The sequence below is a fragment of the Butyrivibrio sp. INlla16 genome, assembly GCF_900104155.1.
Lineage (GTDB): Bacteria > Bacillota > Clostridia > Lachnospirales > Lachnospiraceae > Butyrivibrio.
The window spans coordinates 1-51,241 of record NZ_FMYB01000032.1 but is presented as its reverse complement, the minus strand read 5'-3'; the positions used below and the strand labels follow the sequence as shown (position 1 = coordinate 51,241).

The following is a 51,241-nucleotide window of genomic DNA, read 5'->3' as shown; positions in this document are numbered from 1 at the left end:
TATGGCTGGTCATAAACCTTGCATCGCTTACCACATATAGGGCATTTCCATTGCTGCCCTTTGCGAGGATGAATCCTGGCTATAAGAACCTTTTCATCATAGTGGTTCTTTGAGACTTTGATATCATCAATAATCGTATCATTGACATTTAAGAGTTCCTTGAATAAAGTAGTAGCTGAAGTCATCTGGATCCTTTCCTTTTGTGTTTCTTAGTCAGCTACACTTTAAGGAAAGCCAGATGGCTTTTCAAGTATATATTGTTATGTTGTTAAGGTGCGTAGGCTTCCACACATATGCCAGAGGCCTCTTTTTTTTTTAGAATTTCCAAATCTTCTGTCACCACCACCGGCTCATCCGGAAGGTAACCCAGATTATCATTATCGACGATCACAAGATGAAGCTTCTCACCCGCCTTATGATAGCCAAGATCCACAACCTTCTGACAGGACGCATTACCATAGCCGCACAGACTCTCGCCCTCAAGCCTGATCTCAAGCGAGCGCTCATTCGTCCCCTCGCGGTTCATGTAGAAGTACAGCTCGCCATCCAGGTTCGGGGTAACCAGAAACTCAAACTCACCATCCGCCGGCTCACATGTTGCCTTTATGAAAACTTCATCCTCCGCATCCGTGAAATAATTCCACAAAAGCTCCTGCGCTTCAAAAGGATTTGCCGCCGACTCAATAATCTCCATAAGTCCCGGAATCGTCTTATCCGTAATGAGATCCGCCGACAGTGCATACTCATTCGTAATCACATTGTGCGTCGAACTGTCATTTATATGATACTTTATCCCCAGAATCGCATCGGCGCAGCTTGTATTCCAATTGTCATACATCGTATAAAGACCGTTATCGTTGAAGCCGAGCCTGTACATGAAAAGTCTGTTCTCAACCTTCAGAAGGCTATTGTAAGTCGTAGTTCCTCTGTACCCAAAATGAAGGCTTTCATTCGGAGTCCTGGGACTAAGCGACTCAATTCTGTAATTACCGCTATCTGCCGCAGCCTTACTGCTGCCAGTCTTCTCGCTGCCGACCGAGGCCTCACCGTTCTCCGCCTCCCGGTCTCTGATAATTCTAAGCGCTGCCTCCGTCTGGATGCACTTCATCCTGTTTCGTGACGCAGTCTCGCCGTTCATCGAAGAATTTCTGTACACACATATAAAGTTAAGAGAGAGATCCGCCGCCAAAACGAGCCCCAGAATCAAAAGTGCACAGAATTCAAACTTATCAGTGCCAGATATTTTCTCTATCTGAGACAATCTTTCCACATCATTATCTTTAATATTTTCATCTGTTTCAGAGCGTTGTTCATCCTTTTTATAAAAACAGCCCCACATAACCACTGCCGCTCCACCTGCAAGAATAAGCATTAAATTCAGGAAAAGAGCTTTCCCTCCAAGAAATCTCACATGCGATAACGAAGCAACTCCATACAAAGCAAGCGTAATCATCCCTGCTATCGCAATCTTTCCCGGATGAATCTTCCCCGGATTATTTTTTTGCTGACACATAGCCAGATAAGCCATGGTTAGACACACGAATGAAAAGACAAATGAATATCTGTAGAGATATCCATAGGCCTCGGTTCCGCCGTGAGCCAGCGTATTAAGCGGTTTTATGCAGAAAAATGCGAGCACAATTATAAGGTATGAACCAAAGAGAGCTCTTACCTTAACACTTATTTTTGAAGTTAGGAAAAACAGAATGCATGGCATTATCAAAACTGCGCCAAAATAGATATTGGGCATGCCATCCATAATCTCCATCGTGTCATAGCTCATTGTAAAAAGCTTGGGCAGCACATCCAGGGGTGACAGATATCTCCCCACCGCTTCGGAAGATGGAAGATATTTCTGAAAAGCTTCCATCATCGGACCGGAATGATCCTTATTACTTCCCATAAGAGACATGACTGTGGGCACCAGAAACCAGACATCCAGAGCAATCGCAATCGCAGAGCCACATAAAAACCTCCCAAAGCCCTTCAGGGTATCAGCCTTACCAAACAGCACCCACAATACCGCGAACACTCCAAGGAAAATCAGCACCATCGCCGCGATATAATAATTCACAAAAATCATCACCATTACAGAGAGCACATACAAAAGCATTCCCCGCTTCTCATGGTGAATCAGTTTATCGAAACCCATTGCCACAATAGGGAGCATGATCACAGCATCAAGCCACATGATATTTGTCATGTTGGCGACAGTCCAACCACAAAACGCAAAGGCAACCGATATTTGCAGATTGAGCAGAACCAAGCAAAAACCACAACGCTCATCAGCTCTCCTCCCCACATGCGACAAGAATATCGACATGCCAAAAGCTATCGATGCCATTTTCAGCATGATAAGAAAGGTCACTGCGGTGGCATAGTACTGCTCGGGAATAAAGATGAACATCAAAAGAAACGGGCTCGTAAGATAGTATGCCCAGATGCCGAACATTTCCGCGCCGAGCCCGCAGTTTTCGGAGTACAGAAAACCGTCCTTCCCATGCCACACATTGTGATAGTAGGAAAAGAAATCCACGTACTGCTGCTTCATGTCCTCGTACAAAAATGTGCGATTTCCAAACGGAGTTATATGAAGCACCAGGCACAGCGCCAAAAATAAAATCAACGAAAAGCAGAACGCATAGAAGGCTGTCAAGAAAGCCCCTCCGGTCCCGCCATTCCTATTTATATCACTCTCAAAAGTACCGGGCTTTTCATTACTTCCAAAAGCTCCCGACTTTTCATTACTTCCAAAAATCCCCAACTTAATCCTAAGTTTCCCCCTGTCAAAACATCAGCTCTCGCTTGCCCTCAGCGCTCTGCGCTGTGTGAAGCAGAATTTCTTCAACCGGGAAAACCTCTCCTCCATTTCAATTCTCTCAGGCTCTGTGATCTCCCTATCGGAGTACAAAATCTCCTCATACGTTCCAAGGAAGGAAAGCAGCTCAGCGCTGAATTTCCCGCTAAGTCTCTCCTCATACTCGCTCAAGGTCTCATCCTGTCTTCGTCCAAGATGCCGTCTCCTCAGAAGCTCCATGCTGTTTTTACAAAGAGTCGTGGCCTTTCCGCGCTCGCTCATTCTAAGGTAGCGCCTTCTCTTTAAAAGCCTGTCCAGTGCAAACATCAAAAGTGTAAGCGACACTCCCGCAAAGACCGGAATCAGAATCTTGTACCAGTCTATCTTTATAGAGGTCTTTTCCTCTACCGGCTCCTCGTAGGTCTCTTCCTCTTCTTCGGAGTAAGCATGCGCCGCCAGGTAGGCCTCGCGCTCCTTCTCAAGCAGAAGCTCCCTCTCGGACTGAACCGCCCAAGCGACATCACTTCGCATCCCGGGCGTGGGTTCAAAACCAATCCACCCCAGGCCTTCAATATACGCCTCCGGCCAGGCATGCGCAAGCACCGAACTCACTTCCACAATACTGTGCCTTCCCATCGGCACATTGAAGCCCTGCACATATCTCGCCGGAATCCCATAGGCCCTGGCAAGCAGCACGAACGCCGTCGCATAGTAGCTGCAGTACCCTTCCTTCTTATTCAAAATAAAATAATCTAGAAAATCGGCTTCGCTTTTCACTTCATCCGGAATTTCACCGGGGCTTTCCGTATATTTAAACTCCGCGAACATCCCCTCGAGGCGCTTTAGCTTCTCATAATCAGAGTCCGCACCCTCCAGAATTCCGTCGACATAATCCCTCATCTTATCAGACAACACTGTCTTAGGCAGATAATTAGCATAAACTGCTTCGCGATATTTAAGAAAATCCTCATAAGAAAAATCGCTGTCTATGCCGCACTCCGCCTTCGCCGCTTCAAAGCTCTCCTTACTTACCTCATGGGAATCCCTCGCAATAGTATCAAAGAGCTCCGAATCCTTATTTAGGCGATAGAACACCACATCGTAAGGCTTTCTTGCAGCCCTTTTATTAGGAAATTCGATGTCTCCACCCTCATTCTGCCGCTTTTGCCACTTATCGCCAAGAGGCAGATATTTACCCGGCGTGAAAAGACATTTCGTATGCATATCCTTGTACTCAATCGTTAATGCAACCCTTTTCAGGACATCGGTAACCGGATCTTCGCCCATCTCATCAAGCGCAAAGCTCACGGTCTCAATAGTATCCGCAAGGCGCTCATCCATCTCGGAGGTATCCTTCTTATCCCAGCTGTGACCGTCGAAGGTATCAAAAGTTTTCCCCGAAAGATAGAGCCTTGGGTCATTCTCATTTCCCGACTTCAGTCTCATGACGATTCTCTTATTCGCCGAGAGGTCCCCCGCAAACTCGCCGCGATTTGAAAAGCCGATCACCGCAGAGCCTGTATCCCAGCCGTTTTCACCAAACACGCTCTCACTCAGCATGACATATTCACTTACAACAAAACCGGAAATCCTCTTTACAATCCCCCAGTCGTAGGGCTTATCCGAAACTCCAAGCGCAGAAATAAGCGCGAATACCACGATTAAAAAAGGTGAAACCGCAACCAGGTGTTTCCTCGGTTCGGTATCTCCTTCCTTTACGGAGAATCTCTGAATCTCATCAACTGCCACCAGCAGCGTATATACCAAAATTACACAGACGCTGATTTTTTCCACCGTCATCCCGGTAAAGAGCGACAATGCAAGAAATATGCATCCCCCCGCCGCAATGAGAATCCGCAGGTTCCGATATTTTCCCGAGAAAAATCCCACCACAAAAACTGCTGCCGTAACAGCCATCTCCCGGAAAATCCAGGAGTTTTCACGAAGCACATCTATCCTGTCCTCAGAGGGTACAATAAGCCAGAAAGCGAGCACCGCAGCAAGCAAAATCCCCGCAAGCACAGCTCTGCCCCGGAGCTTTAGATGCTTCATCAAAAGCAGATAAAGCGTCGTGCCTACCGCAATCACGATCCACGCATTCTTCATCTCTTCGGGTTCAAAATACCCGTGGGTAAAGGATGACACCGCTACAGACAGCGGCATTATGAATAACAGATCATAGAGAATCTCAACTATCATGCCTTCGCCTCCGCCGGTGTATCGACTCCAATCCTTACGATGTCAAATCTGCCGCTTACAGTATCCGCCACATCTCCAAGGCTCTCGTCCTGAGCAAGGTAAACCCTTATTGGTGACAGATCCGCATTGATCATATCTGCCCTCTCACTCTCCTCGTGAGTCCAACTCTGCGCCACAAAGATGATCATCCGATAGCCCGCAAGTCCGCCGCCTATGTACAGCTCCTCCAGAAGCTTATCCATATCGTTGTCCTCGCGGAATGAAAATCTGCTCATCTCTGAGTAGAGCGTATCAAAATCGCCCGCATCCCTTACATGGAGCTTTTGCACTTCCACGGCCTTATAAATAATCTCCGTGGGAATGTTGTTTTCCATATAATAAAAAGAAAGTGCGAGCACCCACTCAATCACCTTATTTTCGGGCGGCAGATACTCCTCCATCCTCTTCTGATATCTTCCGGGATCCATCACAATCGCGATACCGCTCTTTTCCTCGCCGCGGCGCTCCCTCACCATGAGTTTTTGTGAGATCGCGCTGGCTTTCCAGTTTACAAAGCGAAGGTCGTCGCCGTCTGCATATTCGCGCACGGGAATATCGGGCTCGGTTTTCCTCTGATAATTGTCGCGGTCGGAATCCGACAGAAGTTCACTCCCCTTAAGCTCTGATAAATGCACCATCGCAGGCACCACGATTACGCTGAGGGGCTCCTTTATAGTATAGGTAAACGAGAATATTCCGAAAAAATCTCCCACCACTATTTTCTTTATTCCAACATAATACTCGCCCCTGTAACGACATAGGAGCTTGGTCTTTTTCTGAATGGAGGAATGCGGCGGAAGCTCATAGACAGCGCCGTCGTTGATATCCGAGATCCCTGAAAAAGATGAATAGAAAATTATTCTAAGAGATGAAAACGAAAACCAGCCTTCGTTTTGCAAAGTAATATAAAAATCCGATGGCGCTTTGCAAACCATGTCACGCCCCTCGGTCTTCTGATAGATTTTAAGTGAAATTATAACGCACAGAATATACAGATAAGAAATCACAGGAATGAGCAGCACTGTCCAGAAAAAGACATAGGTAACAGCCCCTCCGAACATCGAGATACCGACGAGCGAAAGAGCAAAAAGTGCAGCTAAAATCAACATCCCCTTATTTTTCATAATCCGCCTCCATGGGGATGTTCACCTTCAAAACAAGAGACTCCAAAACATCTTTACTTGTCTTCTTCTGAAGTCTCATCTGAGTAGAAAGAATGAGCCTGTGTGAGAGAACCGGCACCGCCATCTTCTTTACATCATCGGGTTTAACAAAGCTTCGTCCCTCGAGGAAAGCCTTCGCCCTCGATGCCTGTAAGAGATGCAGAAGCGCTCTGGGACTTGCTCCGAGTGAGAATCCACTGTCCGTTCTTGTGGCGGCAACTATCTGCTGTACATATCCGAGTACGCCGTCGCTAACGTGGATCTTTGAAACCTCTTCCCTAAAACCGGTCACATCCTCCGCATTAAGAACCGCCTTCACGTCCTCGACTTTTCTTCCGCTCATGTTATCCCTGGCGAGCCTGAGCTCCTCCTCTGCAGAGGGATAGCCCACTGACAGCCTCATCATGAAGCGGTCGAGCTGCGCCTCCGGCAGCGGATATGTTCCTGAAAAATTGATAGGATTTTGAGTGGCGATAACCATGAAAGGTTGCGGAAGCTGATAAGCCTGACCGTCAACAGTTACCTGAGATTCCGCCATTGCCTCAAGAAGCGCCGACTGTGTCTTAGGTGATGTTCGGTTAAGCTCGTCCGCAAGAACAATATTTTTCATCACGCCGCCGGGACGATAATTGAATTCGCCCTTTTTCATGTCATAGACAGACATACCGGTAACATCGCCCGGCATGGTATCCGGCGTGAACTGAATTCGTCCGAAAGATAGTCCGAGAGACCCCGCAAAGGTCCTGGCCAGCGTGGTCTTACCTACTCCCGGAACATCCTCCAAAAGAACATGCCCTCCGGCAAGAAAGCAGCAGAGCACATTGTCAACTGTGTCACCCTTCCCAACAAAGTAATCATTCATCTGCTCCCGAAAAGCATCGAGAGCCCCCGTTTTTGTCCCCATTTACTCCTCCGTCATGTAATAAAATTTAAGCCTAAAACCTCGAAATTGTGATTATATTTTAACTCAATATTGGGAGATTATCCATTATTTTCAGACACTGAAATTTAATACATATTTAAGACAAACCTAATATTCCATATAGTATCATGAAACTGTAGAGACCACATTCATGTTCTTCCTGCAGCTCCACTGATGTCTGCAGAAACAAGAGGTGCCGTTATGGAAAAAAAACTTGGGTTGGTAGCACTGGAATCAGCCTACGGAATGGGAAAAAAGGTTAATAAAGTTCTTCACGAATGGCGTGGTGAGGACTTCCTGATACCCTGCGAATGTCCCAGATTTTCAAGCGGAGAAGCCAAAGGAATCCTTGGCGAAACTGTCAGGGATAAGGATATCTACATCATGGTGGATGTCTGCAACAATTCTCTCACCTACAAGATGGACGGAAGCTTAAATCGCATGTCCCCGGATGATCACTATCAGGATCTGAAGAGAATTATCACAGCCTGCAACGGAACCGCTTCCAGGATCACGGTTATCATGCCCTTCCTGTATGAAGGAAGGCAGCATCGCAAGACCCTCCGCGAATCCCTTGACTGCGCTATGATGCTAAAGGAACTCGAGTACATGGGTGTCCACGACATCGTGACCTTTGATGCCCACGATCCGCGCATTCAGAACGTCCTTCCTCTCATGGGACTTGAAAATATCTCTCCCTCGCTGCAGTTCACCCAGGCACTTCTTACAGAATATGAAGATATAAAAATTGACAGCGATCACCTTATGTTCGTAGCCCCCGATGAAGGCGCGACCGAAAGAGTGGTATTCCTCGCTTCACTCTATGGTGTAAACATCGGCATGTTCTACAAGCGCCGCGATTACACCAGAATTGTCGACGGTTCAAATCCCATCATTGCACATGATTTTTGCGGAAGCAGCGTGGAGGGACTTGATGTCATTGTAATCGACGACATGATAGCCTCCGGTGGTTTTCACAACTAATCTGATCTATCAGAAGCCTGAGCTTCTTGAAAAAGAATATTATTACAGCGTGAATATGGGCAGATACATCGCTGCCATCATAGACACGCTGAATAAAGGTAATTCTCTTGCCGGCATTTCAAAACCGGCATTAAAGATAAAAAGCACTATTGAAAAATATAATTCTAGAACCTGAAGTCCATATATCTGTCCATAACCTCGGCATATCTGCTCTTCGCGACCGGAATCATCTCTCCGCCGCGAAGAGTGATATCCGTTTTTGTGAGCTTATCTATTGCAGCCACGCTTACAGCCAGCGATTCGTGACATCTTACGAAATCACTTCCGGAATGATTTTCCTCCATATACTCCGCAAATCCGATTCTGAGCGTCGGAGTCGAAACCACATCCCCCGTACTCATATGATATGAAACCACATGGTTTCGATACTCGATATAAAGAATCTCATCCATTCTTAGAGTCTGAAGTCCGCCCTTAACCTTAATGGTTATGCACTTTTCTCCCGCTAAATCCACACGCGATATTGCAAGATCAAGCGTTGAAAAAAGCTTCTCCTTTTCAATGGGTTTCAAGATATAGTTGATCGGATTTACATCGAAAGATTCAAGCGCAAAGGAGCTCTCGGATGTTGCAAATATTATCTGCGCCTCAGGCTGATTCCAGCGAAGTTCCCTCGCCGCCTGAATTCCCGTGACCATCGGCATTACAATGTCCAGAATATAAATATGAGGCCTGAACTGCTCGCACTCCTCTATAAGCTCATCGGGATGATCAAACACTTTGACATCCGCGCTCTGATTCTTTTTCTGTAGATATTCCTTCACCAGTCCATGGACTCTCTCGCGATCCACCTTGTCATCGTCGCAGATAGCTATCTTAAGTGCATTTGCTTCTTTTAATGTCCCCGCGTTTCCCATTTCTTTAAACTCCCAATTTAAATTTGAGCACTTCCCTGAATCAATTGGTCATCACCATTTAATCAATTACTTTCTTGGGCCAGTTGCAAATTCCAACCTCCAGGGCCCGCTCTTCCTTCAGATGAAAATCCGCATATTTACAGTACCAACACCCCTTTATGCTGGGTATAGCATCTTCTCTGGGGGTATAAGCCGGGCACATATCCTCCGGCCATACACTTCCTTCTCTCTTTGGTACATCATAAACATTAGACTTATCATCCTTCATATATATTCACCTGCCTCAAAAACAAAATCGTTAATAAACTTCTAAGGCTAATCTATCATAAATATTTAGGTACATTATTCTTACACCGATTTAGTTCTGATTTACACGGATTGTTTCTTTTTCGATTATTTTTTCAATCCATTCCTTATCGATGATATTGTCATAAGCGCCCGCCACAGCAGACTCATTGGCGTAGTTGTCGAACTCGGTCTGTTTTTGCTGCAAAATAACCATCATATCCTCATCGATGGTATCGGGACAAAGCAGCCGGTAAACCAGTACATTCCTGACCTGCCCCATTCGATAAACTCTCGACAGCGCCTGACTTTCAAGGGATGGCTTGATCTGTGGCTCGCAGAAAATTACGATGCTGGCAGCCTGGATATTCAGTCCGACACCTCCTGCAATTATCTGACATACAAGAACGCTTCCTCCGGGCGCCTGAGTAAACTCATCTATTATCTGCTGCCTCCTCTCAACCCCGGTATCGCCGCTTATTACGCCCACGCATTTACTTCCCATGAGCGCATTAACTTTCGCTATGGTCTCTCTGAAAAATGAATAGATTACAACTTTTCGTCCTTCATCGCAGGCTTCCTCCATAATTTCCAGAAGTCTTCCGCATTTTGCGGACTTGGTCATATCCTCCTGAAGAAATGAGACTCTTCTCATATCCGAAAAGCTGCCGCCGATTACCGCAGCGGCATAGGCTGCGCGGTCCTCCGGAGTAGGAACGCACCACTCCTCTTCCTCGTCGATGGGAGGGAGCTCTTTTAACACCTGATCCCTGGTCCTTCTGATATAAGCCGGAGCAAGGCTCTCCCTGAATTCCGGCAGATGCGTAATATGCGCAAGTGACCGTACTTCCTGCGTCATGTCCGGACGCACAAAATCTATCAGATTGCACATCTCCTCAACCCTGTTTTCAAGCGGCGTTCCCGTCATGAGAAGGATTCGCTCAGACTCATTATCAAGTCTTCTAATATACATCGTCCTCTTGGCATCAGGATTTTTCATGTAGTGTGCTTCATCAATCACCAACATGGAAAGCCCCATGTGGTTATCGATTTTGTCCACGATCTTTCCTATGGTCTCATAGTTGGTGATTGCCGCGCCGCCCTTTTCCTGCCACCTTGAAAAGGCATCGTCAGCCATCGGACCATGAATTATGTAAGTCTCGAGCTTACTGAATTTCTTAATCTCCCTCGCCCAGTTGATAAGAACACTCGCGGGGCAAACTATGAGAAAATAGCAGGTCTTCTGCGCTGTCTGCTGTATATGGGACATTGCCGCAATTGCCTGAATGGTCTTTCCAAGTCCCATCTCATCACCAAGAAGCACCTTCTTTTGGTGAATAATATATTTCACACCAAACAGCTGATAGGGGCGCAGCGTCCCCAAAAAGCCGCTAAGATCAAGAACCGTACTGTCTATCTCCTCCGCGAGCTGCGCAGGAATACTGTCATAGATGAAAGGTTTGTTGCCTGAAATGTTCCCGAGATTTTCAAGAACAGCATAGAAATCCGCACTGTTTCCGCGGAAGGCTTCGGTCGCCTCATAAGCTGAAGTATTCAATACTCTCTGATAATCATCGATCACCGAAAGCATGCGCCTAAAGAAATCACTGTCACAAAACTCGTAGATATTATCCGCCATATCAGCGGTATTTTGTTTTGAAGCTTTTGATGAAAAAAACCAGCGAACGCCGTTTCTAATAATGCCGCTGTTTTCAATCCTCTGTGCATAAGCATTCAGATTTTCCGCAGCCGGCCTGTTATCTCTTCTTATCTTTTCGCACTTAATATATCCCGAAAGCGCCGTGATAAGTTCAAAATTGTACCCACCCTCAGCAGGATTTCCATCTGCTTCTAATCTGATGGAAACCCTTGAAGAGAGATTATTTGCAGCCTCAGTAACTATGTTCCTGATGGCCTCTATCTGTTTTTCTCCGATACCGTCAATCGCTGCGAGCTCATAATCCGTCGCATCCGCGATTTTTCCAAAACTTGTAAACCCCGCATCCGCCAGCGCCTGAACTCGAATCCCCGCCTTTGCATTTTTCAACTCCTCGGCCGAGATGTCATAGAGCGACTTCCGAGCTGAATCTGCCGCAATTTTATTGCACAGATACCTAATGTTGTCTTCCTGCGCACCTTTGTCATTATAAATACGCATGAAGACAGCATTTGTATCATGTATGGCCTTTATAAGATTATTTAAATCCTTGAAATTGGGTTTATTCATTTACTCTCCCAATATCTTTTTCTTCTGGGCCTCAAACTCCTCGGCAGTGATGACTCCGGATTCCATGAGTCCCTTAAGCTTCACGAGTTCATCTACACCCCGACAGCATCACTGCGCAAAGCAGAACCAGCATCAAATTGCAAAATTTCCTCATAGACTTTACCCTCTATGACTATTTATCATTAAAACTATTTTTATTTTATCATAAACAAAGAAAACATCGCACAGCCAATTGACCGTGCGATGCCTATTTTCAACTCATATTCTCATTCTGCGCTGCTAAAGAATTCATCGACCTCCCGCCTTGTTTCGGCGAGAGCCTTCTTCATACTTTCCGTCTCAGTTGGAAAATCGAACATCTGATAGAGGTACCCCTGCTCTCTCGCAAGCTCCCTGCTCTTGGGATACACAAGCTCGAATACCAGAGCTATGTGCCCGATCTGGTGCTCCGCACAGGTGCGGGTTATGGCTCTGCTTACCGCTATCTTTTCACGAACCTGATCCATAACTTCCTCCGAGACCTCTGATTCCATAAGCTTCTCGGTAGTAGTACTGTAGAGATCCTCCAGAGGCGTCTCGACATTTACCCTCAGGATATCGATTTTGTCCGCATCTCTTAAGATATTGCAGAAGGTCAGTGTTTTTCCGGTTACAGACTCATCAATCCTGTACTTGTTGTGCTGCCTTATCACGACATCCATCATATCGTAGAGAGAACTATCCTCAAGATATCCTCTGATGAGTCCCTCCTCTCCAAAGAGAAGATCCGCTCCAAGCTCGGCGTGATCCACCGATCTGGCGTCGTTAAAAGTATTGTACCTTCTGACCTGTTCAAACCTTCCGACATCATGAATCATACCTGAAAGCCACGCAAATTCCACATCGTCTTCTGAAAGCCCCAGAGATTTTGCTATCTTTTCACAGTTATCCGCAACCCGGTAGGTGTGCGCAATCTTCAGCGCTATCTTCACATCCTCCGGATCGTAATTTCTTGTATAAGAAGCGAACTGCTCCCTTACCTTTTTTCTATCTAAAATCATTTATGAGATACGTCTCCTTCATCTTAATCATTTTACTAAGTACCTATTATATCAATAAATGCCGATATGTCATCCGATTGTATAAAACCCGAGATTAAATTTGTAATGTGTTTTTTTGTAAATTACCCCAAAATCCGCACCGCTTAATGGATTAAGAAATTCCAAGTTCGATTAATTTTCATCAATTACAATCAGCACTTCTTATGCTATGATGTTTGCAAAGTTACACCAACCCTCACAACCAATAAAGGAGTCATCGGATGCCAGATTTAGCAACGTTTCCATCCAGAATTACTATTGACGGATTTGTTTATGACAAGCAGGGGTACAACGATATTGGCGGTGTTTTCTACAATTCCAAGGACAACCCATCCGATATCACAAGTAAGTTCATCAGCTTATATCCTGATGGCAAACTCACCTACCTATTTGACGGACTTGAGCTTATCTGGAACAAGGATTATCAGGTTATCGCACAATAAAAAACATCAAAAAATATACCGGTCATCTTCGCGATGAAGATAGCCGGTATTTTTCTGCTTTTCATTAATATAGTACTACTCAGACCTTCTCACAAACAGGGCTCTGTAGTCCCTGGGCGTCATCCCCTTCTCCTCGCGGAACACCCTGTTGAAACTTGGAATACTCTGAAATCCCGAGAGCATTGCTATCTCCGTCAGAGTTCTGCCCTCCTCCGTAAGGAGCTCCGATGCCTTCTCAAGCCTTATCATATTAAGCCACTTACTGTAATTCATCCCCGTAGCATTTTTGAATATTCTTGAAAAATAATCCTTACTGATGCCCGCCATCTCAGCCATACTTCCCTGGGACAGATCATCTGCGGTCAGATTATTCCTGATATAATCGGTCACCATCATCATTCGCTGCATAACGTCATCCGCATATCCGTAGGGCTCCTCGGAAAGCTCCGGCGCAAGCTCGTTTCTGTGCTCTAGGAGAGTCAGCATGAACTCCATAAGCAGCATGCAGCACCTGATCTCCTTCTCCTGATTATCCGAAAAAAAGATGTCCTTCATCTTCTCCGTAATAGCCTTCAGTTTTGCCGCAAGCTCAGGATGCGCTTCCACGCAGATAATATGGAGATTGCGATACATATGCATAATTCTCTGAAGATCGAAGAGCGAATTCATAAAGGAATTTGAAAACTGTATAACCAGCGCCTTCTCCCTGTCGGCATCGACGATAGCATGCATCTCCATCGGCCATACCAGCACAATGTCGTCCGGAACAAGCTCATAAGTACTCTTACCCACCTTATAAATATTCGTCTTCCCGGGACCTACCAGAAGAATCTCTCCGTACGAATGCCAGTGCATCTTGTAGCTTCTCTCCTTGAATCCCGTAGACATATTGAACGCACTCACATGATCAAAATCATAGGTTTCGTATTGGCTGTAGTCCATTTCTTTGATGCCTTTCCTTCCGGTTATATGTAAAATCCGGACTGAAGATATTACGTATCAGTGTCCGGATTAACATGTATCATAATATGTTTAACATTGGTGAATTCCTGCTCCACACTGTTGTGGACCTTCTCGGCGATCTCGTGCGCCTCCACCAGAGGGATCTCTCCCTTCACTGCGATTTCCAGATCAATATAGATTCTGTTTCCAAACTGTCTCGTCTGAAGCAAATCCACATGCTCCACTCCAGGCTGCTGCTCTATGAAAAATCTTAGCTTCTGCTCCATCTCTTTTCCGCAGGAGGTATCCAGCATCTTATCAAGAGCATCCTTTGAAATATCATAAGCGACCTTCAGGATAAACAGACAGATAATCAGACTCGCAATAGGGTCCATGATCGGGAATCCCAGCTTTGCAAGACCGATACCTATGAAGGAACCGATGGACGAAAGCGCATCCGAGCGGTGATGCCATGCATCCGCCTTGAAGGCATCCGAGTTCATCTTCTTCGCATAGTACATAGTATACCAGAACATCGCCTCCTTAACGACAATAGAAACTACCGCCGCGATAAGTGGCAAAAAGGTGGGAACCTCAAGTTCCTGCCTCAAAATTATTTTCTGAAGACCTGTGTATCCTATTCCCAAACCCGTTCCGGCAAGAATAACTCCCAGAATCATCGCAGCGACGCACTCCAACCTCTCATGGCCGTAGGGATGCTCATCATCCTCCGGCTGCTTGGCCAGAAGCACTCCGATATATGCGACAATAGTAGCGAAAACATCTGACAGTGAATGTACCGCATCCGAAACCATCGCTCCGGAATTACCCAGAATTCCGGCGATCAGTTTAAACCCGGCAAGCACTACATTACCCAAAATCCCGACACGGGACAATTTTTTTATAATACTGGCTTCTTCCATGACTTGCTTCTCCCCTCAGCTCATCCTCATATCAGATTACCATTATTACTCTCCTGTAACAACTCATCTACACGATTAAATATTATTTCCATATACCCTATGAAAACATGAGTGATTTTTCCTTTGTCGATGAGTTTCTTTGCTTCGGCGAGGTTCGGAACCGCATACAGATTAAGCCGCAGACCCGTGGCAAAATTGGTTCCGAGCGACTTGTAGAACTCATTGACAGCCTGATATTTATATTTATTGGGAATCAGATAGAAAACAATATTGATAAATCTCTTGTCTGCAACGCTCATGCAGGGCGAAGGGTCGAGGACCTCCTGTGCTATACTGACACGCACCGTGGTTCCCTTTTTCCTCTGACTTTCAATGGTGACGAACCCCTTCATAAGGCGCGTAAAACCAAACACTATGGAAAGACCCAGACCAATACCGCCAACTTTCCTGTTGCGACTCTGGTTCACCTGATAGCGGCCTCTGGTTATCCTCTCAATATCCTTCTCATCCATGCCTATGCCGGTGTCGGATACTTCGATTATGAGATTAACTCCGTATTCTTTTTTTATTCCTGTGATTTTGAGATATACTCCACCCGCAGCCGTGAACTTAAAGGCATTATCAAGAAGATGATCGATTATTTTTCGAATTTTGACGGAATCGCCCCGAAGGAGCGTTGGCATATTAGGATCAAGGTCGATGATAAACTCTATATTATCGTTCTTTGCAAGAATATTATAATTGGCAACTATATCATTCAAAAGAGACGCCAGGGCATACCTGTCCTCTTCGAGCCTGGAATCCCCTCTTTGTATCTCGCTGTAATCCTGGATGTCCTCAATCTGCAGTGAAAGGCGCACACCGGCATCCCTTATGGTAAGGACATCTTCACTCCTTGTGTTTTTCAGCATCAGACTAGTCATACCGTTTATAACATTTACAGGCGTTCTCAGTTCGTGTGATATGTTTACAAGGAAATCCTCGAGACCTATACTCTCGGTCTCATCATTGTTGTTCTTACGAATAAGCTCATCCTCGACAAAGCGCTCATACTTAAGGATAGCTCTTAGAGCTCTGTAGCAGCATATCTCCAACAGCGACTGGAGAAGGATTTTGTGAAATTCGAGAGAACTGAACGCAGTGGCTCCGGAGGCCACTGTCCATATTATCTGCATGAAAATGATAGCAAAGAACTCCACCAGTAAGAAAACCAGGTATTCTTCGCGCTTTAACAAAGTTGCTGTAATCATCACCAGAACCGAGAAAGCAATTACATCATAGAGACTGCTCCTGTGAGCACCATGATAAAAAATCACCAGCATGCAGAATATCAGGAAAATATTTTCCCGAATCCTTGGCTCCAAATGGCTTCTGACATGCATGGCCCAGCAGGCAATGATCCCGACAATAATAAGGGGTGGCATCCAAAACTCCCATCCCTGCAGAATGCTCTCCATTAGTGCACCGATACTTACGACGGTGATAATGATGATCACGACATTATGCTTTTTTGAAACCCGCTCATTATCTCCCACTCTGCTATCTCCGCATAAGAAACTGTGCAAAATCCCACAATTAATTATATAAGTCGAATAAATAGCAAACAATCGCATTTGATTACCACAATATTAAGTTTTTGGAAAAAAACATTAAACTCTTTAAGACAAAAAAATCCCCGAAGCATTACGATCAGAAACGACCGGAGGCTTCGGGGAAAAAGTGGGTACTATTCAGTTTTTACTTGATCTCATTGGTTGTGCCGTCTTTCTTCACAACCATAAGCTTGCAGCCAAGACCGAATGCTGCAACACTGCCGGCGATAAGAGCCCAGGGAGCTGCTGCCAGTCCGAGGATACCGCCGATGATTCCTACGTTTACGGGAACGCTAAGGACAATCTCGTCATCCTTCTTAACCTGGATTCTGTCAACATTGCCTTCCTCAACGGTCTTCTTAAGCTTATCCATGAGGTTCTTAACATCCTCACCGATGTCCTTTGTCTGAGGCTGGATGAGCTTTACAGCTTCGTCCACATTGCCTTCTGTCTTCTCAAGAGCTTCCTTAGCTGTCTTGTATTCAACTCCTGTAAGATCCATTACCTTTTCAATTGCTTCGAGTGTTATGTTCATGTGTTACTCCTTTCTGCACTACTCTAACAAAACTTAATATATTTGCATCTATGATTATCGGTAGATTTCTTCCTTAACTCCGTCGTTAATTCTGAAACCGACCGGTTCTGCATTGACATAGGTCTTCTCTTCAATGTTCTTGTTTTCAAAATTTATATGACCGTCTTCAATGTAATCAGGAGCATCGCTCATTATGAAAGCAAGTATGATATAAACTGCAATGCTGGTTCCCCAGGCAAATGCGAGAACGCCCCAGATAAGTCTTACTATAAAAGGATCAATTCCAAAGTACTCTGCAAGGCCGCCGCATACGCCACAAATCTTACGATTATTACTCTTATATAATCTCTTTCCACCCATGATTTTCAACCTTTCTCCTGATTACGAATCAGAAACCAAACTGTTCATTTGTTTATATAACGAATATAATCCACAAATGTCTTCAGATAAATTTAAAATAATGCAAAAAATTATTTCATATTTTTCCTTTTTGGAGTTTTTTGTGTGTGAAAAGGGATTTTTCTTCCTGATTATTTTCTTCCGCGCTTCTTATAATCCCTGTCTATCTCTTCATTCCAACCGCTCTGAGCAAGGCAGCATTCCATATCGCAGTCATCCTCTGCCATCATAACCGCGCTTACAGCCTTGGATACTCCGGCAAATACTGTCGCTGTACCCATCTCGTCGCATACATAATTGGCGGTCCTGTCTCTCCTGATTCCAAAGCGGTCAGCCTCCGCATAAGCATCGATATTTGCTCCGATGAAAATGAACTCCCAGCCATATTTCTCCTGCTCCTGCTTAATCATCTTCTTAACCTTGTTGTAGGAGTACTTTCTGCTGGCATTCTCCATTCCGTCTGTTGTGATTATGAAAATAGTCTTTTCGGGTCTGTCCTCTTTTCTCGCATACTTATGAATGGTTGCTATGTGATGGATTGCTCCGCCCACTGCATCGAGAAGTGCCGTGCATCCGCGAACGTAGTACTGCTTCTCGGTCATCTTCTTTATTCGGTCGATCGGAATTCTGTCATGAAGAACCTCGCACTCATCATCAAAAAGTACTGTAGAAACCAGCGCCTTCTCCCCGGTCTTCTTCTGCTTATCCATCATGGAATTGAATCCGCCTATTGTATCTGCCTCAAGCCCTGACATTGATCCGCTTCTATCCAAGATATAAACTATTTCTGTTAATCCTTTACTCATAATCTTTACCTCCGTTTGTATTACTGGTTTTCTGTTCTTGTAACCACATAATACCTTCGGACAAAAAGAAAATGGTCAACCCGAAGGCGACCATGAAAAAATTTCGCGCACCCAAGGGGCCTGCCCGCCTGGGTGCGCGGAATTTTGTCTTCGATCAGGAGAGCGGATCGAGGCCGTACTCGTAGAGGACTATGTCGATTCGCATTACGTTATATTCTTGTTTGCGGATGAAGTACTCCACCACTGCATCCGTCTGTGATATCGGAGACATCGCGTAGCCGGCGAGTCGTAGGAAATCCACGGTCTCGTCCATGTTGAGATGGAGCCCGACTGCAAGTGCAAGCATCTTCTCCTTGGAAGGATTTACCTTGTCCTTAAGAAGCTTTGAAAAATACTGCTTGGACATGTTGGCTGCAGCATAGACTTCCGAATTCTTAAGGCCCTTCTTATTTATCAGCTGCTGAAGATGTTCCCCGAAAGAATCCTTGTACATACTCTTTAAAGTATCCTCCAGGCTCATCATCGGCATAGCAGCTTCGCCAGACATCTGCATCGCCTGCGCCGCAGGTGCAGACAGCTTTGATGCTCCAGCCATATCGGATTTCTTGAAGATGCTGCCCTCAATATACCAGTCGCGGGCATACTCATCGCTCTCGGCTTCCTCCACATATCTGTCGCTTATAAAGCTGTCGACATCCTCAAACAGCTCTCCCGAGATTCGAAACGCCTCTTCCCCGAAAACCACGAGAGTTATTTCCATCTCATGTTCTTCCAGGAAATCCTTGAACGCATCGGTAGCAATTTTAATCCCAAGTTCCTTAGGAAATCTATAGGAACCCGTAGCAAGAAGCGGATATGCTATAGAGTTGCAACCTCTCTCAGCCGCCTCAAGAAGTGACTTATCATAGCACTTTCTTAAAAGCTCCGGTTCTCCCTCATCTCCGCCTCCCCACCAGGGACTGCTGACATGAATGATGTACTTCGCATTAAGATTGAAAGCAGGCGTCACTCCCACTTCACCGGGCTCCAGGACTCCGATTTTCTCCCTCTCCGCAAGAAGCGCATCCCTGCCTGCTGCCTCATAAATCGCATAGTCAACGCCATCTCCGATTGCAACGTCAGGATTTGCGGTGTTCACTATCGCATCTGCTTTTATCTTAGTTATATCATCACGAACTATCTTAAAAGGCATATCCCCTCCTATGCTTCTTAAGCTAAATTATTCAGGATTTTCCCAACCTCTTCATCGCCGGTCAGGTCATAGACCATCCTGTAACAGTCAATCGCCTGCTCTTCTCTTCCTGCGCCCATCGCCTCTTCGGCCGCTTTATATAAAAGCGCAAGCGTAATGGGATTCGCCTCCGTCGGGATATTGTTGTCCTTCAAAAGCTGCTGAATCTCCTCAAGACTCTTATCCCCTACCGGCTTCCCTACAGCTTTCTCAAGAAATGCTATCTCCGCATCGGCTTGCTTAGTCTTATCAAAATAGTTGCTGTAAAGGTAGCAGGCAGCCGAGACGTCCGGCAAGTATTTTTCAAGATAATACCAGCCAAGGTTCCTGTAATAAGCCGCCAGCTCTGCCCTCGTGCAGCAGAAATTGTAGGAATCCGTCGTGTACGAATACTCGCCCTCGGTATCTCCAAGCTGCTTGCAGCACTGTATTATCCACAAAATTGATTCCATATCCACCGGGTTTTCAAAGTGCGCCAGAACCCACTCCTGCTGCGCCTTCTTATAATCACCTTCCTGCGCAAGCTCTCTGGCCCGCTCCTTGTGCGGCGCCGCCGTATCCTCCGCGGCGAGCTCATATTCGTTATCCCCGAGGACATAATATTCATATAGAAAAACTTCTGAAATATGCGTTAAACTTACAACATTTTTGCCCATAACTTTTCCGTTCCTTTTTTTTCATAAATTAAGAATATCACAAAAAATGCAAAGCATACCTGCCAAGTTAATGGTATTATGTTATATGAATTGTATGTAATTAAATCACAGGAGAATTTATGGCAACCTATACTGTCTCAGACCTTCACGGACAATATCACATTTTTCAAAAGCTTCTGGAAAAGATCCGATTTTCAGAGGATGACTTCATGTACGTGCTTGGCGATGCCATAGACAGAGGTCCGGACGGAATTAAGCTGCTGCAGACCATCAAGGATGCGCCGAATATGGAACTTCTTATCGGCAACCATGAATTCATGATGCTGAACGCAGTCGCCCCCGATGGCTCCACTGACAATTTTCCCGGAAAAGACGCCGCCTTATGGTTATTCTCAAATGGCGGAGAAATTACTTTTGAGCAATATAAAGGATTGCCGACAGAAGAACGGCAATCCCTTCTCGAATGGCTAAACAGCCGTGTTCTCACAACTTTAGTTGAGGTCAGCGACAAGACCTTTTGCCTGACTCACTCCTATTACAACGTGGGTTATATCGATGTTCCGTTTAGGGAAATCGATTACCCGGCAGTATGGAACATTGTCTGGATGACACCTTACCGCCCGGACATTTTCGTTCCCGTCTCCAACTATACAGAAAACGGCTGGCAGTTCATCATCGGTCACGTTCCGGTTCAGCGAATTGCCGGTATAGGCTCCGGCTTTAGCGCTCACCACGAAGAAAATATCACCCTGATCGATGGCGGCTGCGCTTACAGAGGCCACAGTCTCCTTGCCGACAACGAGTGCGGAGTCATCTGCCTAAAGCTCGACGACATGAGTGAGACAGCACTCACCTTTGCGGAGTGTGAGTAATAATCTTAATGTAAGATATTGCGGCGGCTTTAATTCATAGAATTCAAGCCGTATCCTTATCCCAAAAGGAATTTTTCATATTCCTTAACAGCCTGCTCATCATTAAGCTTTTTGAATATTTCCAGCTCCTCTTCATCGGACATACCCTCTCTCACATAAACATTGAGATTCAATGTGTTACCAGATCGCTCGACAACTCTTCGAGTTCTTCCCATATCTCCCCCTCAAATAGAACCGCAGGACATGAGCCTTCGCTCCGGTAAAGCCTCGCTACCTTTGCTGCTCCTGTCTTATGTTCTGATCACATTCTACTCCGGGAAATATCACACAATTATCACACAATATATGTCCGCATTTTCGCCCTGATTTTATCCAGGGATCTGTGTTTTCTAATCTTCTTTAAAAAACACAGATTCATTTTGGCTGAGCATCTGTGTTTTGGGACATTATTCAATTTACACAGATGGATATTATACCTTCCGTCTGTGTTTTTCCTATCTTCTTCAAAAACACAGACACAATCCGGTTGGGCATCTGTGTTTTGGACAATTATTCAATTCCCACAGATAAATACAAAACTCTCCATCTGTGTTTTTCTATTCCTTTTCATAAACACAGATTCGGTCTGGCTAGGCATCTGTGTTTTCAACAACTTTACGATTTTCACAGATGAATACCTCGTACTTCATCTGTGTTCTTACTACTATTCTCAAAAGCACAGATTCAACCTTAAATGCCATCTGTGTTTTCTTCCATTATTCATTTTTCACAGAAAAATCGAAAGCGCACGTAGATGAATTCGTAGGCCAAGCTAATCATCACCGTAATCATCACTAATCATCACTCCCAGCATCTATGCCTGTTCCCAATCCCATCACCTATGCCCACTACCGAATACTTCAAACCCTCACTCGTTCCTCAGTTCCATTAACCAGGACCACAATCTCGCCTTCCGGGAAAGGTGCGCCGTCGCGTCTTGTTATATCCCACGAGGTAACCTTCATGTTCTTCCAGGTCATTGACAGCATTAGGCCGCCCCTTAAGCAGACTCCGCTGACACTTCCCTCAGAGAATGCCTTGGGCAGCGCAGGGAGAAGTTTCACATAGCCATTACCTGACCTCACATAGTCATCGCCTGACTTTACATAGTCATCACCTGACTGCACAAGCATCTCCAGCATCGCAGCTGACGCGCCAAGATTACCGTCTATCTGGAACACAGCTCCCGCTCCCAACGGATGATTGTCCATCATATTATCAAAAGTGCTCCTACTAAGAAGGGCCTCCAGATTCTGATATACCTTCTCTCCCTCCAGGAAGTGAGTCCACAAGCCTATAATCCATGCTCTCGACCAGCCGGTGTGACCACCGCCATTCGCAAGCCTTCTCTCAAGAGTAACTCTCGCAGCCTTCATAAGTTCGGGCGTCTTCTCATAGGAAATCGTGGTTCCGGGATATACCCCATAGAGATGGGAGATATGCCTGTGTCCAGGCTCCTGCTCATCGTAATCCTCCATCCACTCCTGGATCTGTCCGTGCTTTCCGATCTTAATCGCAGGCAACTTCTTAAGGATAACCCTCGCCCTATCAGCAACCCCACTAAAATCTATAGCTTCACAGCTATCGAGTGCTCCAGAATCAGCCGCTTCACCATTACCAGCCGTCTTAGAATCAGCCGCGTCACCATGACCGGCCGCCTCAGAATCTACTCCCAGCACCTCACAGGACTTCAGGAAATTCCCGAGAAGCTCCATCAGAATCTCAATATCCATGGTCGCGCCTTCGCAGAGGCACCCTCTCGTTCCATCCTTCATAATATAGACATTTTCAGGTGAAACCGAAGGCGACGTCACAAGCTCGCCCTTCTCATTTTCAATCAAAAAGTCATCAAAGAACCTCACGCACTCCGCCATGATATCCAGGTTTTCACCAAGGAATTCCTTATCCCCCGTGAAAACATAATGCTCCCAGATATGAGTTGAAAGCCACGCGAGTCCCATAACCCAGAAACTTGCCGGGATATAGTGATCCTGCGGCGCCGTATCTGCGAAAATATCGGTATTATGGTGTGCAACCGAGCCGCTGCAGTCGTACATCTGCCTTGCAGTTTTTCTGCCGTTCTCGCAAACTCTCCTAAGGAGCCCAAAATACGGCAAATGGCACTCCGACAGATTTCCGCTCTCAGCGAGCCAGTAATTCATTTCCGTATTGATATTGATCGTGAATTTGCTGTCCCAGGGAGGAGTAAGGCTCGCGTTCCATATCCCCTGAAGATTCGCGGGAAGGCAGTCTCCCCTGCTTGATGAAAAAAGCAAATACCTACCGTACTGGAAATACAGCGCAAACAAATCGGGGTCCTTCTTGCCGGTTCGAAATCCGGCAATTCTTTTATCAGTTGGTTTTGAGCGCTTATCCTTCGCCTTTTCCGAGCCAAGCTCCAGGGAAAGCCCAAGGAAATTCTCCCTGTAATCCGCAACATGAGCAGCCCTAAGTTCATCCCAGCTCTTCCCACTAACAAGCTCTAAGTTCTTCTCCCCGGCAGAGAGCCAGTCCTCGTTATAGAATCCGGTTTGAATATCTATAAGCAGATCCGCCTCGGCAGCGTCTTTTACAACAAGATGCTCACCTATGGTATCCACGGATCCGCCGGTCACTCTGGCCTTAAGCCGCACAGCAAAAGGGATTCCAGTGCCTGTAACCACCTCGAATCCTATCTCATCCCCGTTTCCCCAGACTCTGTCCAGCCTGTGGTTACACCTGTCGAGCCTGCAGGTAAAACTGAGCTTTCCCTCATCGGTTTCAAGATGATAGCACATGATCTTATCAGGGAAAGACGCTATGAACTGCCTGGTAAACTTAGCGCCGTTCTCACCCAAAACTGATGCGCCACTCTCGTAGGAAACCGATGTGATGCCGGTTTCAAGATCAAGCTCTCGCCTGAAATTTTTATAATCAGAACTCTTCTCGAAATTAATTATGACCTCGCCCGCGGGCTCATAGGAACGCTCCGAATTGGGCGTACCTGAAAGCGCCATAAGAGATAACTTCTCCGCTTCTGGAATCCTGCCCTCTCTGATAAGCTTCCTGATTTCTCCCAGATACTTCAAGGCATCCTTGTTGATTCTGTTTGCAGGGCCGCCGCTCCAGATACTGTCCTCGTTCAGGTGAATTATCTCCTGCTCTGCGCCGCCTCTAATCATCGCCCCCATTCTTCCATTTCCCACAGGGAGGGCTTCTTCCCACTTAGTTGCGGGCTGTTCATACCATAAACTCATCTTTTCATTCATAAGCTCTTCTCTTCCGCAGTCATATTTTAAGGAAAAATTTTCCATTCAATAAAAAGAAATACCATTAACATACCCTTAGATTATATCAACGGGAATGCTAATGGGATAGCTGTTTTTCAATATAAAATTATCTGTTTTCAACCTTCTTGTTAATCTGCTTAACTGTGTAATTCCAAAGATCAACCGTCGGATTCGGAACATAGTGAACACCGTTATTGTCCCTTGCTCTTATGTGATTCTTGGTATAAGAATACAAATCGATGGTTTGCACATGATTCTTTTTTGCCCATCTTGTCAGCTCTTTATTGTAGCTTTGCATAATGCCGTTGTTGTAATAAAGGATATCGCCGATATCTCCGAGCTTTCGATCATCCGAGTAACCAATCGTACACAGAACAAGATTCACACCCTTTTTCTTGTTCAGCTTTTTGTAATATGAAGAGTACTTCTTGAAATTACCGCGATCATTCGCGCCCATCCAGGATACGACCAAATCGTAATCGCTCAGATTCACCTTCTTTAAAGTCTTCCTCATATACCCGTAGCCCGCACCGTCTTTGGCATATACGGTGATGTTGTTGTGCACCTCACCTTTAATCTCATGCCTCTTGGCACTGAACATATCTACGGTTCTCGAATCACCTATAAAAAGGACCTTCACATTTCCATCTATAACCTGACTGCAATACTTCTTTTTTGAAGCAGCCTTAGCCGTAATCGAGAAATCTGCTCCCGCCGATGCAGCAAACCCAAACGCCATAACCAAAAACAGCATAGCTGCAATATATCTTTTGAATTTGAAAAATCTGTATTCCTTCATAACTTTTTTCCTCCCGCTGCAAATCCAGCAATTTCATTTTTGATCTTCTGCTTTATATACAGACGGGAATGGAAAAATGTTGCAGGGAAAATAAAATTCCCTGATACTTTGTTGTATCCGGGAATCACATATAATAATACTTATTTGATTTTTATATTCTTAGTTTTACTGATAAAGAATAATCACATTTTATATCCGCAATCCGCTTTTTCAGGCCCATCAATGCCTGACTCATAATGTGCCCTGAATTCCATGTTTATCTCACGGATTTCTTTTACTCCGTCTATATATGGCTGGTACATCTCTATGAGCCCGGCGCTGCAGCCATCGCAGGAGCCATTCACGTTGCCGATAGACTCGGCAACGATCCGCTCCCTTTCTTCTCTTGTTGTATCCTTAATTAAAATTGAACTCATTTCTCTACCCCATTTAGTTTGAAGAAGATGATGACGCTGCTGCAGATGATGATGCGATCATTATCGCAACAAGCATTGCTGTCTGTTCTGCAATTATCATTGAAATCGCACCACTCGTTACAGAAGCATCTGTAACAGTGCTCTTCTCAGAATATGCACCGGACACCACCATGGCACCAAGCATAAGCTTTGTCTGCTTGTTCATATCGAGCATACCAAAGCCCTTTTTGCCGTCAAAGAATTTCGCAGCTTCCGCCACCTCAGATACCAGTTCACCGGTACTTAAGTTTATGTTGATCAGAGTTCCCAGGGACGCAAGCTCATATTCTTTTCCATACTTTAAGCCTGCTGCCTTAAAGGCATTATAAATTTCAAGGACCTTGTCCCTCTTATCCTCGTAGCTGCCATCAAAAATCGTGAGCACCTGAGTAAGTGAATAAGCGGCATTATCATGAAAAGAGAAGCTCTTCTTTATATAGCCGAAAGCCTCCTCAAGCTCTGTAAGAATTTCTTCCACGCTCTTTTCTGTCATGGCGAGAAGCACTGCAAAACTTGTATCTTCATCAGTAGCAATGAAAGGATGCTTTTTCCTCATGCCCTCCAAAAGGTTATTTGTTTTTTCAATAATGGCATCTGCCTCTGAGAACTTGCCTGCATCACAGATCGACATAGCGGCAAGTACCCTGAATGTTGATCCAAAACATTTCCCCTTCTGGAACTTTTTATATACTTCGATCACCTCATCAATGTATTTCTCGGGATCGCTGCCAAGAGCCATTTTTGTTGATACGATAAGCTCATTATTCCCGCGGAAACTTGATAGCGCACCCTGTTTATCCCTCAAAATGCTTCTGCACTCCTTCAGATAATCCACGTCCACCGTCTTTTCCTTTTCAGCAAAAGCCGCTGCGGCAACAGCCTTCAACAGACTGTTCTCAAGCATAAATCCCTCTTGAATAAGATTCCTGTTTTCAACCAGTAATTCACATCTTTTCTGAACTGTATTTTTCATCCTGTCTCCTCCGTTTCTGTCTCATTAAATCTTCTTCCATCTATTACTTCAGTAACCCTTTGATCAGTTCGCCATTGACGACCGGCTTATCAGTAAGCCCCCGCGGAATAGCCAGCGCGATCGCAACATGAATCCGCGTCTTGCCGCGTCTAATCTTATCAATCCCGGTTATCGCAGCGCTCACTTCTATCTCCGGATCCTCAAGCAACGGCAGTATAACATAGTATAACGCATCCTCATCAAAAGAGACATTCCCAAGAATCCTTCCCGAAACCATCTCCTCCGCCACAGCCCTGTCTTCCCTTAGATAGATGTTAAGCGGTGTGTCTGTATTGACTGCGGCTGCTCGGCTATTAGAAGCTTCGTCACTAATAAAACCTGTGAATTGAAAAACTTCCCTTTCGCCATCGTCACGAAGCTTATTTCCGATTTTCCTCGCAGCATCTGCAGGAAGCACGTATTCCTGCATCATCAGATGAAATATGTTTTTCACCCTTTCCGGATCAGGCATAACCTGATATTCTGTCATGACTTCCTTGCAGGATTCCAGAACACTTTTTGAAAACAGCGAAAACTCCTCCATATCCGGATCCCATATAAACCTGCCCCTTGCCATCTTGGACAACGGCAGCGCCTCATCGTATATCCTGAACTGTACATAAATGTTCCGCTCAGAGAACGCCTTGCTGTTCTCAAAAGCGTCCCAGGAAAACTCATATTTTTCAATAAAGGTTTCGCCCTCGGATTCCCTGATCTTCCTATAAGCCTCTATGACCTGCCGTATCTTCTCATCATCCTCCGGATTTCTCTCTTTACCGGGAGCAGAATCCGGGTGATATAAAAACAGCAGCCTTTTGTATTTTGCCTTTATCTCATTGTCATCATCAGTTTTTGATGCTCCAAGGATCTTGTACGCTTCTTTCAGAGTCATATACGGATATCTCCTTTGCCGGGATAAAAGTTATTCCTGTTCCTGGTATGCAACTCCTGTTGGATTAAACTCCTGCACTTCACCGCTGCCAAAGAGGGCCTGTTCGTCAAGTTCGAACTTCTTTACAGCATCGTCAGCCTTCTTCGTTGCTTCTTCCACTGATGCGTTTTCTGCCTGTTCTTCCCGGATCTGCTTTATATATTTACAATCATAGTCCAATTGTTTTGACAGATACAGCACACCGGCAAGCTTTAGAACATCACCTGTTTCAAAAGCAAGTTTTGCATTCTCCTCAATCTTCTCTTCGCGGTCAGCTCTTGGATATGTCTTTAGGAGATCCACAGCCATTAGGAAAAATGCTTCATCTACGTCGCAAAGGCAATCAAACAAAAAGTCTATCCCTTCCAAGTTTTTGGGATGGCCTAAGGCCCTGAGAAGCTCTATTCCATTACAAACGCTAAACTCATTTTTATAACTCTTAAAATCAAGATACTCTGATATAGCAACCTGTCCACGTTTTAAAAGTTCATAGGTCCTGTTGATCTCCTTCTTGGAAAGAACTCTTTCAAAAATCTCCTTGTTGATGCTTCCATCATCAAGAACCGGTACATAGTTTGGTGTCACAATCTTATCTGCGTAGTTGCTGCTATTATTTAATATGTTCTTTTCCCACAAATATCTAAGGCGTGCCCAATTAAGCTCGGATAAGCTGTGTGTAAAATTTCCTTCCTAAATAAAGAGAATTTCTATACTCTTTTTCTGCTCCGTCAGGCATATCTTCATGGTATGCTCCTCGTTCTTTAAAGAACTTCTCCAATTCACTATAAACGAACGGAAGCCTTGCAGCCATCGGAAGTTTAATGGTTACACCATCGATAGTATATAGTTTATTATTGTTTTTGCTATATCCGCAAATCAGATCTATAGGAAGATATCCGTCAAGAATACGCACCCACTTGTCGGTGCTGCTAACAAAAATATGAGCTGCCTTTTTTCCATCCTTGAAAACATATTGGTGAAAAGAATCATTTTTTACAATATCTTTCACCTTTGGAGTTCCAAGAACCTTTCCGAAATGCGGAAACTCTCCATATTTTTCCACACTATATGCATTATATGAACGCGGATAACGACGATCATTATTTGAAGTTCTTTTTTTGCGAGGGAGCCTGCCTTTGTAATAAATTAAATAAGTTGGTGCAATTGAACATATGGGTAAAAGAATCCAAAGTGCAATATCTGTCAGGAGCTTTGAGCCGGTTAATTCTTCAATTCCCATACACAAAAATATAGCCAGGAAAAAACCCATCGCTGTGCCACCAAGAAGCACTATTAGCGTAGCAAGTGATTGCAGCGTACGAAAAAGGACATTTCCGAACTTATCAAAAAACTTAAACATAATGCAACCTTCTTAACATAATTATTCTCATACAGTATAGACAAAGAAGTTGAAATACTTAATACACAATCACACCCATCACTGCGGCAATGCAAATCAGTACTATCGGAGATATCCCGGATTTTCTAATTTTTCTTGAGCCAAAGTAGACAGCAGCCAGAGCAGAGCATATCACGGCCGCTTTTAAATCCGGAGAAAAAGACGTTCCCTTAACAATAACGTTCTGAGCGATCATGCTGATCCCCATTGCCAGAATTATTCCCATAATACAAGGCTTCAATCCTCTTAGCACAGCCTGAGCATAGGGGTTTTTTAACAACCTCTTGAACATTATCATTATAAGTATGATGATTACAAACGCAGGAAGAACGACAGAAAAAGTTGCAATCAGAGCCCCGGGAATTCCGGCTGTCATGCTGCCTACATACGTAGCCATGTTAACCATAATAGGTCCGGGAGTGCTTTCACTTACAGCAATCATATAGGCTAGCTGCTCATCATCAATCCATCCATAATGCAGAACCACATCCCTTATAAGCGGTATTGCCGCATACGCTCCGCCAAAAGAAAACAGCCCCACTTTCAGAAATCCAAGGAGAAGATCAATATATATCATAAGCTTCGTCCCTCCCTGTTCATATATTTACTTACACAGAAAGCCATAAGACTGCAAATACCTGCAGCAAGCATTAACGTTATTGATGATATCTTTACTGAAAAAAGATTTACGGACATCATAATTAAAAACGCCGCAATTAACACAAAAATCTGAAATGGTTTCTTTGGCATTTTCCTTATCATCTTAAGGGCCGCATCCAATATCAGTATTCCTACAGCTATCTTTATTCCTTTAAATGCGCTGGCAATCCATGCTATTTCAAGAAAGCTGTCAAGATAGAGCGAAATCAAATAAATAATAATAAAGGACGGAAGGATTACTCCGATTGTAGCGGCTATAGCTCCTATCATCCCCTGCTTCTTATATCCTACATAAGTAGCACAGTTTATCGCTATCGGACCGGGCGTTGATTCAGCGATGACTGTAATATCCATCATCTCATCATGGCTGATCCACTTTTTCTTCTCCACACAGATATCCTGTATAAGTGAGATCATGGCATAGCCACCACCAAAAGTAAAAAGCCCTATTCTTAAAAAAGTGAAAAAAAGTTCAATGGCCATCATACCCTCCATCTTCACTTCTGAGATTATATTTCCATCTAAATATCGCTACCCCGATAATAACTGCATATCCCAAGAATGATAACAGTGTCGGCAGTTCTCCGAGAAACAGTACTCCAAGAATTGCTGCAAATATTACCTGCGTATAATCAAATACTGAAATTTCCTTTGCCGGGGCAAACTTATATGCAGATGTTATGCCAAACTGCCCCACCGTCGCTGATAGCCCGGCCATGATCAGACATAATAGCTGCCAGGGTTTTAGCATGACAAAATCCATCGCAATAAAGGGAATCGTCACAAGAGTTGAGAACAGAGAAAAGCAAAATACAATTATGGGTGTTCGCTCTCCCTTTTTCCCTAATCTCCGAACAAAAACATATGCCGTTCCAGCACCGAAGCCTCCATACAAACCTATAAGTGCAGGCACAAGCTGCATATTGCTACCGGATGGTCTAACTATTAACATCGCACCAAGAAATGCAATTATGACCGCCAAAATATCTACCTTTTTCGGTTTTTCCCTAAGTATCGGGATTGAAATTAAAATTGCGAAAAACGGAGATAGCTTATTCAGCATGTTTGCATCCGCAATGTTCAGCTTATCAATTGCATAAAAATTTGCAATGAGACCACTTGTGCCAAACAGACATCTGAAGAAAATATCTCCTGCACAGGATTTCTTTATCCTGATTTTTTCTCCTGCCCTAATAAGCAAAAACAGCGATACAACAATGGCAACAGCATTTCTGAAAAATGCCTTTTCCATAGTCGGAACATCTCCTGATATTCTCACAAAGAAAGTCATCAGTGAAAATCCCATCGCCGCAAACAAAATGCAAATTATACCTTTTGATTTATTACTAATTGCCTCGAACCTCATTTTTCACTGCTCCTCAAAACAAATTGCTTGCAATCAGCCACTACATTATAAACAAAAATAAGCTCTACCGCTATATTAACGGTAGAGCTCCAATTTATCTATTTTTGTATTCCTCAAGCATCTTCAGATAAAAAGCCTCATCCTTAGTTGCCTTCTCAACATCTGCGCCTCTTCCTAAGCTAAAAAGCCAACTGTACAGATCCTGAATTTCTGAATGTTCTTTTTCGGCCATTCCATATTTCTCCTTGCATTACTTTCTATTCACCTTAGGAATATACTCAGTTTAATCCAAGACGTGTCCTAAAACTCGCACAGTAATACAGAGATTATTGTGATAAGATAAACCTTGTAGATTCAAAAGATAAAATACATATCAGGCAGGTAAATCATGAATTACAGACGAATGACAGAACAGGATTTGGCGTATGTAGTAGAAAAGAACATTGAATACTATAACACTGTAGAAGATTGCTGTTGGACATATGAAAAGGCATACAAAAGAATCCACCAAGTACTTACGATGGAAGACTCAATGTGCATGGTTCAGGTTGATGACAATAACTGCATTACCGGATATTTAATGGGTTACTTCAAGGAATTTGATGATATAAGAGGCTACTTTCTTGATGAGATTGTTATATTTAAGGGCTTTCAGGGAAAAGGATATGGTACAGACTTCCTAAAAATCCTGGAACAGGAAGTCCATAAAAATGGCGCTTCTATCATAGAACTAAACAGTGTGAACGATGAAAAGCACAAACATTTCTATTCAAAACTGTCCTATTATGAAACCAAAAATTTTGTAATGATGGGAAAATTTTTGGAAGAGTAAATTAAATCCTTGGCTTTATCATATTCCTGAGCATTTCGATAGCCTTCTTATAAGACTCTGCCATGCTGCCGGGATCCTTTATCTCAATTCCGCGAACTGTCAGTTTAGCACCATCGTGGATTTCGGCAATAAGAAGAGTGTCTTTTTCCGGTAGCTGATGCTCTTCGCAGTATCGGAGAACTGCACCTGAAATAGCATCCTCTTTGGCCAATCGGAGTTCATATTCAAAAATTTCTCTGCGGGCAGCTGCCCACTCTGCATCAGCTTCTGACGAGATAATCAGGATAACCTTTGAATGAAATCTTTGCTTATACATTTGAATTTGTTTTGTGAGTATATCTCTGTCAGCATTACCGTAGCATACAAAGATATACGAATACTTATTATTGCTCATACTAATCCTTTATTTCTTCTGTTCCATAGTCAAATTAAAAATATATACATCAGATTCAAACGTAGCGCTTCCATCATTCTTGGAATATGAAGAGCTATGGTCATATGCGAATCCAAGTCTTTTTAAAACTTTTGCACTGCCCACGTTTTCTTTTGCGCATTCTCCTTCAAAGGAATGTGCTCCGTAAGCATTAACCGCGTGATCCATGAGTGCCTTCATTCCTTCTGTAGTATATCCCTTTCCCCAATCATCAAATCGATTAACGTATGATAATGTCCAAACATCTCTATCGACATCGTGATTTAATGCATATATACCAACTGCATGCCCATCCTCTTTATCGATAACCAGCATAAGGATATTGATTTTGGATGTAGGATCCTTCTTCGGAAGCCAAACAAGCGGATCCTCAGGAGCCTTACATACAGAACCCATCAAATATTTAAATACTCTTTCATCCATATCCCATGCAGCCATTGCAAGATAATCCTCAGGCCTTAATCGTCTCATTATAAGCCTGTCGGTTTCCACAATTTCTTCGCCGGGGTTGTATAGATTATTTCTATCCATTTAATATCTCCGAATTAATAAGATAGTTATATAAACTCGAAGCTGATGGATTATCCGAAGCCGCATCCTTCGCAGTCTCCTCTGTATAATGTATACTGTTATCCGCTTCAGAGGGCCTTTCCTCACCCTCATAGCCAAAAGGCACATAATACTTTTGTCCATCCAAAATATCTTGAATCATTTCATTGTCCACTTCTTTACCGGCAACATCCCCATCAGTTGCTTTCGATGTGCACCCCGTCATAGCTGTCATCAGTGCCCCTACAATTGCTATACATCCAAGTGTCTTTTTCCCAAATAGTTTGCTCTTCATTTAAACTTTTTCCATCCTTGTTTTCCTCTCCCCCTGGGAATTAATTATAGCAAAGCAGTTATAACAAGGACAAAAAATACTGTTACACTAACTATAAAAGGCTGGCGATAAAACGCCAGCCCTGTTTCTTATTATCTATTTTTATACTCCTCAAGCATCTTCTGATAATAATCCTCGTCCTTAGTTGCCTTCTCAACATCTGCCCCTCTTCCCATACTAAAAAGCCAACTATAAACATCTTGTATTTCTTCTCTTGCCTCTGCTATTCCTTCTGCTTTTCCCTTTGCAACAATTTCATCTAATACTGTACACATATTCTGTTTCTCCTTTTTCTTAACATCCTCTGCCACTTCTACAAATCTCCTGTCATCGGTCAATGCTGACATAAGTCCCAGCAACTCTGATACATGCGTTATTTTGTCCGTCGGAGGAATATATTTATCCGTCTTCCTCATCTGGACAAAATAGTCCGCAACAAACCAAAAATCACTCTTAAACTTTGAAACCTGCTCATCAGTCAGATATGCTATTTCAAACAGATTTATAGGATAATCAGGTACGAAAGGCCTTAGCCTATCCGGTACCTCTACCCTCTCATATATACTTTTTGCTGCCGTCCATCTCTTCTTATACCCAAAGTATAACACAATAGTGGTAACCGCGAATCTGGAATCATTATTTTGCGGTGAGAACTGGCTCCTATATGCTGCACCATCATAGCTTAGTACTCTAAGCGGCATATCCGCATCCTCTGCGGTTTCGTTTTCAAATCCCACCTTTGCTATATGCAGCATATTATTATTCCAATACTTTACTACATCCCGCTCCTGCTCCCGTATTTTACCATTAGCAGTATAATTACTGTACGGATTTGATTCTGAAAGAGCATCTTCTGTGATTACACCATCCCCATCAAACAACAACGTATTCACTATATCCGCAAATACATCATTCAGCTCCTCCAGCGTTTTTTCACTCATGTCTTTTTCGGCCATTCCATATATCTCCTTGCATTACTTTCTATCCCCCTCAGCAATACACTCAGAATACTCCCTGACGTGTACTATAACTCGTACAACAATAGAGAAATTATTATCTCCCTTATGTATAGAGAATGGCCTAACCGTAATGATGACACGGATAGGCCATTCTTTTGTTATGTGTATTTTATTTATAATTATTTATGAAAACCACGTGAGAATGAGGAGCAGTTGGTTGTATTGCTCCCTGTACTTGGTCGTAAAAGGTTCCTCCAGGCTTGAGTTGCGGAGATGAGAGTCATTAAGCCTTAACCCATGTCCTGCTCCAGGCATCATCACTTAATCCATTCTTAACCATCCCCCATGCCGTCATATCTCCTATTTTTATGGTAAGTACTGGGATTGTCCTTATCAAATTACTTTTTGTTTACGCTGCGTAAGCATTTTCTGTACTTCTGCTTTTAATTTATCAATTCCGGGCACAAAAAATCCCCACCAAAATGGTGGGGAAATCAATCAAATTGTACTATTGTTCATCTGCTGTAATTTTCTTCAACCCTTGTTTTGTCAGCAGATCATCTACTTCATACTGATCAAATATTCTATTGTTTATGGCTACAATAATGCACGCGTCCCTTGGATCCTTGGCATATAATTCTGTCATTCCATACAGTTTTAAAGCCCTATTGGTCTCATCCCAGTTAAAATGTCCCGCCAGGCAAAGCCTTATTATCAGGTCTCTGTCCTTTGTATGCTTTTCCATCGTGACTATCTTACTGCCATATGATTCAGACACTCCGGCAAAAGAATAGACATCCTTCAACTTGATATTCTTCTCATCCAGAACATCCTTCATATAATAGTAAAATGTTTTCTTATTATCAGCCATGTACTTGCTGTTATCCTTCAGATAGGAATCAAGCTGATCCGGCCTCATATTTTCAAGAATATCATTTAGTTCATCTGTAGGCTTCTTCTGCACTTTTTCTATCCTTCAATTTTCTTAAGTTCAGCAATAAGCTCCTTGGCTGTATATCTGTTTTCCGCATCCAAACTTATGCACCGCTCGATAATATTCCAAACAGCACCCGTTGCCTTCTCTTCCTTAGGAAACTTCCCGGTTATCATCACATTAAGTAACATCCCGGCCGCATAGATATCTGACTTTGCAGAGGATGCAGATAGTCCATAACCAACCTGTTCGGGAGCAGCATAATACTGCGTTCCCATGTATCTCGTATCATCCGCTTTATCCGGGACAAACCACTTAGCAACATTCATATCCAGAAGATACACATTTTCATTATCATCAATAATTATGTTGGACGGCTTTACATCCCTGTGGATAATCGGCGTCGATAAATTATGGAGATCATCCAGAATCCGACATACTTCTCCAGTGATATGCACTGCCTTTTTCTCAGATATGGGACCACTTTCCAAAATTGCCTCAACCGTCTTTCCCTTGATATATTCTTCAATCACCACGAGACAGTTGCTGCTCTCATACATTTTGATAACCCGAGGCATGTTTGATATCGGGTGATCCATAAGATAAGCATATATGCTCTTATTGTAAATTGTGAGGAGTTTTTTTATAAAAAGCTCCCCGGTTTCCCGATGTTTTACAAGAATGACATTCTCCTTACCACCTATATATTCCTGCTCCTGGTATAGCGACAATTCAAGAATATCCTCATCAGACAATCCTCGATACGGACTCCTTGCCTCTGCTTGAAATTCATCTTCGGTAAGATATATCTCGCTGGGATCTATTTTGTTAACGAATCCACACTCCGTGCATTTCCATTCGGGAGTCTCTTCGCTAAATCCCTCCTGCTCATTCATAACTGCACCGCACTCATCACAGATCCATACTATATCCGATTCTATATCAGGATTTATCAACATCTCCCCGCAGCCTTTGCAAACCCAGTATTTCAGGGAAGGATCATAGCCTTTCTGGAGAGGGAGAGTGGCATAACAGTGAGGGCAGTATTCATAATAATCATCTGAAGACTCTGCCGGAGTACCTTTAGGCCTTATTTTATTTAGCAATCCATCAATGATTCCCATATCTTACCGTCTCACTCATTGTCCAAATACTGTCTAAAAATATTCCTATTTCACCGGCACACAATGCTTGAAGTATCATCTAGTTTCATATGAGAAAACTCTACTTCTGTTATTGCTTTTATAATCTCATTCTTTCTATCTTCAGGCATAATATTCTAACTACCTTTCTGTCAATTATAGGCATAAATAATTATAAACTCCATGCTTTATATATTTATAAAATTCATCTTAAATTTCCGATAATTATAATCCCCACCACTGAAAAAGGCCGGCAATCCGCCGGCTTTTCTCAGTGTCGCATCCCTTGGCTTAGGTGAAAAAATTCGCCGCTACTGTAGATGATTTTTTATTGTGATACCATCGAGTGAAGCGTGCGCCGCCCTGGATATCTCTCCCCTCAAACTGAACCGCAGAACCTTGGCCTTCGCTCCGGTAAAGCATCGCTACCTTCGCTGGCTGCTTCGTCCTTTTGACATCGGGCCTGCCTCGGTAAAGCGTCGCTACCTCGGCTGCCCTTGTCCTTTGTTCTGATATCATCATACTCCGTGAACTATCACACAATTATCACACAATATACATAATGCGTTTTTTACTCACGCGGCAACCGGTGTTTCGATCTGATATTGGGAAAAGGTCCTTCCATTTTGTAAGAAATACCCAGGTCGTCCATGACTTCACAGAAAGCGTTCACATATTTTTTATCTCTGATCAGTTGCATAAATGATAGGAAAATCTTATCTGACATGGACAATGCCTCCAGGAGAAGATGTCCGTCCACCATCGCGAAATATGACTCTATATAATCTGCAACTTCTCCAAAGTCTGCCCAGCCTGTATAGTTCGATATAAAGGTTCCGTGCTGCGCCTCCTTGCCCTTGGAGGGGTCTTTTTGTGCATAAGCAGCTATCTTGTTCTTCTGACCGGATATCTTATCTATTTCCTCTAAAAAGTCAAAATGCTTACGAAGTTGGTAGTTACTTACGGTCGGATCAGTCTGAAGAATTATCTGACTGCGGGTGTAGGTTCCAAGCTTATCAATATCATAGTCAAAATATTTCCTGTCATAATCTATATGTACATGACTTAGCAGATCATGGTAACTGTTCGGAAGCCCAATGTCAGCACCCGGAAAATGAGCTGTCTCGCCTCCTATAATCTTATATTTGTCCGGAAGAACTTTGTTAAGCGCCATGGCTAAGGTCATGAGGAAAAAGGCCGCGACACTTGAATCATTGTGCTTGGCAAATGCCATAATATCACTCTGTTCAAACGTAAACTGATAGTAAACTGGATCCCGCATAAAAGGATTGAACATACCATTTAAGTAGTCCAGCAGCATTACAACAGGATTTTTACTCTTGTATGTATATATGGGCTTTTCATCAAGAAGCATATCTATGGTCGGTTCATCTGTTTCTCCCGGCAGAAGCTCACTGTCGGGTTTTCTAATGCCCGGCGCATCAGGAGTAATGCTGTATTTATCGGCAACATATTGATACAGGGTAGTCTGGACCCAGGGCATCATGCCTTTTCCGCCGCACATAGAATGACTTATGTTAAAAAAGATATCCCTTCCCTTGCAGTCCAAATAAAGGAGATGCCTGTTTACTTCTTCGCTGCACAGATCCGGAAGCTTTTCCGGTGCCTCAAGCACCACAACATCTCTTTTATTAGGGATAAGATCGTATCCGCCATCCTCTCCGAGGACCACTTCTTTTGCGAAGTATTGATAGCGCTGCATAGCTGTATTGACGGACTTTCTAAGTACATCAATATCTACTTCATCTTTCATTGTCACCCTTACTCTTATGCAGAATGAAAAAATCTTTTCACTTGAGTAAAGCCTGTATGTGTCAATACTATACTTCATGAGCCTATTCCCCCTCGCAGCATTTTTGCTTCAGTTGCAATGATTACTTTCTCAGGTGACTAATTGGCGCGCATTGTATGACTTGATCCTGCTAATCATCTATTTCCATCATAAGGATTAAATCCAACCGGTTCATCACTCTCATACTGCTGTGTCTGCTGATAACCTGTAGTATCATCATCCACAAATGTGGCAGTACTATCAACTACTCTGCTATCGTCATAGGACCTATCATTATAAGACTTATCCTCGATATACTTGGGATCATCATCCATAACCAGCGCTGCAATGATATACGCAGGGATTCCGATTCCCGTAAAGAATACCGCGAGCCCCATACCGATTCGAACCCATGTGGGATCAATACCAAAATAATCAGCTATGCCGCCGCATACACCGAACAACTTTTTATCATGACTCTTGTAAAGCTTCTTTTCATTCATAATCTATACCCTCTCCCTTATTATGATATTTCCTTCAGTATCTCCGCAGCCTTCTCGCTTCCATGCTTTGCGGCATAAGAAGCCCACTTCTTTGCCTTTGCAAAGTTAGGCTTATCCTCATAGGTTCCCTTAAAATATGCTTCAGCTACCTGCTCTGCTGCCTCTATGCTGCCTTTTCCTGCCTTGTCGATCAGATCAAGCAGCGCCAGCTTCTTTTCATCAAGTATGATCTCGTCCTTCATTTCTATTCCTTCACTTCCTTCTGAAAACATTACTGAAATTCATTATACACGAATCACACGTAAAATACTCTCCCCTCATTTACTGTTATTTAGCAACAAAATAAAACCTCCGTAGAGGTATCATTCTGCATTTCTGAGTATGCAAAAAGACAGCTTTACGGAGGTTTATATCTATTCCACTATTGTCCTAAACAGATTCTGTTTACATTTTACGCTGTATTGCAATGTATAGGATGTCGCCCCGTTTTCCATTGCGTTATGTATTTCAGCGATCTCTTTTGTTACATCATCAAGATTTCTATACCAGGAAAGGAATGTATTCTGCGGACCCCAAAAAGATTTATCATTTCCATCTGAAGCAAATAGTGCATATTTCGGGCTGTTCTTACCGCCCCTGAACTGCTGTGAACGCGCCACTTTAGATGCATTGACAGTTACACCTTCATTCGTCGAAATAATTCTTATCATATTAGAAGCTTTACTGTTATCGGAAGTGGCAGGTACATTTTCTCCCAGCATTAAGCTATCCAATGAAATGTTCAACTTTTCCGATAAGATCAAAAGCTTATCAACTTCAGGATATCCCTCACCCAGCTCCCATTTTGATACGGCCTGTCTGCTTACCCCCAGCATTTCTGCCAGTCCTTCTTGAGAAAGTTGATTTTTCTTACGAATCTTCTGCAGGTTTTCTCCAAAACTCATATTACCATCCTCCTTTCCCAAATATCATACAATTCTGCACACCGGATTTCCACTAACCTCAGTTTGCACTTCCGCAACTTGAAGTTGCATCCTCAGATTCCATCGCCGCTACTTGAAGTTGCATCCTATTTTTCCCAAAAGAATACCCTGACCATCTCTGATCAGGGCATCTTTGGTTGTATAGAATTAGGAGTTTTAAAGAAGAATTGCTCTTCTTGTTTGTATTTTATCAACCATCAATATGGATATTTTCATGGCAGTGGCTGCATGTAACATCATCCAGCATAACATCTACTGTTGTGTTTTCATGGCAGTGAGGACATGTAATTTCCATCATCTGTGACTTAGCCTCAGCTACCTTCATGTTTGTAGCAAAACCAAAACCTAAAACGATTGCCATTACTGCAACTACCATTGCGATTCTTTTTACAAATACCTTCTTCATAGCTACCACCCCTGCTTTCTGTTTCTTATGGTGATATATTACCAATCCTTATATCACACTTTTATCACAACAAACTGTAAAGCCGATACGATTCACTTATTCTGTATCGTTTTACACTTATCTGATAAGAATATGATATTAAAACCGGTCGATATTATGTATATTCAGAAACGCAATATGGCATGCTATAATTTTCCATTTTGATAAATAAATGGAGCTCCTAAAGAGGATGGCATCCTCTCTGTGTTTTCAGATTTTTCTCTATTTCCATAGATGCTTATCAAATGCTCATCTGTGTTTTGGATTCTTTTTCTATTTTCACAGATGTGATTGCCTGTCCCTATCTGTGTTTTCAAGCTTTTTCCTATTTTCACAGATGATTGTTAAACACTTGTCTGTGTTTTCGAATCTTTTCCTTTTTTCACAGATGTGTTTACCAACTCCTATCTGTGTTTTCAGACTTTTCCCTATTTCCACAGATGCTTATCAATCTCTCGTCTGTGTTTTGGATTCTTTTTCTATTTGCACAGATATGTTTGCTTATTTCCATCTGTGTTTTCAAGCTTTTTCCTATTTCCATAGATTTTTACAATAGCTCCCTTTTTTCCCAAGACATATATGCGAAAAAACGCAAAAACTATCGTAAAAAAGCTATACCAAAACGAAAATTTTGATGATCTATTTCCTCCTTTATTCCTCCGGAATATTTCCGTAGGCAGCAACCGCCTCATCCACTGTCATTGTTCCATTTCCGACTGCATATATAGCAGCCCTGAATTGTCTGACCGCAGGATCCATAAGGCCGGTCTCCTTGTCGCTGAAGCTCCTGTCTGCAGGTATATCCGCAAGTGACGAATAAAGTTCATTAGTTGAGAAATCATCTATAGGTGTGATCAGGCGCTTGGAAGCTGCCATGTTGCTGAGCTCTTTCTTGCTGATCAGGAATCGCATGAATTCATTTGCCATGTCGAGATTCCTGCTGTTCTTGTTTACGGAAAAGCAAATGCTGATGGAATTGATGAAATAACCGCCATCGTCGCCAGCTGGTACGGTATAGAATCTGTACTTAAAAGGATTCGCGGTAAAGGCATCGGATTTGCTCTCTCTCTTGCCCGTTCCCGAAACCACATCACCTGTGGCAAGCATCATCGGTACATCGCCCTCGAAAAATCGCATGATAACCGCTTCATATTCGTCGGTTATCTCCTCCTGACATTTTGCAATATCTATGCAGTCAGAGTTAACAAATTCAGAAAGCCTCTCAAGAGCAGGCCTCATCATCTCTCCCGATGCCGACTCCAAATTATTCAGAGCGTCGACCTTATCACTGTTTTTCATGACATCATATGCAAACATCGGATAGGCAAAGCAGTTAAACAGTCCCGATCCGCTGAACACGTCAGGTCCCATCACAGGAGATTCATAGCCTGCAGCTTTAAGCTTGGCACAGACATCCATAAGCTCCTTAAAATTGTTCGGAACCTTCAACCCTTCTTTTTCAAAGATATCCATGTTGACAAGCATTCCGTAGGATGTGGTGAAAATCGGAAGCATAACAACATCTCCCGAATCCGTAGTCCTTATCAGGGAATCTCTGATACATGAATAATCGATACCCACGGAAGAGTCGGAGAAAACCTCGCATGCTTCAAACATGGCATCATACTTCTCATCACCGATCATCGAGCCGTTTGTAGTGAAAATATCCGGTGGCTCGCTGCTAACGAGAGCGCTGGGGATGACATTTTTATAATCATCCATCGTTACATACTGAAGATTGGCGTTCGGATAGTATTCGTAGAAGCGCTCAAATTCTGCCTCAAGCGACTCAAAGTTACCGTAACTGCCCGCAACGGTTAATGAAAACTCAGTATCTTTGTCGTACTTCGGAGCAAAAGGCGCGTCCCCTTTCTTTTGGCTGCCACAGCCCTGTAAAAGCAGCATAGTGGCCATGCTCAAAGAAACTACCATTCTCAAAGTTTTTTTTCATAAGAATTACCTCTCTTCCGGACCTAAGAGCACTCCACTTGCGGAAGATTCCTTAGGTCAGTCAATAGTTATTCACATCCTACAAATTCTTTAAAGGTTCTAGCTCTTTCACCAGCTCCCTGTATCCGGAAATCAGTTCGCTAAGATCTTTATCCAGCCTGTCTGTATCGCCGTCGTTTCCGGCCTTCTCAAGCTCTGCGGCAAATTCTGAGAGCTTCAGTGCACCTATCGCACGGAAAGAACTCTTAAGCCCGTGAACCTTTACAGTTGTGTTTTTGATATCTCTTTCAGCCCAGAAATTCTCGATTTCTTCTGCCTTCTTTTCAGCACTGCCAAGGAAGGTCTCAAGAGCCATAATATAATCCTCGGCATCGCCGCAGTAATCCATACCCGCATCTGCGTCGAGCCCCTTTATTCCATACAGAAAATCCGGAAGCTCCTTCTCGTCAGCATCGCCATTTTCAGATGCGATAGTCACTTTATCCTCCGGAAGATACTGCAGCAGCATCATCTCCAGTCGTTCGGCATCAATGGGTTTCGTCAGATAGTCATCGAATCCGGCATTTGTGTACATCTCGCGCATACCGGATATAGCGTTGGCAGTAAGGCAGATTACCGGAACCCCCATATTAGGAGTATCGGTTATTTCCTTCATCTCCATGAGTGTCTCTATACCATCTTTATCCGGCATCATATGATCCAGGAAAATGACGTCATAACTCTTACTTCCAAAAAGCGATATGCATTCATCACCGCTTTCCGCAGTATCTATCTGGATCCCGGTCCTCTTAAGCAGGTTTACAAACACCGTGAGATTAACAGCTGTATCATCAACCACAAGTACTCTTGCATCAGGTGCTGTGAACTTTTCATGATACTTATTAAGCGTACTTGATGAACGTCTGAAGGCCTCTTCGAAATCGCCGATCGGATCCCATTTTACGACCTTCTGCTCAAGTTCAAAGGAAAAAACCGAACCCTTACCATATTCGCTCTCTACCTCAAGGCGACTACCCATCATATCAAGAAATCTCTGAACGATAGTCATACCAAGACCCGTACCCTCGATGTTTCTGTTCCGTTTTTCCTCGATTCGCTGGAAAGCGACAAATAGCTTGTCGAGATCTTCGGGTTTTATGCCTATACCCGTATCAGATACACTTACTCTGAGCATGACCGCATTCGGTTTGTCCTGAAGCTTGTTCGCCTTTACGGAGAAGGTTATGCCTCCCTCCTTAGTGTATTTAACTGCATTGGAGAGAATGTTGATAATAACCTGTTTGATCCTGATCTCGTCTCCGTTAAGGACCATGGGGATATCTTTGTCTACGTCCGGCTTGAAGAAGAGCCCTTTGTCTTCAGCCTTCTTTTGAACCATATTTATAAGGTCATTTAGAAGCGAAACAAAGCTGTAATCAACGTTGATTATCTCCATTTTTCCCGCTTCAATTTTGGAAAAATCAAGAATATCGTTGATGATGCCAAGGAGCGTACTTCCCGCAGTTCTGATGCTCTCCGCATACATTCTGATGTTGTCATCTTTGGAATCCCTTAGAACCATCTCGTTCAAGCCAAGTATCGCATTCATCGGCGTACGGATGTCATGGGACATGGTGGATAGGAAGTTGGATTTGGCCTCATTTGCCTGATTCGCCTGCTTCGCAGCCTCCGACAGCTCGCGGTTGTAGATCATCATGACGATTGAATTGAAGATTAAAAGAAGTAAAAATCCAAGAGTCGCTATGCCAAGAAGCAGCCAGTCTATCGAACGGCTTGCCACAAGATCATTCGCAGGAATATACGCCAGCAGAACCCATGTCTTCATAGTCTCAAGCGGCGTATAAGATAAAATGCAGTCCTCTTTCTTAAAGTTCTTGATAGTCATGGTTCCTGTGCCACTGGCTATCTCTTTGGTCACATGCTCATATTCCTCTGCCGTGGCCGCATTATATGACTTGTAGTACTCAAAGAAATTGCTGTTCTTAAAGGACTTTCCATGAACGACGTAATTACCTTTCTTGTCGACGAGACTTATCTCAACATTCTCGTACTCACCCTTTAGGAAAACAAGCTTTTGCTCAAGGCGACTCAAAGGAACAACGCGCATCAAAAGACCTTCCTTTGGCGCACCTCCCTCTTCTTCAAGAACAGTAACATTATTTAAAAATGCAATGGACTGCACTCCGTTCATGGGGTTTGTGTAGGCTCTTGTCAGACTGACAACGCCATGTTCATCGCTGTCGCTTTCGATGTTGTCAAAGATATTTATATTCTTGTAAGTAACCGAATAGTCACCCTCATCAGAAACTGTGGGCGTTGTAGAGAGACCTTCCCGTCTGGGACTGTCAAGAAAGATAAGGTGTCCCTCTATCTCCGAAGAAATCTTAGCCTTCCTGATATAGGATACAGCATCCTCTGCTGTCATCGGGGCGCCATCTTCCGCTGAGCGATTGATATAATTCGCCCAGACATCACAAAGACGCTGTTCATCCTCAAGGTAATTGGTGATGATCTGATTTGTAGTCACGGTCATCTTTTCAAAGGCAATAATCTCATTCTTGTTGCTCTCTTCTGCCTTAGCATTCGCATACCTGATGATAAAGAACAGAATAAATCCCATTATTAAAAGATTTATTGTTATTATCAGCCCTCTTTTCACCTCTGACCCCCTGTTGTCAGGAATATGCATTAAGCCCGTTCAGGCCATAAAATCTCCACATTATTCATAGTTAAAGTATTGCAACAAATACTGTACAAAACCATTATCATTCTATAAAAAAAGGATAAAAAAAATAGACCTTCCCGCCGGGAAAGGTCTATGGGCTGCTTGCATATATTTAATTCTCCATCAAGTCTTTTTGATGAATTTGTTTGAGCACCTGGGGCATCTAATCTCAATTCTGCCCTTTCCGCGCGGTACTCTTATCTGCTGATTGCACTTTGTACAGATATAATATCTGCTCGTGGAACGGTCCCTCCATTGCATTTTCATGAAGTTCACACGTTTTCTCGGCAGTGATGTGACTTCAAGAAATTTCCGATTTTCAGCATGCCTCTTAGGTATATTCTTTGATATGATTCTGAAAATAGCGTAGGCTGCAAGTCCCACCCACATGAAGTAAATTACTGTGTTGTTAAAAAATATGTTTATAAACATCAGAATTACTGCCAAGGCGCTGCAGGTTTTCACAAGGGCATCCACACCGTTTCTTCCGTAGAGCATCTGTGCCATCTGCATCTGTAATAAATATTTCAATTGGTTTTTTCTGTCCATGATAACCTCTTATTTCATTCTAGCGCGAAAATCTCGTGTTCTTCCACTTACCGCTCAGGTAGTAACTCCATGTTATCATGAATCCGAGGCCAAAGCCAAAAATACCGTTCCACCAGATGATAGTATGTCCGAAAATGGAACTGTAGCGGAACACATATACGACTATAACTCTGATGCCCAGCGCACAGGTTGCAACAATGGTCGGGATTCCGCTGTGACCGGTTCCCTGAAATACTCCAAACAGCGGGATATACATGGAAAGTACTATATTAATCATAGCAACCGCGCGCAAATGTGCAAGGCAATATACCGTCGCCTGCTCATCAAGCCCGAACAGGAGAATCAGTTTATCCGCAAAAATGCTGACCATGGCTGAGATACACAGCGTCATTAAAAGTGAGATGATAAACGCCTGTCTCACACCAATTTTGATTCTGTCCTTTTTTCCTGCTCCGATATTCTGCCCCGTATAGGTCGCAAGTGTGGTCTGCAGCGCGTTACATGGAAGATTGAGGTACATCTCGATCCTCTGACCGACTGTAAACGATGCGGTCATCACTTTTCCGAAACCATTGACCGCCCTCTGGATGAAGGTCAGGCCAAACGATACGATGATGAGCTGCAATGAAATGGGAAAGCCAATCCTGACTGTCGCTGCAATTCGCTCCGAATCCCACTTATAATCACCGAGTTTGAATCTGAAAACCGGATACTTCTTTTTCATGTAATAATATGCAGCCATGAAGGATGCAAGCTGCGAGATATCCGTTGCCACAGCGGCTCCGGCAACTCCCCACTTGAATACTGCAACAAATAAGACATCGAGCCCTATGTTGAGCACCGATGAGATCAGCAGAAAATAGAGCGTCGCTGCACTGTCCCCTACTGCACGCAGTATGGATGAAAAGATGTTGTATCCAAACTGAAAAAGGAGGCCCAGGCAGTACCACCTGAAATATACAAGGGTTAATCCTATTATGCTTCTGTCTACATTTAGCAGGTACGTAAACGCGGGTCTTGCGACAATTATTCCGATAACCGCCGACAATAATCCCAGCACCATAAGAAAGAGAATACCTGTTGCGGCATTCTCTCTCACTCTTTTTTCATCCTTCGCCCCGTAATGCTGTGCTACAACCACACCATTACCCGCTGAAAATCCAATCGCTATCGCGAGGAACAAAAATGCAAAACTTCCCGTGGTTCCGACTGCAGAGAGCGCATCCTGTCCTGAGAAGTTTCCTACTATTATCGTATCAACCGTGTTATAAAGCTGTTGCAGAAGTGATCCTGCAAGAACAGGGAGGGAGAACTTCAGGATGTGTTTCCAGGGAGCTCCCTCCGTCATTGTCTTTGTTATTGCCATGTTTTTTACTTAACCGTTATTTTGCACTTTGCTTTGAATTTTCCATCCTTGGTCACAACTGTAATCGTGGCCTTTCCTTTGGATACCGCAGTAACTTTTCCGCTCCTGCTAACCCTTGCAACCTTCTTGTTGCTGCTCTTCCAGGACACATTTTTATTTGTTGCATCAGTAGGCTTGACCGTTGCCTTGAGCTGATATTTGTTGCCAACCTTCAGAGTCTTCTTCTTTTTGTTAAGCTTAACCTTGGTAACCTTTACCTCAGTCTCCTCTGCGGGTGTATCTACTGTGGGAGTTTTATTCTCCTGGATTCCGGTTGTGCCTGAAGTCTTATTTTCTTCAGTTGGTGCATTTTCGGATTTACTATTGTTTTCGGTTTTATCTTTGCTTTCAGTAGTCTCTGTGTTAGCTGAATTTTCCTGTGAAGCCTCTTCCTTAGAAACATCTTCCTTGGATTCATCTTCCTTGGGTTCTTCCTGCTTGGGTTCTTCCTCACTATTTTCCTGGATATCGCCTATCCTTGTCAATGCAAAATCATCCCATGCTCCCCAACACTTTGCAGAGGCTTTAGTATATGCGCCAATTGTCAGTTCTGTACCATCCTCCTTGATCACAATATTGCTTATCGTAGGATTAGTGAACTCCTGCCAACCATTTAGCGTAGTAGCTTCTGATGTTTCCACACCGTCAAGGATTGCATAAAGCTTGAATTCATCACTCTCACCGGCATCCCCACCTTCTAAAAATGCGGCAAGGCTATATATACCTTTATCAAGAGCAACTGTCTGCTTAATATCGAAATCGAAAGCGGTTCCGTACCAGAACTTCATGCACCACTCACCCGAGTGGGTATTTGAAGTATCCTGTTTTATGGCAATTTCATTTGTCTCTACGCTGGGTGTTAATTTCCATCCCGTATTTCCTTCTTCAAAGCCCGGATTAACAAGGTAATTCTTTGCCTTTATTTCCAGTTTGCAGGTTATTTCCACCTGCTCACCGTCGACCTCCGCCGTTCCTGTGATTGTGTACTCACCGGCGCCGGCATTCTTCGCAGCGTCCAATTCTTCGCTGTTCCATACAACTGTCACTTCTTTTGAAGTATTGTCGTTGTATTTTACCGTAACTGTTTCAGGCAGTTTTATCTCTTCTCCATATTCTGCAGTGATCTTATCTGCGCTGATTCCTGTTATCTTAAGTTCAGCCTTCGCACCGGTTCGCATATAGCTATACATTTTTGCGGATGCCAGAGGATGTCCTGTAAAGTCAAACCATGCCTCATTTTCAACAACAGCTCCGCCACCGCCGCCGCATCTATTCACATCCTTGTCATAGCCGGCTGCATTGTCTGATGCCCAGCCTGTTCCGTAGGTTTCCCAGTTCTCCTTATTTGCAGCAAGGAATTCATCCTCGCCAAGTTCATCCTTTTTATCCTGGTTAACCGGAAGCCATGCGGGTTCCCAGTAAAATACGCCAATACCACCTGTCGCTGACGCAACTGCATTAACTACCGCCCTTACCGAGTCAGCCTGTCCCTGAGGTGATACATCAAAATTGAAGGGCTCTTTTCCCCCATCATAGTCGTCCTGTGATTCTGTATTTTCACAGCCATCTCCGTCCTCAAGTGTATATACATATGAGGTCTCTGCGACCATAACTTTCTTTCCGTATTTCTCAGCAACCTTGCTAAGTTCGCTGTTCAAATTATCAAGAGTTCCATGCCAGTAAGGATAGTAGGAAGATGCAAATACATCATAGTCAACACCGCCATCCTCAAGCATTTTTGCATATCCTGAATATCTGCCGCTCTCAGGGTTAGTGAAATGGATTGCTACGAGAATGTCCTTTCCTGTTTCTTCCGATATCTCCCTGACACCTTCAGCTCCTGCGGCAAACATTTTCACCATACCGGCGTTCCCGCTCTCTCCGGCAATTCCGTTATTAGTCTCATTTCCAACCTGTACCATGCCTACGTCGACACCGGCTTCAAGAAGTGTGTTAAGACTTGTTTTTGTATAATCCTTAAGTGCTGCTGCCTTTTCATCTGTCCCCAGATCTGCCCACGCCTTGGGTGCAGTCTGCTTTCCGGGATCTGCCCAAAAATCAGAATAGTGGAAATCTATGAGAACTTTCATTCCCGCATTTGTGACCCACTGTCCAATTCGTTTAGCTTTTTCAAGGTCGCAGTTCCCTCCTCCATAGCCGTTTCCATTCTCATCGCAAGGATCATTCCATACGCGCAGACGCACAAAATTAACTCCGCAAGAACTAAGGAAATTAAAATATCCCTGGTCATCAAGTTCCTCCCCTTCATAATTGTAAAACTTTATACCACCATTTTTCAGTGCGATATAAGAACTAACATCGACACCGGTGATAAAATCCTCATCACATCCGGGCACCTTTTCAACGAAAATTTCTGCATCTACCGGTGTTTCTTCTCCCGTATTTTCATTCTCTTCTTTAGGCGTTTCTTCCCCTGTATTTTCGTTTTCTTCAGAAGTGCCTGTACCATCGGCTGTATACAGACATACATTATCCAGGTCTCCCCAATACATGCTGTTGACCTGTCCTTCAAAACTGATTGTAATATCAGTCTCTTCTGTTAAAGTGAATTCTTCCGTTTCAAAGGTCTCCCACTTATCCCAGCCTGTAGTTACATAATCAACGGATTTATCACATACTTTTAAAGAAATACCGGGAGTAACACTTTCGTATCCATCCGCATCAAAGGTCAGTTTATATGTTCCTGCCGGTATCTTTTCAACTATTTGCGTGAGACTAAAGTCCTCTGCAACTTCATAATTATTCCAAAAGTTAAACATGCTAGTCTTATTATTTGATGCCCACTCGTCTGTTTTCACTTTTGTCCCTGCAGTGTTACCATCGGCGTTACTAAGACTATATTCCCAGCCGGTCGTATCACCTGTCTCAAAATCCCCATTTTCCACGAGATTTGTCAGTTTCCAGCTTAGTTTCTGAGCCTCTTCATTCTCTTCTGCAGCACATGCAGATGTTCCGATCTGTGCCAATGCCACCACTGACATGACGGTGACGCTTATCCCCCTTGTCACCTTTCGCTTTAAACTATCCTTTCTCACTTTATACCTCCCTTTTTGCAATACCCTTTTTTGCGCAAAAGTTGCGCAACCGATTGCGCAATCAATGTACTGTTAGTATAGCATTCAAAAAGTTGGTATTTCTATTGGATTAAGTCACAATAATCCTTCTGAAAATTTTGTTGAATAATCACAAAAAAGGCAGCATAAATTTGCGCAACTTGCGCAACTTTTATGCCACCACATGCTCTGCAAGATAATTCTCAAAATCCTGATTATATCCTCTATAGCTAACCTTAAGCGGATATCTGAAATTCATTCCAAAAACTCCAAGAAGTGACTTAGCATCCACAGTCAGATGATTGTAGGAAATATCTACGTCAAAGTCGCATTTTGAAGCTGCTCTTACAAAGTCCTTAACCTGATCGGGATTAAGCCTGATTTTCTTACTCATTTCCTTCGTACTCCTTTCAACCCGGAAACAATTGATTTCAGCATCTTGAAACAGAGTGTACGATATGCATGAGTGTTTTTATATCAAATATCTGTTATTTTTATCAGTTTCTTTATGTTGAGTAAATCACATCTTATATGTTGCCACGTAGTCCATCTGATCCGGGACGGTTAGAGCCGGGGCCTCTACAATAAGTTCAGGTGCCTTGCCCTCAGAGATCAGCTGGCTTTCGAAGTGGTATATAGCAATTCCGACATCTATCTTCTGAAGATCATAGTCGGGAGTCGTGAAGCCCTTGTCATGCTTTTCATAAAAATGTGCCTTGTCTCCGGCAATTACAACTCGCCAGGGCTGCTTGTTTACTGCCGAAGGTGCGATCCTAACTGCCTCAAGAGCATCGTATATACCATGCTCCTTTGCATACTCCTCGCTCATGGGTGTTTCAAAATTGCCCACAAAGAACAACTCCTCGAATTTATGGCGGGAATCAGCCTTCACACCTTTTCTCATAAGTGTCTCTTTTACAGACATCCGCTTGGCTGTGGCTCCGAGGGGGCTTATGCATGGCATGAACTCACCCTCTCCAAGGCCTGACGCTGCTTCAAACTTTTCTCTTGGCATGGTTCCGCCAATCCATACAGTTCCGAGCCCCAGCTCATGAGCCTTAATCAAGAGCTTTTCAAAGCTGTATCCGTAAGCTTCCTCCACATGCTCCTGCCTATTTGTTACCGCACTTACATAGACTTTCTCACCGGAGAGCACCGGACTTGAAAGCTTGTTTTCCTCTGCATTCAGGAACACAAATCTAATCTTTGCTCCATAAGGGTTCTCGATATTTTCAGCAAACGTCTTCAGTTCATCCAGGACCTGCGCGCTCGGCATATTTCCATCAAAAGTTCTTACACTTCTTCTTGTCTTTGCAAGTTCTAAAAAGTTGCTCATTTTTCTCATCCTCCCATTCTTTAATATATACTCTCGGAATCTATAAGCCAGTAACAATGCGGCTTTCAGATTCCTTTTTTATTAAAATCCCCCACTTTTTTATCAAAAAACACTTGACATTTACCTCCAAAAATGCGGCGCTTCGCGCCCTTGTTAAAAAGGAAGTGTCGTTACGGCGCGGCCGTAAGTTTTTTGATTGGAGGGCGATTTTATGTTACCTGTTAATTGTGGCAGTCATGCCGACTACCAAAACTTTGTTGTTGAAAATCTCCGCAAATATTACCCTGATCCAGATGCTATATCTCAAAGCACCTGGGATATCATAGACCGCTTTTGGAACCTTGATCTTTCCTAC

At 43.6% G+C, this 51,241-nt stretch carries 52 protein-coding genes and 2 pseudogenes; 4 read left to right on the top strand and 50 right to left on the bottom strand.

Features of this window, described 5'->3' with window-relative positions; all coding sequences use genetic code 11:
* The 5 genes from BLR42_RS22370 to BLR42_RS14550 form a co-directional block, all read right to left on the bottom strand.
* Positions 1–185 (bottom strand): hypothetical protein (locus BLR42_RS22370; RefSeq protein ID WP_207648554.1); only part of this gene is annotated, 185 nt, incomplete at its 3' end.
* Between the two features lie 83 nt (positions 186–268).
* Positions 269–2,764, bottom strand: a complete 2,496-nt coding sequence (locus BLR42_RS14565; protein WP_170832803.1) for a YfhO family protein — start codon at positions 2,762–2,764, stop codon at positions 269–271.
* Between the two features lie 30 nt (positions 2,765–2,794).
* Positions 2,795–4,996 (bottom strand): transglutaminase TgpA family protein, encoded by a 2,202-nt coding sequence (locus tag BLR42_RS14560; protein ID WP_091870593.1) that lies wholly within the window; start codon positions 4,994–4,996, stop codon positions 2,795–2,797.
* Entirely contained in the window at positions 4,993–6,159 is a 1,167-nt protein-coding gene (locus BLR42_RS14555) for a DUF58 domain-containing protein (protein ID WP_091870590.1), read from the bottom strand. Before BLR42_RS14555 ends, BLR42_RS14560 begins: the two co-directional genes overlap by 4 nt.
* On the bottom strand, positions 6,149–7,102 hold the full coding sequence (locus BLR42_RS14550) for an AAA family ATPase (RefSeq protein ID WP_091870588.1): 954 nt from the start codon (positions 7,100–7,102) through the stop codon (positions 6,149–6,151). Before BLR42_RS14550 ends, BLR42_RS14555 begins: the two co-directional genes overlap by 11 nt.
* A 219-nt stretch (positions 7,103–7,321) precedes the next feature.
* On the opposite strand from BLR42_RS14550, the pseudogene BLR42_RS14545 reads away from it, so the two are divergent.
* Positions 7,322–8,279 (top strand): annotated as a pseudogene (locus tag BLR42_RS14545) (ribose-phosphate pyrophosphokinase-like domain-containing protein).
* Here the strand turns inward: BLR42_RS14545 and BLR42_RS14540 are convergent.
* The 5 genes from BLR42_RS14540 to BLR42_RS14520 all read right to left on the bottom strand — a co-directional run bounded on the left by BLR42_RS14540 (position 8,269) and on the right by BLR42_RS14520 (position 12,573).
* On the bottom strand, positions 8,269–9,021 hold the full coding sequence (locus tag BLR42_RS14540) for a LytR/AlgR family response regulator transcription factor (protein WP_091870585.1): 753 nt from the start codon (positions 9,019–9,021) through the stop codon (positions 8,269–8,271). The pseudogene BLR42_RS14545 and the gene BLR42_RS14540 overlap by 11 nt on opposite strands.
* Positions 9,022–9,079: 58 nt before the next feature.
* Positions 9,080–9,289, bottom strand: coding sequence for a hypothetical protein (locus BLR42_RS14535; RefSeq protein ID WP_091870583.1), 210 nt, complete (start codon positions 9,287–9,289; stop codon positions 9,080–9,082).
* Between the two features lie 90 nt (positions 9,290–9,379).
* Complete coding sequence (locus BLR42_RS14530; RefSeq protein WP_091870580.1) at positions 9,380–11,533, bottom strand: SNF2-related protein; 2,154 nt, start codon at positions 11,531–11,533, stop codon at positions 9,380–9,382.
* Positions 11,534–11,617, bottom strand: coding sequence for an SHOCT domain-containing protein (locus BLR42_RS24245; RefSeq protein ID WP_091870578.1), 84 nt, complete (start codon positions 11,615–11,617; stop codon positions 11,534–11,536). It lies immediately after the preceding gene.
* A 182-nt stretch (positions 11,618–11,799) separates the two neighbouring features.
* Complete coding sequence (locus tag BLR42_RS14520) at positions 11,800–12,573, bottom strand: HD domain-containing protein (RefSeq protein WP_091870575.1); 774 nt, start codon at positions 12,571–12,573, stop codon at positions 11,800–11,802.
* 260 nt (positions 12,574–12,833) lie between these two features.
* Between BLR42_RS14520 and BLR42_RS14515 the strand changes: the two genes are divergently transcribed.
* On the top strand, positions 12,834–13,055 hold the full coding sequence (locus BLR42_RS14515) for a hypothetical protein (RefSeq protein WP_022763274.1): 222 nt from the start codon (positions 12,834–12,836) through the stop codon (positions 13,053–13,055).
* A gap of 75 nt (positions 13,056–13,130) precedes the next feature.
* Here the strand turns inward: BLR42_RS14515 and BLR42_RS14510 are convergent, their stop codons facing one another.
* From BLR42_RS14510 to BLR42_RS14475, 8 genes and pseudogenes are all read right to left on the bottom strand, one after another.
* Positions 13,131–13,997 carry a helix-turn-helix domain-containing protein gene (locus BLR42_RS14510; RefSeq protein WP_022763273.1) on the bottom strand — a complete coding sequence of 289 codons (867 nt, stop codon included), beginning with the start codon at positions 13,995–13,997 and terminating at the stop codon, positions 13,131–13,133.
* 50 nt (positions 13,998–14,047) lie between these two features.
* Complete coding sequence (locus BLR42_RS14505) at positions 14,048–14,920, bottom strand: cation diffusion facilitator family transporter (protein ID WP_091870573.1); 873 nt, start codon at positions 14,918–14,920, stop codon at positions 14,048–14,050.
* A gap of 26 nt (positions 14,921–14,946) precedes the next feature.
* Positions 14,947–16,455 carry a sensor histidine kinase gene (locus BLR42_RS14500; protein ID WP_170832802.1) on the bottom strand — a complete coding sequence of 503 codons (1,509 nt, stop codon included), beginning with the start codon at positions 16,453–16,455 and terminating at the stop codon, positions 14,947–14,949.
* A 202-nt stretch (positions 16,456–16,657) separates the two neighbouring features.
* Complete coding sequence (locus BLR42_RS14495) at positions 16,658–17,047, bottom strand: DUF4342 domain-containing protein (protein ID WP_022763268.1); 390 nt, start codon at positions 17,045–17,047, stop codon at positions 16,658–16,660.
* A gap of 174 nt (positions 17,048–17,221) precedes the next feature.
* Positions 17,222–17,407: pseudogene (locus BLR42_RS24110) on the bottom strand (PspC domain-containing protein); the annotation flags it as partial.
* 170 nt (positions 17,408–17,577) lie between these two features.
* Positions 17,578–18,252, bottom strand: a complete 675-nt coding sequence (locus BLR42_RS14485) for a vWA domain-containing protein (RefSeq protein ID WP_091870568.1) — start codon at positions 18,250–18,252, stop codon at positions 17,578–17,580.
* Positions 18,253–18,406: 154 nt separating this feature from the next.
* Positions 18,407–19,444: a macro domain-containing protein gene (locus BLR42_RS14480; RefSeq protein ID WP_091870565.1), complete on the bottom strand. Its 1,038-nt coding sequence runs from the start codon at positions 19,442–19,444 to the stop codon at positions 18,407–18,409.
* A 17-nt stretch (positions 19,445–19,461) separates the two neighbouring features.
* Positions 19,462–20,139 carry a hypothetical protein gene (locus tag BLR42_RS14475; protein WP_091870562.1) on the bottom strand — a complete coding sequence of 226 codons (678 nt, stop codon included), beginning with the start codon at positions 20,137–20,139 and terminating at the stop codon, positions 19,462–19,464.
* 119 nt (positions 20,140–20,258) lie between these two features.
* Between BLR42_RS14475 and BLR42_RS14470 the strand changes: the two genes are divergently transcribed.
* The gene (locus BLR42_RS14470) at positions 20,259–21,011 is read left to right on the top strand and encodes a metallophosphoesterase (protein WP_091870559.1); all 753 of its coding nucleotides are present in this window, start codon (positions 20,259–20,261) and stop codon (positions 21,009–21,011) included.
* 56 nt (positions 21,012–21,067) lie between these two features.
* Here the strand turns inward: BLR42_RS14470 and BLR42_RS22850 are convergent, their stop codons facing one another.
* From BLR42_RS22850 to BLR42_RS22845, 12 genes are all read right to left on the bottom strand, one after another.
* On the bottom strand, positions 21,068–21,226 hold the full coding sequence (locus tag BLR42_RS22850) for a hypothetical protein (protein ID WP_170832801.1): 159 nt from the start codon (positions 21,224–21,226) through the stop codon (positions 21,068–21,070).
* A 684-nt stretch (positions 21,227–21,910) separates the two neighbouring features.
* Complete coding sequence (locus tag BLR42_RS14465; protein WP_170832800.1) at positions 21,911–24,298, bottom strand: glycoside hydrolase family 95 protein; 2,388 nt, start codon at positions 24,296–24,298, stop codon at positions 21,911–21,913.
* 127 nt (positions 24,299–24,425) lie between these two features.
* Positions 24,426–25,118: an SGNH/GDSL hydrolase family protein gene (locus BLR42_RS14460; RefSeq protein ID WP_091870554.1), complete on the bottom strand. Its 693-nt coding sequence runs from the start codon at positions 25,116–25,118 to the stop codon at positions 24,426–24,428.
* Between the two features lie 182 nt (positions 25,119–25,300).
* The gene (locus BLR42_RS14455; RefSeq protein WP_091870551.1) at positions 25,301–25,534 is read right to left on the bottom strand and encodes a purine biosynthesis protein PurH; all 234 of its coding nucleotides are present in this window, start codon (positions 25,532–25,534) and stop codon (positions 25,301–25,303) included.
* Between the two features lie 13 nt (positions 25,535–25,547).
* A complete protein-coding gene (locus BLR42_RS14450; RefSeq protein WP_091870549.1) occupies positions 25,548–26,546 on the bottom strand; it encodes a DUF4003 family protein in 999 nt (332 codons plus the stop codon).
* 43 nt (positions 26,547–26,589) lie between these two features.
* Positions 26,590–27,477, bottom strand: a complete 888-nt coding sequence (locus tag BLR42_RS14445) for a J domain-containing protein (RefSeq protein WP_091870546.1) — start codon at positions 27,475–27,477, stop codon at positions 26,590–26,592.
* Between the two features lie 30 nt (positions 27,478–27,507).
* Positions 27,508–28,101, bottom strand: a complete 594-nt coding sequence (locus tag BLR42_RS14440; RefSeq protein WP_139165178.1) for a hypothetical protein — start codon at positions 28,099–28,101, stop codon at positions 27,508–27,510.
* Positions 28,102–28,171: 70 nt separating this feature from the next.
* Positions 28,172–28,876, bottom strand: coding sequence for a hypothetical protein (locus BLR42_RS14435; protein WP_091870541.1), 705 nt, complete (start codon positions 28,874–28,876; stop codon positions 28,172–28,174).
* A 58-nt stretch (positions 28,877–28,934) separates the two neighbouring features.
* Positions 28,935–29,492, bottom strand: a complete 558-nt coding sequence (locus BLR42_RS14430; protein ID WP_022762795.1) for a chromate transporter — start codon at positions 29,490–29,492, stop codon at positions 28,935–28,937.
* Positions 29,489–30,058: a chromate transporter gene (locus tag BLR42_RS14425; RefSeq protein ID WP_022762796.1), complete on the bottom strand. Its 570-nt coding sequence runs from the start codon at positions 30,056–30,058 to the stop codon at positions 29,489–29,491. The genes BLR42_RS14430 and BLR42_RS14425 overlap by 4 nt, the downstream gene beginning before the upstream one ends.
* Positions 30,048–30,941 (bottom strand): DMT family transporter, encoded by an 894-nt coding sequence (locus BLR42_RS14420; protein ID WP_091870539.1) that lies wholly within the window; start codon positions 30,939–30,941, stop codon positions 30,048–30,050. The genes BLR42_RS14425 and BLR42_RS14420 overlap by 11 nt, the downstream gene beginning before the upstream one ends.
* Before the next feature lie 94 nt (positions 30,942–31,035).
* Positions 31,036–31,173: a hypothetical protein gene (locus BLR42_RS22845; protein ID WP_022762798.1), complete on the bottom strand. Its 138-nt coding sequence runs from the start codon at positions 31,171–31,173 to the stop codon at positions 31,036–31,038.
* A gap of 156 nt (positions 31,174–31,329) precedes the next feature.
* On the opposite strand from BLR42_RS22845, the gene BLR42_RS14415 reads away from it, so the two are divergent.
* The gene (locus BLR42_RS14415) at positions 31,330–31,773 is read left to right on the top strand and encodes a GNAT family N-acetyltransferase (RefSeq protein ID WP_242879351.1); all 444 of its coding nucleotides are present in this window, start codon (positions 31,330–31,332) and stop codon (positions 31,771–31,773) included.
* Position 31,774: 1 nt separating this feature from the next.
* Here the strand turns inward: BLR42_RS14415 and BLR42_RS14410 are convergent, their stop codons facing one another.
* The 20 genes from BLR42_RS14410 to BLR42_RS14320 all read right to left on the bottom strand — a co-directional run bounded on the left by BLR42_RS14410 (position 31,775) and on the right by BLR42_RS14320 (position 50,886).
* Positions 31,775–32,167 carry a hypothetical protein gene (locus BLR42_RS14410; protein WP_022762800.1) on the bottom strand — a complete coding sequence of 131 codons (393 nt, stop codon included), beginning with the start codon at positions 32,165–32,167 and terminating at the stop codon, positions 31,775–31,777.
* A gap of 9 nt (positions 32,168–32,176) precedes the next feature.
* Complete coding sequence (locus tag BLR42_RS14405) at positions 32,177–32,737, bottom strand: GNAT family N-acetyltransferase (protein WP_091870533.1); 561 nt, start codon at positions 32,735–32,737, stop codon at positions 32,177–32,179.
* A complete protein-coding gene (locus tag BLR42_RS14400) occupies positions 32,730–33,050 on the bottom strand; it encodes a hypothetical protein (RefSeq protein ID WP_091870531.1) in 321 nt (106 codons plus the stop codon). The genes BLR42_RS14405 and BLR42_RS14400 overlap by 8 nt, the downstream gene beginning before the upstream one ends.
* Before the next feature lie 131 nt (positions 33,051–33,181).
* Entirely contained in the window at positions 33,182–34,045 is an 864-nt protein-coding gene (locus BLR42_RS14395; protein WP_091870528.1) for an RpnC/YadD family protein, read from the bottom strand.
* A gap of 511 nt (positions 34,046–34,556) precedes the next feature.
* The gene (locus BLR42_RS14390) at positions 34,557–35,012 is read right to left on the bottom strand and encodes a hypothetical protein (protein WP_091870526.1); all 456 of its coding nucleotides are present in this window, start codon (positions 35,010–35,012) and stop codon (positions 34,557–34,559) included.
* Between the two features lie 5 nt (positions 35,013–35,017).
* The gene (locus BLR42_RS14385; RefSeq protein ID WP_091870523.1) at positions 35,018–36,106 is read right to left on the bottom strand and encodes a protein kinase domain-containing protein; all 1,089 of its coding nucleotides are present in this window, start codon (positions 36,104–36,106) and stop codon (positions 35,018–35,020) included.
* A 589-nt stretch (positions 36,107–36,695) separates the two neighbouring features.
* The gene (locus BLR42_RS14375) at positions 36,696–37,976 is read right to left on the bottom strand and encodes a hypothetical protein (RefSeq protein ID WP_091870516.1); all 1,281 of its coding nucleotides are present in this window, start codon (positions 37,974–37,976) and stop codon (positions 36,696–36,698) included.
* Between the two features lie 95 nt (positions 37,977–38,071).
* Positions 38,072–38,419: a PspC domain-containing protein gene (locus BLR42_RS23960; RefSeq protein WP_091870514.1), complete on the bottom strand. Its 348-nt coding sequence runs from the start codon at positions 38,417–38,419 to the stop codon at positions 38,072–38,074.
* Positions 38,420–38,439: 20 nt separating this feature from the next.
* On the bottom strand, positions 38,440–38,661 hold the full coding sequence (locus BLR42_RS14365; RefSeq protein WP_139165177.1) for a hypothetical protein: 222 nt from the start codon (positions 38,659–38,661) through the stop codon (positions 38,440–38,442).
* 171 nt (positions 38,662–38,832) lie between these two features.
* Positions 38,833–39,363, bottom strand: a complete 531-nt coding sequence (locus tag BLR42_RS14360; RefSeq protein WP_091870509.1) for a helix-turn-helix domain-containing protein — start codon at positions 39,361–39,363, stop codon at positions 38,833–38,835.
* A 229-nt stretch (positions 39,364–39,592) separates the two neighbouring features.
* Positions 39,593–39,808, bottom strand: coding sequence for a DUF2614 family zinc ribbon-containing protein (locus BLR42_RS14355; protein ID WP_091870506.1), 216 nt, complete (start codon positions 39,806–39,808; stop codon positions 39,593–39,595).
* Positions 39,809–39,993: 185 nt separating this feature from the next.
* Positions 39,994–40,164, bottom strand: coding sequence for a hypothetical protein (locus tag BLR42_RS22840; RefSeq protein ID WP_207648553.1), 171 nt, complete (start codon positions 40,162–40,164; stop codon positions 39,994–39,996).
* A 77-nt stretch (positions 40,165–40,241) separates the two neighbouring features.
* A complete protein-coding gene (locus BLR42_RS22835) occupies positions 40,242–40,388 on the bottom strand; it encodes a hypothetical protein (RefSeq protein WP_170832797.1) in 147 nt (48 codons plus the stop codon).
* A gap of 110 nt (positions 40,389–40,498) precedes the next feature.
* Entirely contained in the window at positions 40,499–41,752 is a 1,254-nt protein-coding gene (locus BLR42_RS14350) for an ABC transporter substrate-binding protein (protein WP_207648552.1), read from the bottom strand.
* Positions 41,753–41,876: 124 nt separating this feature from the next.
* Positions 41,877–44,456: an ATP-binding protein gene (locus BLR42_RS14345; RefSeq protein ID WP_170832796.1), complete on the bottom strand. Its 2,580-nt coding sequence runs from the start codon at positions 44,454–44,456 to the stop codon at positions 41,877–41,879.
* A gap of 189 nt (positions 44,457–44,645) precedes the next feature.
* Positions 44,646–45,071 (bottom strand): hypothetical protein, encoded by a 426-nt coding sequence (locus BLR42_RS14340; RefSeq protein ID WP_091870501.1) that lies wholly within the window; start codon positions 45,069–45,071, stop codon positions 44,646–44,648.
* Positions 45,072–45,090: 19 nt separating this feature from the next.
* Positions 45,091–46,437: an MATE family efflux transporter gene (locus tag BLR42_RS14335; protein ID WP_091870499.1), complete on the bottom strand. Its 1,347-nt coding sequence runs from the start codon at positions 46,435–46,437 to the stop codon at positions 45,091–45,093.
* A 5-nt stretch (positions 46,438–46,442) separates the two neighbouring features.
* Positions 46,443–49,532, bottom strand: coding sequence for a glycosyl hydrolase 53 family protein (locus BLR42_RS14330; RefSeq protein ID WP_139165175.1), 3,090 nt, complete (start codon positions 49,530–49,532; stop codon positions 46,443–46,445).
* 190 nt (positions 49,533–49,722) lie between these two features.
* Positions 49,723–49,944, bottom strand: coding sequence for an HPr family phosphocarrier protein (locus BLR42_RS14325; protein WP_091870494.1), 222 nt, complete (start codon positions 49,942–49,944; stop codon positions 49,723–49,725).
* A 126-nt stretch (positions 49,945–50,070) separates the two neighbouring features.
* A complete protein-coding gene (locus BLR42_RS14320) occupies positions 50,071–50,886 on the bottom strand; it encodes a nitroreductase family protein (protein ID WP_170832795.1) in 816 nt (271 codons plus the stop codon).
* Positions 50,887–51,241: the final 355 nt, after the last annotated feature.

Excerpts from the sequence above, each read along its gene's own strand:
- BLR42_RS14495 (WP_022763268.1), bottom strand. The coding sequence starts at position 17,047 with ATGAACATAACACTCGAAGCAATTGAAAAGGTAATGGATCTTACAGGA.
- BLR42_RS14410 (WP_022762800.1), bottom strand. The coding sequence starts at position 32,167 with ATGAGCAATAATAAGTATTCGTATATCTTTGTATGCTACGGTAATGCT.
- BLR42_RS14325 (WP_091870494.1), bottom strand. The coding sequence starts at position 49,944 with ATGAGTAAGAAAATCAGGCTTAATCCCGATCAGGTTAAGGACTTTGTA.
- BLR42_RS14425 (WP_022762796.1), bottom strand. The coding sequence starts at position 30,058 with ATGGCCATTGAACTTTTTTTCACTTTTTTAAGAATAGGGCTTTTTACT.
- BLR42_RS14475 (WP_091870562.1), bottom strand. The coding sequence starts at position 20,139 with ATGGGCAAAAATGTTGTAAGTTTAACGCATATTTCAGAAGTTTTTCTA.
- BLR42_RS14360 (WP_091870509.1), bottom strand. The coding sequence starts at position 39,363 with ATGAGTTTTGGAGAAAACCTGCAGAAGATTCGTAAGAAAAATCAACTT.
- BLR42_RS14355 (WP_091870506.1), bottom strand. The coding sequence starts at position 39,808 with ATGAAGAAGGTATTTGTAAAAAGAATCGCAATGGTAGTTGCAGTAATG.
- BLR42_RS14505 (WP_091870573.1), bottom strand. The coding sequence starts at position 14,920 with ATGGAAGAAGCCAGTATTATAAAAAAATTGTCCCGTGTCGGGATTTTG.
- BLR42_RS14400 (WP_091870531.1), bottom strand. The coding sequence starts at position 33,050 with ATGAAGAGCAAACTATTTGGGAAAAAGACACTTGGATGTATAGCAATT.
- BLR42_RS14430 (WP_022762795.1), bottom strand. The coding sequence starts at position 29,492 with ATGATATATATTGATCTTCTCCTTGGATTTCTGAAAGTGGGGCTGTTT.
- BLR42_RS14515 (WP_022763274.1), top strand. The coding sequence starts at position 12,834 with ATGCCAGATTTAGCAACGTTTCCATCCAGAATTACTATTGACGGATTT.
- BLR42_RS14320 (WP_170832795.1), bottom strand. The coding sequence starts at position 50,886 with ATGAGCAACTTTTTAGAACTTGCAAAGACAAGAAGAAGTGTAAGAACT.
- BLR42_RS14535 (WP_091870583.1), bottom strand. The coding sequence starts at position 9,289 with ATGAAGGATGATAAGTCTAATGTTTATGATGTACCAAAGAGAGAAGGA.
- BLR42_RS14335 (WP_091870499.1), bottom strand. The coding sequence starts at position 46,437 with ATGGCAATAACAAAGACAATGACGGAGGGAGCTCCCTGGAAACACATC.
- BLR42_RS14420 (WP_091870539.1), bottom strand. The coding sequence starts at position 30,941 with ATGAGGTTCGAGGCAATTAGTAATAAATCAAAAGGTATAATTTGCATT.
- BLR42_RS14530 (WP_091870580.1), bottom strand. The coding sequence starts at position 11,533 with ATGAATAAACCCAATTTCAAGGATTTAAATAATCTTATAAAGGCCATA.
- BLR42_RS14445 (WP_091870546.1), bottom strand. The coding sequence starts at position 27,477 with ATGACTCTGAAAGAAGCGTACAAGATCCTTGGAGCATCAAAAACTGAT.
- BLR42_RS14340 (WP_091870501.1), bottom strand. The coding sequence starts at position 45,071 with ATGGACAGAAAAAACCAATTGAAATATTTATTACAGATGCAGATGGCA.
- BLR42_RS14540 (WP_091870585.1), bottom strand. The coding sequence starts at position 9,021 with ATGGGAAACGCGGGGACATTAAAAGAAGCAAATGCACTTAAGATAGCT.
- BLR42_RS14480 (WP_091870565.1), bottom strand. The coding sequence starts at position 19,444 with ATGCCTTTTAAGATAGTTCGTGATGATATAACTAAGATAAAAGCAGAT.
- BLR42_RS23960 (WP_091870514.1), bottom strand. The coding sequence starts at position 38,419 with ATGAATGAAAAGAAGCTTTACAAGAGTCATGATAAAAAGTTGTTCGGT.
- BLR42_RS14435 (WP_091870541.1), bottom strand. The coding sequence starts at position 28,876 with ATGTTTAAGTTTTTTGATAAGTTCGGAAATGTCCTTTTTCGTACGCTG.
- BLR42_RS14510 (WP_022763273.1), bottom strand. The coding sequence starts at position 13,997 with ATGGACTACAGCCAATACGAAACCTATGATTTTGATCATGTGAGTGCG.
- BLR42_RS14395 (WP_091870528.1), bottom strand. The coding sequence starts at position 34,045 with ATGGCCGAAAAAGACATGAGTGAAAAAACGCTGGAGGAGCTGAATGAT.
- BLR42_RS14470 (WP_091870559.1), top strand. The coding sequence starts at position 20,259 with ATGGCAACCTATACTGTCTCAGACCTTCACGGACAATATCACATTTTT.
- BLR42_RS22850 (WP_170832801.1), bottom strand. The coding sequence starts at position 21,226 with ATGGGAAGAACTCGAAGAGTTGTCGAGCGATCTGGTAACACATTGAAT.
- BLR42_RS22835 (WP_170832797.1), bottom strand. The coding sequence starts at position 40,388 with ATGGAAATAGGAAAAAGCTTGAAAACACAGATGGAAATAAGCAAACAT.
- BLR42_RS14460 (WP_091870554.1), bottom strand. The coding sequence starts at position 25,118 with ATGAAGGAATACAGATTTTTCAAATTCAAAAGATATATTGCAGCTATG.
- BLR42_RS14455 (WP_091870551.1), bottom strand. The coding sequence starts at position 25,534 with ATGAGTTCAATTTTAATTAAGGATACAACAAGAGAAGAAAGGGAGCGG.
- BLR42_RS14485 (WP_091870568.1), bottom strand. The coding sequence starts at position 18,252 with ATGAGTAAAGGATTAACAGAAATAGTTTATATCTTGGATAGAAGCGGA.
- BLR42_RS14405 (WP_091870533.1), bottom strand. The coding sequence starts at position 32,737 with ATGGATAGAAATAATCTATACAACCCCGGCGAAGAAATTGTGGAAACC.
- BLR42_RS14450 (WP_091870549.1), bottom strand. The coding sequence starts at position 26,546 with ATGAAAAATACAGTTCAGAAAAGATGTGAATTACTGGTTGAAAACAGG.
- BLR42_RS22845 (WP_022762798.1), bottom strand. The coding sequence starts at position 31,173 with ATGGCCGAAAAAGAACATTCAGAAATTCAGGATCTGTACAGTTGGCTT.
- BLR42_RS14375 (WP_091870516.1), bottom strand. The coding sequence starts at position 37,976 with ATGAAGTATAGTATTGACACATACAGGCTTTACTCAAGTGAAAAGATT.
- BLR42_RS14560 (WP_091870593.1), bottom strand. The coding sequence starts at position 4,996 with ATGATAGTTGAGATTCTCTATGATCTGTTATTCATAATGCCGCTGTCT.
- BLR42_RS14465 (WP_170832800.1), bottom strand. The coding sequence starts at position 24,298 with ATGAATGAAAAGATGAGTTTATGGTATGAACAGCCCGCAACTAAGTGG.
- BLR42_RS14365 (WP_139165177.1), bottom strand. The coding sequence starts at position 38,661 with ATGAAGGACGAGATCATACTTGATGAAAAGAAGCTGGCGCTGCTTGAT.
- BLR42_RS14415 (WP_242879351.1), top strand. The coding sequence starts at position 31,330 with ATGAATTACAGACGAATGACAGAACAGGATTTGGCGTATGTAGTAGAA.
- BLR42_RS14555 (WP_091870590.1), bottom strand. The coding sequence starts at position 6,159 with ATGAAAAATAAGGGGATGTTGATTTTAGCTGCACTTTTTGCTCTTTCG.
- BLR42_RS14550 (WP_091870588.1), bottom strand. The coding sequence starts at position 7,102 with ATGGGGACAAAAACGGGGGCTCTCGATGCTTTTCGGGAGCAGATGAAT.
- BLR42_RS14350 (WP_207648552.1), bottom strand. The coding sequence starts at position 41,752 with ATGCTGCTTTTACAGGGCTGTGGCAGCCAAAAGAAAGGGGACGCGCCT.
- BLR42_RS14520 (WP_091870575.1), bottom strand. The coding sequence starts at position 12,573 with ATGATTTTAGATAGAAAAAAGGTAAGGGAGCAGTTCGCTTCTTATACA.
- BLR42_RS14385 (WP_091870523.1), bottom strand. The coding sequence starts at position 36,106 with ATGGGAATCATTGATGGATTGCTAAATAAAATAAGGCCTAAAGGTACT.